Annotated in this window: 67 protein-coding genes (2 of these 67 running past the window's edge); 48 read left to right on the top strand and 19 right to left on the bottom strand. The window is 72.5% G+C overall.

The window, feature by feature from the left end; all coding sequences use genetic code 11:
• From AC3EUJ_RS03465 to AC3EUJ_RS03450, 4 genes are all read right to left on the bottom strand, one after another.
• Positions 1-46: the beginning of a hypothetical protein gene (locus AC3EUJ_RS03465; RefSeq protein ID WP_431959387.1), read on the bottom strand. It extends 650 nt beyond the left edge of the window; only the first 46 of its 696 coding nucleotides appear in the window; the start codon lies at positions 44-46; its stop codon lies off the left edge, out of view.
• Positions 47-175: 129 nt separating this feature from the next.
• A complete protein-coding gene (locus AC3EUJ_RS03460; RefSeq protein WP_431959386.1) occupies positions 176-913 on the bottom strand; it encodes a hypothetical protein in 738 nt (245 codons plus the stop codon).
• Between the two features lie 85 nt (positions 914-998).
• The gene (locus AC3EUJ_RS03455) at positions 999-1319 is read right to left on the bottom strand and encodes a hypothetical protein (RefSeq protein ID WP_431959385.1); all 321 of its coding nucleotides are present in this window, start codon (positions 1317-1319) and stop codon (positions 999-1001) included.
• Positions 1320-1457: 138 nt separating this feature from the next.
• Positions 1458-1889, bottom strand: a complete 432-nt coding sequence (locus AC3EUJ_RS03450; RefSeq protein ID WP_431959384.1) for a hypothetical protein — start codon at positions 1887-1889, stop codon at positions 1458-1460.
• 209 nt (positions 1890-2098) lie between these two features.
• On the opposite strand from AC3EUJ_RS03450, the gene AC3EUJ_RS03445 reads away from it, so the two are divergent.
• From AC3EUJ_RS03445 to AC3EUJ_RS03320, 26 genes are all read left to right on the top strand, one after another.
• Complete coding sequence (locus AC3EUJ_RS03445; protein ID WP_431959383.1) at positions 2099-2461, top strand: hypothetical protein; 363 nt, start codon at positions 2099-2101, stop codon at positions 2459-2461.
• Between the two features lie 75 nt (positions 2462-2536).
• A complete protein-coding gene (locus AC3EUJ_RS03440; protein WP_431959382.1) occupies positions 2537-3016 on the top strand; it encodes a hypothetical protein in 480 nt (159 codons plus the stop codon).
• Positions 3017-3094: 78 nt separating this feature from the next.
• Entirely contained in the window at positions 3095-3808 is a 714-nt protein-coding gene (locus AC3EUJ_RS03435; protein WP_431959381.1) for a hypothetical protein, read from the top strand.
• Positions 3809-3912: 104 nt separating this feature from the next.
• The gene (locus tag AC3EUJ_RS03430) at positions 3913-4581 is read left to right on the top strand and encodes a hypothetical protein (RefSeq protein WP_431959380.1); all 669 of its coding nucleotides are present in this window, start codon (positions 3913-3915) and stop codon (positions 4579-4581) included.
• An 82-nt stretch (positions 4582-4663) separates the two neighbouring features.
• Complete coding sequence (locus AC3EUJ_RS03425) at positions 4664-5158, top strand: hypothetical protein (RefSeq protein WP_431959379.1); 495 nt, start codon at positions 4664-4666, stop codon at positions 5156-5158.
• A 129-nt stretch (positions 5159-5287) separates the two neighbouring features.
• Positions 5288-5743, top strand: a complete 456-nt coding sequence (locus tag AC3EUJ_RS03420; RefSeq protein WP_431959378.1) for a hypothetical protein — start codon at positions 5288-5290, stop codon at positions 5741-5743.
• 54 nt (positions 5744-5797) lie between these two features.
• Entirely contained in the window at positions 5798-6115 is a 318-nt protein-coding gene (locus AC3EUJ_RS03415) for a hypothetical protein (RefSeq protein WP_431959377.1), read from the top strand.
• Positions 6116-6326: 211 nt separating this feature from the next.
• Positions 6327-7916 carry a hypothetical protein gene (locus AC3EUJ_RS03410; RefSeq protein ID WP_431959376.1) on the top strand — a complete coding sequence of 530 codons (1590 nt, stop codon included), beginning with the start codon at positions 6327-6329 and terminating at the stop codon, positions 7914-7916.
• A 93-nt stretch (positions 7917-8009) separates the two neighbouring features.
• Complete coding sequence (locus AC3EUJ_RS03405; protein WP_431959375.1) at positions 8010-9011, top strand: hypothetical protein; 1002 nt, start codon at positions 8010-8012, stop codon at positions 9009-9011.
• Between the two features lie 85 nt (positions 9012-9096).
• Entirely contained in the window at positions 9097-9483 is a 387-nt protein-coding gene (locus AC3EUJ_RS03400) for a hypothetical protein (RefSeq protein WP_431959374.1), read from the top strand.
• Positions 9484-9568: 85 nt separating this feature from the next.
• Positions 9569-9895: a hypothetical protein gene (locus tag AC3EUJ_RS03395; RefSeq protein WP_431959373.1), complete on the top strand. Its 327-nt coding sequence runs from the start codon at positions 9569-9571 to the stop codon at positions 9893-9895.
• Between the two features lie 91 nt (positions 9896-9986).
• Positions 9987-10799 carry a hypothetical protein gene (locus AC3EUJ_RS03390; RefSeq protein WP_431959372.1) on the top strand — a complete coding sequence of 271 codons (813 nt, stop codon included), beginning with the start codon at positions 9987-9989 and terminating at the stop codon, positions 10797-10799.
• Between the two features lie 131 nt (positions 10800-10930).
• A complete protein-coding gene (locus tag AC3EUJ_RS03385) occupies positions 10931-11272 on the top strand; it encodes a hypothetical protein (protein ID WP_431959371.1) in 342 nt (113 codons plus the stop codon).
• A gap of 101 nt (positions 11273-11373) precedes the next feature.
• Positions 11374-12030 (top strand): hypothetical protein, encoded by a 657-nt coding sequence (locus AC3EUJ_RS03380; protein WP_431959370.1) that lies wholly within the window; start codon positions 11374-11376, stop codon positions 12028-12030.
• The gene (locus AC3EUJ_RS03375; protein WP_431959369.1) at positions 12027-12167 is read left to right on the top strand and encodes a hypothetical protein; all 141 of its coding nucleotides are present in this window, start codon (positions 12027-12029) and stop codon (positions 12165-12167) included. Before AC3EUJ_RS03380 ends, AC3EUJ_RS03375 begins: the two co-directional genes overlap by 4 nt.
• Positions 12164-12604 carry a hypothetical protein gene (locus AC3EUJ_RS03370; protein WP_431959368.1) on the top strand — a complete coding sequence of 147 codons (441 nt, stop codon included), beginning with the start codon at positions 12164-12166 and terminating at the stop codon, positions 12602-12604. Before AC3EUJ_RS03375 ends, AC3EUJ_RS03370 begins: the two co-directional genes overlap by 4 nt.
• Positions 12601-12831 (top strand): hypothetical protein, encoded by a 231-nt coding sequence (locus tag AC3EUJ_RS03365; protein WP_431959367.1) that lies wholly within the window; start codon positions 12601-12603, stop codon positions 12829-12831. Before AC3EUJ_RS03370 ends, AC3EUJ_RS03365 begins: the two co-directional genes overlap by 4 nt.
• 77 nt (positions 12832-12908) lie before the next feature.
• On the top strand, positions 12909-13148 hold the full coding sequence (locus AC3EUJ_RS03360) for a hypothetical protein (protein WP_431959366.1): 240 nt from the start codon (positions 12909-12911) through the stop codon (positions 13146-13148).
• A 56-nt stretch (positions 13149-13204) separates the two neighbouring features.
• Positions 13205-13432 carry a hypothetical protein gene (locus AC3EUJ_RS03355; protein WP_431959365.1) on the top strand — a complete coding sequence of 76 codons (228 nt, stop codon included), beginning with the start codon at positions 13205-13207 and terminating at the stop codon, positions 13430-13432.
• A 258-nt stretch (positions 13433-13690) separates the two neighbouring features.
• On the top strand, positions 13691-14221 hold the full coding sequence (locus tag AC3EUJ_RS03350; RefSeq protein WP_431959364.1) for a hypothetical protein: 531 nt from the start codon (positions 13691-13693) through the stop codon (positions 14219-14221).
• Between the two features lie 84 nt (positions 14222-14305).
• Entirely contained in the window at positions 14306-14935 is a 630-nt protein-coding gene (locus AC3EUJ_RS03345) for a hypothetical protein (RefSeq protein WP_431959363.1), read from the top strand.
• On the top strand, positions 14932-15165 hold the full coding sequence (locus AC3EUJ_RS03340) for a hypothetical protein (protein WP_431959362.1): 234 nt from the start codon (positions 14932-14934) through the stop codon (positions 15163-15165). Before AC3EUJ_RS03345 ends, AC3EUJ_RS03340 begins: the two co-directional genes overlap by 4 nt.
• Before the next feature lie 27 nt (positions 15166-15192).
• The gene (locus AC3EUJ_RS03335) at positions 15193-15573 is read left to right on the top strand and encodes an HNH endonuclease (protein ID WP_431959361.1); all 381 of its coding nucleotides are present in this window, start codon (positions 15193-15195) and stop codon (positions 15571-15573) included.
• Between the two features lie 304 nt (positions 15574-15877).
• Positions 15878-16606 carry a transposase gene (locus AC3EUJ_RS03330; protein WP_431959359.1) on the top strand — a complete coding sequence of 243 codons (729 nt, stop codon included), beginning with the start codon at positions 15878-15880 and terminating at the stop codon, positions 16604-16606.
• Between the two features lie 459 nt (positions 16607-17065).
• Positions 17066-18904 (top strand): hypothetical protein, encoded by a 1839-nt coding sequence (locus AC3EUJ_RS03325; protein WP_431959358.1) that lies wholly within the window; start codon positions 17066-17068, stop codon positions 18902-18904.
• A 156-nt stretch (positions 18905-19060) separates the two neighbouring features.
• Positions 19061-19348: a hypothetical protein gene (locus AC3EUJ_RS03320; protein WP_431959357.1), complete on the top strand. Its 288-nt coding sequence runs from the start codon at positions 19061-19063 to the stop codon at positions 19346-19348.
• 337 nt (positions 19349-19685) lie between these two features.
• On the opposite strand, the gene AC3EUJ_RS03315 is transcribed toward AC3EUJ_RS03320, so the two are convergent.
• Complete coding sequence (locus tag AC3EUJ_RS03315) at positions 19686-20111, bottom strand: hypothetical protein (RefSeq protein WP_431959356.1); 426 nt, start codon at positions 20109-20111, stop codon at positions 19686-19688.
• 21 nt (positions 20112-20132) lie between these two features.
• Entirely contained in the window at positions 20133-20570 is a 438-nt protein-coding gene (locus tag AC3EUJ_RS03310; RefSeq protein ID WP_431959355.1) for a DUF6233 domain-containing protein, read from the bottom strand.
• 123 nt (positions 20571-20693) lie between these two features.
• Here AC3EUJ_RS03310 and AC3EUJ_RS03305 point away from each other — a divergent pair, with 123 nt between their 5' ends.
• Positions 20694-21011, top strand: coding sequence for a hypothetical protein (locus AC3EUJ_RS03305; protein ID WP_431959354.1), 318 nt, complete (start codon positions 20694-20696; stop codon positions 21009-21011).
• Positions 21012-21076: 65 nt separating this feature from the next.
• Entirely contained in the window at positions 21077-21562 is a 486-nt protein-coding gene (locus AC3EUJ_RS03300) for a hypothetical protein (RefSeq protein WP_431959353.1), read from the top strand.
• A 114-nt stretch (positions 21563-21676) separates the two neighbouring features.
• Here the strand turns inward: AC3EUJ_RS03300 and AC3EUJ_RS03295 are convergent, their stop codons facing one another.
• From AC3EUJ_RS03295 to AC3EUJ_RS03255, 9 genes are all read right to left on the bottom strand, one after another.
• Positions 21677-22105 carry a hypothetical protein gene (locus tag AC3EUJ_RS03295; RefSeq protein ID WP_431959352.1) on the bottom strand — a complete coding sequence of 143 codons (429 nt, stop codon included), beginning with the start codon at positions 22103-22105 and terminating at the stop codon, positions 21677-21679.
• Between the two features lie 34 nt (positions 22106-22139).
• Positions 22140-23141, bottom strand: a complete 1002-nt coding sequence (locus tag AC3EUJ_RS03290) for a tyrosine-type recombinase/integrase (protein WP_431959351.1) — start codon at positions 23139-23141, stop codon at positions 22140-22142.
• A gap of 104 nt (positions 23142-23245) precedes the next feature.
• The gene (locus AC3EUJ_RS03285) at positions 23246-25342 is read right to left on the bottom strand and encodes a winged helix-turn-helix domain-containing protein (RefSeq protein ID WP_431959350.1); all 2097 of its coding nucleotides are present in this window, start codon (positions 25340-25342) and stop codon (positions 23246-23248) included.
• Between the two features lie 92 nt (positions 25343-25434).
• On the bottom strand, positions 25435-26412 hold the full coding sequence (locus AC3EUJ_RS03280; RefSeq protein WP_431959349.1) for a hypothetical protein: 978 nt from the start codon (positions 26410-26412) through the stop codon (positions 25435-25437).
• A 46-nt stretch (positions 26413-26458) separates the two neighbouring features.
• Entirely contained in the window at positions 26459-26917 is a 459-nt protein-coding gene (locus AC3EUJ_RS03275) for a hypothetical protein (protein WP_431959348.1), read from the bottom strand.
• Between the two features lie 151 nt (positions 26918-27068).
• Positions 27069-27296: a hypothetical protein gene (locus AC3EUJ_RS03270; RefSeq protein WP_431959347.1), complete on the bottom strand. Its 228-nt coding sequence runs from the start codon at positions 27294-27296 to the stop codon at positions 27069-27071.
• A gap of 84 nt (positions 27297-27380) precedes the next feature.
• Entirely contained in the window at positions 27381-28913 is a 1533-nt protein-coding gene (locus AC3EUJ_RS03265) for a DUF2637 domain-containing protein (RefSeq protein ID WP_431959346.1), read from the bottom strand.
• Positions 28914-28924: 11 nt separating this feature from the next.
• Positions 28925-29119 carry a hypothetical protein gene (locus AC3EUJ_RS03260; RefSeq protein WP_431959345.1) on the bottom strand — a complete coding sequence of 65 codons (195 nt, stop codon included), beginning with the start codon at positions 29117-29119 and terminating at the stop codon, positions 28925-28927.
• A gap of 8 nt (positions 29120-29127) precedes the next feature.
• A complete protein-coding gene (locus tag AC3EUJ_RS03255; RefSeq protein WP_431959344.1) occupies positions 29128-29301 on the bottom strand; it encodes a hypothetical protein in 174 nt (57 codons plus the stop codon).
• 180 nt (positions 29302-29481) lie between these two features.
• On the opposite strand from AC3EUJ_RS03255, the gene AC3EUJ_RS03250 reads away from it, so the two are divergent.
• A complete protein-coding gene (locus AC3EUJ_RS03250) occupies positions 29482-29733 on the top strand; it encodes a helix-turn-helix transcriptional regulator (protein WP_431959343.1) in 252 nt (83 codons plus the stop codon).
• Positions 29730-30350, top strand: a complete 621-nt coding sequence (locus AC3EUJ_RS03245) for a hypothetical protein (protein ID WP_431959342.1) — start codon at positions 29730-29732, stop codon at positions 30348-30350. Before AC3EUJ_RS03250 ends, AC3EUJ_RS03245 begins: the two co-directional genes overlap by 4 nt.
• 59 nt (positions 30351-30409) lie before the next feature.
• Here AC3EUJ_RS03245 and AC3EUJ_RS03240 read toward each other — a convergent pair whose 3' ends face one another.
• The 3 genes from AC3EUJ_RS03240 to AC3EUJ_RS03230 form a co-directional block, all read right to left on the bottom strand.
• Positions 30410-30730: a hypothetical protein gene (locus AC3EUJ_RS03240; protein ID WP_431959341.1), complete on the bottom strand. Its 321-nt coding sequence runs from the start codon at positions 30728-30730 to the stop codon at positions 30410-30412.
• A 61-nt stretch (positions 30731-30791) separates the two neighbouring features.
• Positions 30792-31481 carry a helix-turn-helix domain-containing protein gene (locus AC3EUJ_RS03235; protein WP_431959340.1) on the bottom strand — a complete coding sequence of 230 codons (690 nt, stop codon included), beginning with the start codon at positions 31479-31481 and terminating at the stop codon, positions 30792-30794.
• Between the two features lies 1 nt (position 31482).
• Positions 31483-32046, bottom strand: a complete 564-nt coding sequence (locus AC3EUJ_RS03230; RefSeq protein WP_431959339.1) for a hypothetical protein — start codon at positions 32044-32046, stop codon at positions 31483-31485.
• 483 nt (positions 32047-32529) lie between these two features.
• On the opposite strand from AC3EUJ_RS03230, the gene AC3EUJ_RS03225 reads away from it, so the two are divergent.
• Genes AC3EUJ_RS03225 through AC3EUJ_RS03205 form a run of 5 tightly spaced genes read left to right on the top strand, consistent with a single transcriptional unit; the run spans position 32530 to position 34437 of the window.
• A complete protein-coding gene (locus AC3EUJ_RS03225; protein ID WP_431959338.1) occupies positions 32530-32844 on the top strand; it encodes a hypothetical protein in 315 nt (104 codons plus the stop codon).
• The gene (locus AC3EUJ_RS03220; protein ID WP_431959337.1) at positions 32841-33212 is read left to right on the top strand and encodes a fic family toxin-antitoxin system, toxin component; all 372 of its coding nucleotides are present in this window, start codon (positions 32841-32843) and stop codon (positions 33210-33212) included. Before AC3EUJ_RS03225 ends, AC3EUJ_RS03220 begins: the two co-directional genes overlap by 4 nt.
• The gene (locus AC3EUJ_RS03215; protein ID WP_431959336.1) at positions 33209-33733 is read left to right on the top strand and encodes a DUF4326 domain-containing protein; all 525 of its coding nucleotides are present in this window, start codon (positions 33209-33211) and stop codon (positions 33731-33733) included. The genes AC3EUJ_RS03220 and AC3EUJ_RS03215 overlap by 4 nt, the downstream gene beginning before the upstream one ends.
• 20 nt (positions 33734-33753) lie before the next feature.
• Positions 33754-34074, top strand: a complete 321-nt coding sequence (locus tag AC3EUJ_RS03210; RefSeq protein ID WP_431959335.1) for a hypothetical protein — start codon at positions 33754-33756, stop codon at positions 34072-34074.
• A 36-nt stretch (positions 34075-34110) separates the two neighbouring features.
• A complete protein-coding gene (locus tag AC3EUJ_RS03205; protein WP_431959334.1) occupies positions 34111-34437 on the top strand; it encodes a hypothetical protein in 327 nt (108 codons plus the stop codon).
• Positions 34438-34510: 73 nt separating this feature from the next.
• On the opposite strand, the gene AC3EUJ_RS03200 is transcribed toward AC3EUJ_RS03205, so the two are convergent.
• Positions 34511-35314: a hypothetical protein gene (locus tag AC3EUJ_RS03200; RefSeq protein ID WP_431959333.1), complete on the bottom strand. Its 804-nt coding sequence runs from the start codon at positions 35312-35314 to the stop codon at positions 34511-34513.
• 339 nt (positions 35315-35653) lie between these two features.
• Here AC3EUJ_RS03200 and AC3EUJ_RS03195 point away from each other — a divergent pair, with 339 nt between their 5' ends.
• The 13 genes from AC3EUJ_RS03195 to AC3EUJ_RS03135 form a co-directional block, all read left to right on the top strand.
• Complete coding sequence (locus AC3EUJ_RS03195) at positions 35654-35860, top strand: hypothetical protein (protein WP_431959332.1); 207 nt, start codon at positions 35654-35656, stop codon at positions 35858-35860.
• Between the two features lie 210 nt (positions 35861-36070).
• On the top strand, positions 36071-36391 hold the full coding sequence (locus AC3EUJ_RS03190; RefSeq protein ID WP_431959331.1) for a hypothetical protein: 321 nt from the start codon (positions 36071-36073) through the stop codon (positions 36389-36391).
• 35 nt (positions 36392-36426) lie between these two features.
• Complete coding sequence (locus tag AC3EUJ_RS03185; RefSeq protein WP_431959330.1) at positions 36427-36858, top strand: hypothetical protein; 432 nt, start codon at positions 36427-36429, stop codon at positions 36856-36858.
• Positions 36855-37196: a hypothetical protein gene (locus AC3EUJ_RS03180; protein WP_431959329.1), complete on the top strand. Its 342-nt coding sequence runs from the start codon at positions 36855-36857 to the stop codon at positions 37194-37196. Before AC3EUJ_RS03185 ends, AC3EUJ_RS03180 begins: the two co-directional genes overlap by 4 nt.
• Positions 37193-38446 (top strand): tyrosine-type recombinase/integrase, encoded by a 1254-nt coding sequence (locus tag AC3EUJ_RS03175; RefSeq protein WP_431959328.1) that lies wholly within the window; start codon positions 37193-37195, stop codon positions 38444-38446. The genes AC3EUJ_RS03180 and AC3EUJ_RS03175 overlap by 4 nt, the downstream gene beginning before the upstream one ends.
• 117 nt (positions 38447-38563) lie before the next feature.
• Positions 38564-39139 carry a dCTP deaminase gene (gene dcd / locus AC3EUJ_RS03170; protein WP_431959327.1) on the top strand — a complete coding sequence of 192 codons (576 nt, stop codon included), beginning with the start codon at positions 38564-38566 and terminating at the stop codon, positions 39137-39139.
• Between the two features lie 76 nt (positions 39140-39215).
• The gene (locus AC3EUJ_RS03165) at positions 39216-39731 is read left to right on the top strand and encodes a hypothetical protein (RefSeq protein WP_431959326.1); all 516 of its coding nucleotides are present in this window, start codon (positions 39216-39218) and stop codon (positions 39729-39731) included.
• 109 nt (positions 39732-39840) lie between these two features.
• Positions 39841-40194 carry a hypothetical protein gene (locus tag AC3EUJ_RS03160; protein ID WP_431959325.1) on the top strand — a complete coding sequence of 118 codons (354 nt, stop codon included), beginning with the start codon at positions 39841-39843 and terminating at the stop codon, positions 40192-40194.
• Between the two features lie 28 nt (positions 40195-40222).
• Complete coding sequence (locus AC3EUJ_RS03155) at positions 40223-40495, top strand: hypothetical protein (RefSeq protein ID WP_431959324.1); 273 nt, start codon at positions 40223-40225, stop codon at positions 40493-40495.
• A gap of 93 nt (positions 40496-40588) precedes the next feature.
• Positions 40589-40804 (top strand): hypothetical protein, encoded by a 216-nt coding sequence (locus AC3EUJ_RS03150; protein ID WP_431959323.1) that lies wholly within the window; start codon positions 40589-40591, stop codon positions 40802-40804.
• Positions 40804-43578, top strand: coding sequence for a phage portal protein (locus AC3EUJ_RS03145; RefSeq protein ID WP_431959322.1), 2775 nt, complete (start codon positions 40804-40806; stop codon positions 43576-43578). The genes AC3EUJ_RS03150 and AC3EUJ_RS03145 overlap by 1 nt, the downstream gene beginning before the upstream one ends.
• Positions 43579-43655: 77 nt before the next feature.
• On the top strand, positions 43656-44069 hold the full coding sequence (locus AC3EUJ_RS03140) for an XF1762 family protein (protein WP_431959321.1): 414 nt from the start codon (positions 43656-43658) through the stop codon (positions 44067-44069).
• Positions 44070-44096: 27 nt separating this feature from the next.
• Positions 44097-55005, top strand: partial view of a UvrD-helicase domain-containing protein gene (locus AC3EUJ_RS03135; RefSeq protein ID WP_431959319.1) — the 5' end (the start) only. It continues 13934 nt past the right edge of the window; 10909 of the gene's 24843 nt are visible here — the first part of the coding sequence; the start codon lies at positions 44097-44099; its stop codon lies beyond the right edge, outside the window.

The following is a 55005-nucleotide window of genomic DNA, read 5'->3' as shown; positions in this document are numbered from 1 at the left end:
CGGTCGCGGTCTCGGCGGTCTCGGCGTCGGGGTGGGGTGCGGACACGATGGTGCTCCGTTCGTTCGTCGGGTGTAGCGGGGGTGAGCCGTGGAGGCCTCCGGCGGTTCTCCGCGCCGCCCGGGGCCGCACCGCTGTGTGCGGGCGACACCGGGCGGCACAGGCGGCCGCCGGGGGTCACTTCACGTTCAAGAGCGCCCAGTTCACGATCAGCAGCGAGTCGGCGAGGAGGGTCTTGCAGTCGGTGCTGATCTCCTCGCCTCGGTAGGACGCGACCCACCCGACGTGGGGGCGCCGGGCGGGGCCCGCCGCTTCGACCGTGAAGCCGTGCCCGGACTTGGTGCGGGCCACCACGTACCGCACGCCCCTGTCCGTGGTGCGCACGTCGGCGCGCAGGCCGGCCGACCGCAGCAGGATGCGCAGGAGGTACGCGGGCGCCATCGGACCGTTCATCGGCAGGGGCGCGGCACCGTACGCGAGGAGCAGCACCACGGCTTCCCGCGGCGTCACGAATCCGCTCGTCAGCGTCCACGGGTAGGCCTTCCCGAAGGCTTCGTGCAGCACGACCGGGCGGCCCTTGCGGATCAGGGTGTCGTCACCGTTGCGCATCACGACGAGCGGCCGGTCGCCGGTCGCCTGGCCGTACGCGGCTGCCGCGCGGAGGGCGTAGTCGGTGGGCAGGTCGTAGATGACGACGCGGGCGACGATCCGCCCGTGCTCATTCGGGGCGATCAGCACGTGCCCGGTGGATCCGCGCCACTCCCACGTGATTACGCGGGACTCCTCGGACCGCCAGATGGAGTTGGTGACCCTGACGGGCAGGGCCTTGACGATCGCCTCTTCGGCGTCGGCGAGAGCGACCAGGGTGGCAGCGGTGGGCGGGACCAGGCAGACGGGGGCGACGAGCACGGACACGGGGTTTCTCCGGTTCGATTGGTGGTGCGGGGCGGGGTGCGGGGGCCGGGCCGCTCAGTGCTGGTGAGCGGCCCGGCGGGGGGTGTTACAGGAGGGCGAGCATCCAGCGGGCGGACGCGGCCACGGTCACGGCCACCTCGTGGAGCGTCGCGCCCTCCAGCGGGGCGACGTACTCCTCGGCGCCGCACCGGTCGGCGTCGACCGCGTTGAGCACGATCACCTCTTCCGGGTCCACCGACAGCGAGACGTACGCGCCGGACGGCGAGACCAGGTGCTCCTGACCGATCGACAGCCAGTCGGTGGGGGTGACCGCCTGCCAGCCGGTCCCGAGCATGCGGGCCGCGTGCTCGACCAGGTCGCGGATGGAGAACTCGGTGCTGGCGGGCTTGAGCAGGGATACGGACATGCGGGTGCCTTCCTTCGGGGCGCGGCGGGATGCCTGCGCTGCGGGTGCCGGTCGGGGTTGCTGACCCCTTCCGACACCCCAGACACTACACGACCGGAAGTGACACGCAACAGGCAGTGGCGAGAATCCGGCCCAGCGTCAGACAGCCGGCCCTGCGCTGCCGTTCGTCTCCGGCTCGGCGGACGCGAGAGACGACGGGCGCACGCACCGCAGCGCCACGTTCTCGAACGGCATCACCGGCTGCTGCTCCGGCGGCAGCAGCATGTACCGCACCGGCTCGCCGATCATCGCGCGGCACTCATCCGCCCGGCCGGTCGAGCACTTGGGGCACGCGCCGGCCCCCGCGTCGTTGAACCCGGCCACGTGGAAGAGGCAGTAACGGCAGATGCAGGGGAAGGCCCGGTAGACGCCGTGGTGACGCACCTGGGAGCCGAAGTAGCGGACCAGCGTTCCCGCCGGGAACGGCCCGTCGACGGCGTTCGCGGCGTAGGCGGCACCGACGGCCGCGGGGGTGTTGGCGACCAGGTCCGCCACAAGGGCAGCGACCGGAGCAGGCAGAGAAGAGGGCATGAGCGCGCCTTTCGGGTGCGGGAGTTGGCGGGTGCTGACCGCCGGTCCGGCACGGTACACCATCCGTGTCACTTCCGTGGGTTGTGCGTTCCGGGGTTGATCCACTAGCGTTAGCCATGCACGACGGAGCGGCCAGCAACCGCACCGATCGGGCCCCGCACACCCGCTGTTCCCGCCGGGAACACCGCACGGAAGGCACCCCGCCACCGATGAACAAGCGCGCCCGCGACGCCCGCGCCGCACTCCGCCGCCGCTCCGCAGACACCCGCTTTGAAGCGTCCCTGCTCCGGGGCCGCGCACTGGCGACACACTTCCTCGCCGCCGGAGTGGACGACGTGAAGGCCATCAAGGGCGCCGCGAGCGGACTGTCCGCCGCCGCCAAGCGCATCGGAATCGCCCCCGTCCGCCACGGCCGAACCCTGCGCACCGTGGACGGTCACCGCTTCCGCAAGTGGAGCCCCGTCGGCCACTACAGCCGCGCGCAGCTCCCCGCCCTGGTGAACGCCTACAACCCGCGCAAGCCCGAGTACCGGGCCGCGCTCGACGCGCTGCGCTACTCCCTCGCCGCCTGACACCCCCCGGACTTCCCGGGGCGGCCGACCAGCACTCGGCCGCCCCGGGCCCGCACACCGAACGGAGAACACCCCATGCCCCGCACCGTCACCGACCCCGCCGCCGACATGGAGTTGCTGCGCGCGACCCTCGCCCCCGTCTGGCGCATGGCAGTGATCCTGCGCCACTACGACCTGACCATGGACGAGCTGAACGAGGCGGCCGCGATCATGCCGACCGCGCTCCAGGAGGCCACCGCCATCACCAACCGGCCCCACCTCGCCCACCTTCCGGTGACGGGCTGGGTTCGGGACCGGATCATCGGCGCGGAGAAGCACTCCACCCCCACCGTGTTCGGCCTGCTGCGCCTGGGCCTGGAGGCACGGGCGGCCGCCGCTGGGCCGGACGCTACGCCCGGCGACGTGTACGCCCTTCACACGCTGGCCTACGAGGTCCGGGACTACGGCTTGCACCCCGTGTTCTTCGGTCTCGACCAGGACACCCCGCGCACCGCAGCGACGCTGCGCCGCTTCCGGCACCGCGCCACCCGCCAGGGCTTGACCCCCCAGTTCTGACCCGTCCACCGGCCGCCGCGCCCCAGCACGACGCGGCGGCCGGCCCGCCCACCCGATCCGCAGACAGGAGCAACACCCATGACCCACACCCCCGAGATGGTGGCCCGCCGCACCGCCCTGTGCCTGGCCTCCGGCGTCGACCCGGCCGACATCGAGCCGGGCACCGGCTACGACCTGTCCCGCAACGGGTACGACAGCGTCCGCGCATCCTGGATCGCCCACATCACGATGCACGGGCACAACGAGCAGTACGGCCGCCCGAGCCTGCGCAAGGCGTTCTCGTACTGGGCTGAGCGGCGCCCGGAGTGGACCGCCGGGGACGACTGGGAGGCCACCGGACTCGAAGCGCACCGCGCCTACTGGGACGGCACCGGCCGCACCTGCAACACCTCGGAGTGCCTTGGGCACGGCCGCGAGCGTGAGGCCCTGTCCCTGGTGATGGTGGACGGCAGCGACGAAGACGGCCCGTACCCGGCGCTGACGCCCACGCTGTGGGTGGGCACCGAGGGCAAGGGCTTCCGCTTCACCCGCGCCACCGCCGAGGACATCGTCCGCGACCTGAACGCCTGCGAGTACGGCCTGACCGCCGAGTGGCACGGCGAAGTGATCCGCATGTCGTGGGACGCCAGTTACGAGCCGGAGCCCGGTGACCGGGACATCGCCCCGGACGCTGACGGCCTGTACGACATCTCCGGTTGGTGGCCCTGGGACGACTTCGCCGGGCCCACCGAGCGAGTGACGCCCGAGCTGATCGCCGAGCTCGAAGCGCTCCGCGTCATCCGCGACCGCTGACACCCCCTCGCACTCCGGCCGCGCCCCCGCACGGCGCGGCCGGAGTGCTGGAAACCCGCAGGTCGCACCCATACCCGCAAGTAACTTGGATCGGAGATCCCACCATGACGCACGCCCCCGTGTTCGACGTCACCTCGCCCGAAGGCATGGCCATCGCTGGTCTGTACGCCGACCTGCACCGCAAGGCGGACAGCGGGCGCGGCTGGGACGCCTGGGTCGCCCTGGAGGTTGTGGGCGAGTGGCTGACCGGACTCGGCATCGACATCGAGGAGGAGCCGGCCCCCCTCACCGTCGACCCGGTCACCGCCTGGCGCTCCGCCACCACCGCGGCCGCCATCGCCGCCGCCCGCATACTCGCCGCCACCTTCCCCGGACTGCGCCCCCTGCCCCTGCCCGGACAGATCCGGGGCCGCGCCGACGTGTCATGGGCGGACGCCCCGGACGGACACCGCCTGTTCATGATGGCCACCGCCACGGATGTACTGGTGGAAGCCAAGCTGCCGACGGCCGCCGCCCGAGCGTTCATCGACGCCGCGTACGCCCACGTGGAGCTGGAGCCGTTCATGGCTGCCGAGGGTGGCCGCACCGAGGACCTGACGGCCGCCGCGCCCGGACGGCACCGCCTGGAAGACGTGTACGGCGTCCGCGCCGACGGCACGCTCACGGTCTACCCGAACGGCATGACCGCGATCCACGTGAGCGGCCTGCCCACCGATGCCGCCCGCAAGGGACTCGCTGCGCTCCTGGACGCGCTGACCACGCCCGCCGCCTGACCACCCCTCCGGGGCCCGCGCGGCTGCACACCGCGCGGGTCTCGGGCCCCCCGCCACCCGCACACCGAGGAAGGCACCTGCCATGGACTGGTCCCAGTACACCGGCCCCACCAACACCCGCGAAGCCGAGGACCGCCGCACCACCGAGGCCCGCACCGCCCGCCGGAGCGTGACCGACACCGTCACCGCCGCAGTCCTGGACGCCAACGGCGGCCGCAAGTACGCCACCGCCCGCGACCTATCCCACGCCCTGGACGACTACGCCCGCACGCAGGCCGCGACCGGCCCGGCAGCAACCTGCCCCGGCACCGTCGCCAGCGTCGCCCGCGCCATGGCCATCAGCTACGCCCTGTACGAGCGGGGCACGCGCTACACCCGCACCGGCATCTCCCGCACCTTCGGCGACTTCGTCCAAGGCAGCGGCCCGTACCAGCTCACCATCCGCGCGGACGACCTCCTCATCACCTGCCACGACGGAGGCGCGTACGGCCCGCTCCCCGACAGCGGATGGGACCGCCCCGCCGACGACGTAGCCGCCGCGTTCCTCGCCTGGACCGAGGCCAACCCCCACGACTGACCCGCAGCCTCCGGCCCCCGCTCCCACACGGTGCGGCGGCCGGCCCGCGCCTGTCACAGCCGACACCGCGCAGACGTTCCCCACCTACGGGGCCCCGCGGCCCCTCGCACACGAAAGGCAGCACCACCCATGGACGCAACCACCGCCACCCCCGCCGCCGACCGCGCCCTGTACGCGAGCGCTGTCCCGGCCCGTATGGCCGACTTCGCCCGCCGGGCGGAACAGCGCAAGGTCGCCGCGATGCGCGCGATCGAGGCAGGCGCGGACAACCCGATCCCCGTCACCTCCCCGCCGCTGCTGACCTGGCCGCAGGTGAAGCACGCCGCCGGGGACGACATGGTCAGCCTGCTGCGCGCCGCCTGCATGCTCCCCGAGGGCGACAACCTGGCCGTCGGCGAGTGGGGCAGCACCGACACCGCGACCGTGACCCGCCGCGTGGCCGCCGCGATGCTGTCCGTCGCCCTGGACGAAGGCGCGCTTCCCTTCACCGCCGCCCCGGGCCGCTCCCTGATCCTCTCGACCGGCAAGCCGCTCGACGGAGGCCCCGCCCCGTGGTGGCACGGCGTCGGCATCGCCACCGCCTGACATCCCCGCCCCACTTCACCGCGCCCCGGCCAACCCTCGCCGGGGCGCGGTGCCATGACCGAGGAGACACCCGTGATCGACCCCGCCGCCCTGCGCACTGCCAGCGTCGCTCTGCTGCACGCCACCGGCCCCCGGGAAGCCCGCGAGGCAGCCGCCGCCGTCCGTGCCGTCGCCGACACCGCCCAGCACTCCGCAGACCCGGGAGTGATGGCGCTGCACCTGGTGCTGGCACGCGCTTCCGACCTGCTGGCAGACCACGCCGTAGACACCCACGACGCGGACGAGCACCGGGAGCTGCTGGCCGCACTCGACGCCACCGCCGCCGCCCGCTCCCGCCTGTACGAGCTCCCCGACCTGGCACGCACAGCCTGAGTGAAGCCGCCGGCCCGCACGCACGACGGGACTTTCGGGACCGTGCTCAATCGCGCGGGCGCGCAGGGGGCCGACCGGCCCGGATGGGGCGGAGCAGCGCCCCGGGATCTCCCCTGTTGCGTGTCACTTCCGATGGTGTAGTGTTTGGGCTCCCGGGAGGGAACCAGCAAGCCACCCCGGCCCCGCACACCGACGAAAGGCAGCAACCGAGATGACGCCGACGCCCCGCCTGACCAAGGCACAGGCCCGCACGATCCGCTACGGCGCCCGCTACGTCCGCACCACCAAGCCCACCCTGGCCGTGCTCGAACGCCTGGGACTGCTGGACGTGTTCGGCGACTACACCACCGCCGGGCTGATCGCGCAGGCTGAGCTCAGGGGCGACGAGGCAGGCGCCGCCCACTGGCGCGCGGTCGCCGCCAAGCAGGAGGCCGACGCCAAGGCCAAGGCCGAGCACGAGGAGGAGCAGCGCAAGGCGCACGCCGAGTGGGAGGCCGAGAAGGCCGTGATGGCGGCCGAGGCCGCCGAGGCCGCCGCCGAGGAGCAGTACCGCCTGGCCGCCCTCTACTTCTCCGAGACCTGCCACGCCGCGAACTACGCCGTGGACGCCTACCAGACCAACTCGCTGGAGACCGAGCAGGAGACCGGCGAAGGCTTCACCGAGGCGTCCGTCTGGGGGCAGATCGGCGACAGCCTGGACCACTACGGCCCCGGCGGCATGGCGAACGACACCGAGGAGCGTTACCCGGTGGAGGCCCTGCGCGCCGCGTACGACCACCTGAACGCCGCTGCCGAGGCCGGGACGCTGGACGGGCACCGGATGGCCGAGGCCGTTGCCGAGGCCCGCCAGGTGCTCACGGACACCACCGCGAAGCTGTGGGCCGCCGAGGAGCTGGCGTTCATCGCCGAGGCCATCGAGGAGTACGGCTCCACCATCGAGGCCGCGTTCGCCGAGGCCCGCGACTACTTCCGCGACGGGGACCGTGAGCTGACCCTGACGGTGGAGCAGTACGAGGCGCAGGCCGCCGCCAAGGCCGCCGCAGAGCAGCAGTTCACGCTCGCCCTGTGGGTCTTCGGCCAGACCTGCATGGCCGCGTCGAGCGCCTGCGACGTGGCGCAGCAGGAGGCGCACCCCCTGGACGCGGAGACCAAGCTCCGGCCCGACTCGGAGACCTGGCGCCAGGTCGGCAAGGTGCTCCACTGCTACGGCCCGGAGACGACGACGAGCTACGGGGAGGCCTACTCCGTGGACGCGCTGCGCGCCGCGTACGACCACGTGGACGCGGCCGCCGAAGCGGGGACGCTGGACGCCGACCGCGACCAGGAGCAGCGCGCCGAGGCCCGCCAGGTGCTCACCACCGCCGCCGTCGCCGAGCTGCTGGAGGCTGGCGACGCCCCGGCCGCCGCCGCCCTGATCCTCAAGGCGAACAGCCGCACGGACTCCGGTGAGCTCGACGCCAACTACAACCCCGAGCTCTCGACCGCGACCGGCTTCCTGATCGGGCAGCGCTCGGATGGGCGGGTCGTCATCTCCCACCTGGTCAAGGGGCAGTACCTCACGCCGGACCGGGGCCCGTGGCGCGCCCAGCTCTCCGCGTACGCCGCCGACATGCGCGCCGCCGGGTGGACGGTCATGCACGACCGGGTCTCCCGTGTGGTGTTCGTCCTGCCTCCGGCCCCGACGGAGGAGGAGCAGCCCGCCGAGCCCGTGCCCGCCGGGTGGCTGCCGACCCCGCTGACCGAGTGGGAGCGGGAGCTTGTCGAGTACGCCGAGCGCTACCCCGCCCTGACGGCCGTCTGACGGCCCCTGACAGCCCGTGGGGCCGCCCGCCAGCACCGGGCGGCCCCCACAACCCCACCACCACCCGCAACGGCCCGCAGAAAGGCACCTGCCGTGACCCGCACTCCCACCGCCGCCCAGTCCGTCGCACTGAACCTGATCGCCGACAACCCCGGCCGCGTCATCGCCACGCTGCGCGGAGAGCACGGATACCTGACCATCAACGGCGGCACCGAGCGGTCCCTTGCCCGCTGGGGCTGGGTCGCCCGCCGGAAGATCACCCCGGGCACGCGCTCCATCCGCACCGACCGCGTCACGTACGACCGGCACGTCTGGGAGCTCACGCTTGCCGGGTACATCGCCATCAACCGCGCCACCGAGCGGGAGCTGCTCGCCGACGCCATGGGCAAGGGGCACACCGAGGAGCAGGCGCGCGACGCCCTGGACTTCGCCCGCCACCACGCCGGGCGTGACTGCACGCTGACCTACGCGGAGATGAAGGCCATCGCCATGGGGAGCGGGCCGGCCCGCACCGCGTACGGCGTCGGGCAGCGCGTCGTCTCCACGCTGCACGGCGGGTTCGGGACCGTCCTGGCCGATGTGCCGCACGCCACCGACCCCACGCGGGACATGACCGCCGTCGCGTTCGACAAGACCGGGGACCGCGAGGTGTGGACGACCGACCTGCGCCCGGCTGTGGCGTTCGAGCGGGGCATGCTCCGGATGTGCGAGGCCGCACAGCGGTGCACGGGCGGGGAGTGTGCACGGCTCGCCGACATCCCGGCCCGACCGGGCGGCCCCGACTGGGAGCCCGTCGCCTACATGCCGCGCATGCAGCAGATCGTGCGCGCCGACCAGGTGAAGCCCGGGGACCTGGTCCTCGCGTCCTGGACGTCGGACGGCCCGGACTGGTTCGTCAACGCCTACCCGGCCGCGCCCGCGCCGCTCGACCCCGAGTGCTGCGCCCACTGCCGCCAGGTGAGCGGCCCCGCCGTGCGGCTCACCACCCCGGACGCGCCGCACAACCCGTGGGAGACGTGCGACCCGTGGGCGGCCGCCGACCGCGTGCTGATCGTCCCCGCGGCCGCTCGCACGGACGCCCTGCGCGGCGCCTGACGCCCCCTGGGGCCGCCCGGCAGCACCGGGCGGCCCCGACACCCCCAACCACCCCGCACAGCCCCGCAGAAAGGCACCTGACGTCATGAGCGCCACCATCACCGCCCCCACTCAGCAGCAGCTCGGCAGCGCCCGCGCCACCCTCATCCGCGCCCGGCACATGGCGCTGAGCTTGGTCACGGCCGCCGCGACCGTCCGCGCCCACCTGGACGGCTGGACGCTCCAGTCCGACGCGGCATACGTCCACGACCAGGCGGCCGCCGCCGAGCGGATCGCCGCTTCCCTGACGCGCCGCGCCAACCGGCTCCGGCACGCCGTGGCCGCCGAGGACGCCAACGTTCCCCGGCTGTACGCGGAGCTGGACAACTCGATCGACAAGCTCCACCGGGGGGAGCAGGGCAACGCCCGGGCGGCCGCGCTGATCCTGGCCCGCTTCCAGAGCCTCAAGGACCACGACGCCCTGCCGTTCTGACCCCTGCCGCGCCCCTGCCCGCCCGGCCAGCAACCGGGCGGGCCCCGCCCCGAAGACCCGCACTCCGAACCGAAGGACACCCGCCATGCTGCACCGGCTGACCGCCGCCGCCCGCCGCGCCCTGATGCGCGCCGCCGCCCTGCTCGCCCGCCTGTCCGGCCAGCCCGACCCGCACGCCGCCGTCAAGGCCGTGATGTACCGGATCGGGAACCCCGGGATCACCGACACCGACCTGCTCGACTCGATCCAGGACGTCATGAGCCGCTTCGGCTTCAAGGCGCCCCGGGAAGAGGACTTCGGCCCGTGCGAGGGATGCCGCTGGTACTTCCTCCCGGCGGAGCTCGACGCCGACGGCCTGTGCGAGGAGTGCGCGCCCATGGAGCACGCCGACGTCGCCGCCGCGCGCCGCTGAGCGCAGCAGCCGGCCCGCCCCCACATCCCCGGCCGCCGCGCCCCGCACCCGACGGTGCGCGGCGGCCCCACCCGAACGGAGAGCACCCCGCATGAGCACCCCCGAGCCCCGCACCACCGCCACCGCCACCCCCTGCGCCGAGCACGACTCCGAGGAGTTCCGGCTGTGGTCCGTGAGGCCCCGCCAGGCAGGCGTCATGGACATCTCGTTCACCCGCGAGTCCGCCATGTGGCACGCGGAGAAGTACCCGCACCTGATCCCCGTGTCCCGCATGCCCGAGGGGCAGTGGGAGGACGCCCGCCCGGCCCCGACGGGCCCCGGTGAGTACCACGTGGAGTGGGCGATCGAGGTGCACGCCAACGGCCCGGAGGACGCCGCCCGGCAGGCCCTGGCCAAGCACCGTGACCCGGGCAGCATCGCGTGCGTCTACGACGTGTCCCGGCACGACGGGACGAGCCGCGCCGTGCAGGTGGACCTGAACACCCCCGAGGAGGTGAACGGCCCGCTGCGCGACCGGCCCTTGCCCGTCGACGTGAAGCAGCTCGACGACTCCGCGCTGTACGCCCTGATGGCGGCCGCCGAGGAGGAGTTGAGGCGCCGGACCGACGCGGCGCTCCCCGGTGCCGTACGCGCGGCTGTCCTGGAGCACCTGGAGCAGGCAGGCACGCCCGTGCCGGGTGAGCTCACGTCCGTCACGTTCAGCACGACGCACTACGACAACGGCGAGTTCTGGAACGAGTCCAGCGCCACGGCCAACTTCGCCAACCGCACGCACCTGGAGCTGGACCTGTCCGACGACGGGGAGCTGCCCGGGATGCTCGCCGACCACTCCGAGTGGTCCGAGCTGTCCGGCGGGGAGCTGCTGACCGTGCAGTTCGACCCGCCGCGCCTGTACGTCTCCTGACGCCCTGTGCGGCCCCGTGCCCGCCTGTGCGACCGCCGGGCGGGCATCGGGGCCCCCGCGCCCCCTGCGGCGCTCCTGCGGCCGCCTGTGGCCGCTCCTGGACCCATCCACACCGAACGGAGAACGCCCCCGTGAGCAGCAGCGACACCTTCCGCACCCGCCGACAGCAGACCGCCGACGACCTGTTCGGCTTCATCCGGGCCGAGGCCGCCCGCGTGAGCGACGACCAGGCCGACGACCTGCCCGAGCCGCAGGCCCTGGACCATCTGATCGCCAACGGCCCCTGGCGGACGGAGTGGAACGCCGCCGTGGCGTCCGCGATCCGGCTGCTCGACCCCGCCCGGTTCGGCAACACCACCGACGACCACGCCGACAAGGAGACCAGCGTCTCCCGCCAGCACTACATCGACACCGGCCGGTACCTGACCGTCGGTGAGGTCGCCGAGCTCCGTGCCTCCGGAGCCATCGACTGACCACCCCCGCGGATTCCACCGCCTGACGTTGTGCCCGCACGGCTGCTTGCCTCCCGGTGAGGCAGGCAGCCGGCCCACCCCCCGAACGGAGACACCCCCGCATGGCCCGCACCATCACCCCCGCCCAACACCGGGCGACCGAAGCCCTGGTGGAAGCGATGACCGGCGACGGCATCGACGTGGACGAAGCCCGGGAGCTCATCGGCGACTACTGGCGCGCCAACGTGTTCCCGGAGATCCCGCCGCCCGCCACGCCGCGCGTCGTCACGGTCACCCGGCACCGGGATGGCACGGCCGACACCCGCGCCTTCGACCGCGTCAACCTGCTCGCCGACAACCAGCCCATCACCCTCCTGTCCGGCCAGCAGGTGGATGCCGACCTGGACCAGGACCCGATCATCGTGGCCCTGGCGCGCGAGCTCACGGAGGCCCCGGAGCCCATCCGGCACGCGTTCGGCTCCGACACCCCGGTCGGTGAGGGGATGCGCCTGTCCGCGCAGTCCGAGTACCGGCGCCGTGGCGGCACGGGAGCGCCCCTGATCGGGCAGGTGGCGGCCGCCATCACGCGCCGCCTGGAGAAGGCCGAGAAGGAGGCCCCGGCGGACGCTGCCGAGCGCCTGGCGACTGCCGCGCAGCTCGCGGCCGCGCTCGGGGATGCGCTGCCCGGCGACAACTGGCACATGGCCGACGTGATCCGCCGCCTGTGCGCCGGGGAGATCACCCCGGCGGAGGCCCTGGACGAGACGGACGACGAGTGAGCGCCGCGCGAGGCTGGGACCGCGCCGGATTCCGCTGCGGCCGCTGCGACTACCCCATCGAGAGCGCCGACCCGGTCGAGTTCGCCCGGCAGGTGGCGGAGCACCGCGCCCAGTGCCAGGGGAGGCCCCGCCCGTGACCGTTGCCGAGCTGCTGCACGCGGCCCCGGCCGCCGCCGTCCCCGAAGGCCTCGCCGAAGCGTTCGCGGCGCGCACCCGCCCCACCGAGGACGGACACCGCATGTGGGCCCGTCGCGTCGAGAAGTGCCACCCCGCAGGCCGGTTCCGCCACAAGGGCCGCGACTACACCGCCCAGCAAGCCGCGTTCCTGCTGCGCACCGGACGGATGCCCGTCGGGTACATCCGCCCGTGGTGCGAGGTGCCGTCGTGCTGCGAGCCGGAGCACGTGGAAGACGCCGAGACCCGCCAGCGTGACCGCACGGCCTACGCGGGGATCACTGGGGTGAGGCACCGGCCCTGGTCATGCGACCACGACCCGGACACCGAAGCCCGGGTGCGTGGCGACGGCCGCCGGTACTGCCACGCCTGCAACCGAGCCTCCAGGACGCGCCCGTGACCCTCGCTGAGCTGCGCGCGTTCATCGCGGCCGCCGCCGACCTGCCCGGTGAGACGCCCGTGGTCCTGTCGTCCGACGCGGAGGGGAACCGGTACGCGCTCGCCGACGACGTCGCGTTCGGCCTGTACCTGGCCGAGGACGCCCACACGGGCGAGCACTACAGCCCGCAGGACCGGGAGGCCGCCCCCAGGGACGCCGTCCCTGCCGTGTTCCTATGGCCTGCGTGAGGCCGCCCCGGACGCGTGTCTCACAGTGAGACGCGCGTTCCCCGCCCGTCCCGCCCCACCCCGAGAGGAACCCCCCCGTGCCGCCCACTGGCCACCCCGTCAGCGTCGAGTTCCGCACCCCCGGAGAGCTTCCGGTGAATGCCCTGGCCGCACTGACCGCCATCGCGGAGCAGGTCGCCGTGCAGATCGGATCCGGGCCCCTGCTGTGGGGCACGCACTTCCGGCAGGCCGACGACGGCACCGGGTTCGTGGTCACGTTCTCCGGCACGCTCTCCACCGACGGCGACCAGGACGACGGGGAGGGGCCGGTTTCATGATCACGGTCCCATCACGCCGCCCGCGTAGGCCCGGCAGGCACCCCGAGAATCACGGCATGACTGACACCGCGAGACAGCCCCGCATCAGCCGCAAGACCAAGTACGCGCTCGTAGTCGTGGCGCTCATCGCATGGACGTTCCTCGCCAACCAGTGGGCGGGCAAGGGCTGCGACCTGGTCCCCCAGTCGTACGGCCTGGTCCTCAGCCACGGCACACCCGACCACTACGAGGGATGCGAGACCGAGCCCGGCGGCCCGGAGTACACCGACCAGTACGAGGGCTGACGCCGAGGGGGCGAGCCGGCCTCCGCGTGAGCCCGGCACCCCGTGGGCGCGCCTACGATGGGTGCGCGATGGAGCAGCGGCCGGAGGAACACCGGTCGTTCCATGGCGGCCCGCGCGTCCCCCGTGCTCCCGGGAAGGGTCGAACCCTAGGCCGCCCCCAAGCTGCGCCCCGCCGACTCTCCCTGTGTCGGCGGGGCGCTTCCGTGTCCGGGGGCAGCACGGGACGCAAGACCGGCCCGGGCCGCAGGGTGCCGCGCCATGAGCACCAACACCGCCGAAGGCACCGCCCCGCCCCTGTTCTCCTCCGACCCGACCGCGCTCGCGTGGGACCTGATCACCGGCTGGGAGGCCATGACCGCCCGCCACAAGGGGGAGCTCGCGCCCCTGCTGACCGAGGACGGGGGGTCGATCCGGCAGGGCGCCCTGGTGGCGTTCGACCAGGTGCGCACGGAGCAGTCGGCGGAGGCTGAGCAGATGCTGGCCGAGGTGATGCGCGGGTTGACCGAGGTGTACGGGTCGCCGCTGTCCGGGCGGACGTTCACGCTCACGTGGGCCGGGCGGGAGCGCCACGACGGTGAGGCCCCGTACCTGTGGGTCGTCGTGGGTGCCGACCTGGACGACGCCCGCGCGCGGCTGCAGGAGCTCCCGTCGTTCGTGGAGTGGCGGGAGCAGGAGGAGGACGACGTGGAGGAGCTCGACGGGCCCGCCAACCAGCATCCGGGCCTGCCGTTCGGCGGGTACTACAACGACCTGCGCAAGGAGCAGCCCAGGAACGCGCCTGTGGGGTGAGCACGCGACGTAGTGCGCAGCGGCCGGCAACGTTCGGCCGCGCTACGCCAGCACCGCCCGCACCACCCCAGGAGAACCACCCCCATGCCTCACTCCCACCCGATCCAGGCGCCCACGGTCACCGTGCCGTCGATGCTCGCCCACGAGTTCGCTGACGCGTTCGCCGACGGGATGACCGCCATGCACGTCGGACCGAACCTGACGTGTACGGAGGTCGAGGCCCTGGCCGCTGTGCTGGACGCGTTCGACGGCGCCGACGCGGCCCGCATGTGGGTGGAGGAGCACCAGACGGCCGGTGACTGCCTGATCGACCACGGGGAGACCGCCGAGGACGACGACGTGCCCGGGTGGGAGGACGAGAAGGCCCCGGAGGGGAAGGCGGCCGCGCCCGCCGACGGCGACGACCAGGACGACGAGGACGACGACGAGTGGGACGACGGCATGGTGCCGGTGCGCATGGGCATCACGTGCGCCGAGGCCTGCGTGTTCCACATCCCCGCGGTGGTCCGCATCCCGCCGGAGCTCGCCGCAGGCGTCCGTGAGGCCGTGGAGGCGGGGCGCGCCGACGACTGGGGCGACGACATGCACCCGGCGATGGCGGAGCTCTACGACTGGTTGGAGGGCAACCGGGACGCGTGGGAGAACCAGCTCGACATGGGCGTGCACACCCAGGACGGCGAAGACCTGGAGATCCGCTCCGTGGAGCCGGAGTGACCCCGCAGGACGACGAACCGGCCCCGGTGTCGTCCCGGTTCTTCTGGTGGACCGCCGACGGCCTCACCCGCCGTTGGCGCCCGCTGTACCTGGACGGCTGGCGCGGCGGTGACGAGAACTGCAACCGCACCGTGGGGATCCGACTGCCCGGCGGGGTCCTTTTCGCCTGCCTGAACGTGCCGCTGCGCCAGGAGCCGTGCGACGACTGCGCGGGCAGGGCGCGACACTGAGCCCGGCCGCGCTGCACCGTGCCCGCCATGCCAGCCAAGAACCGCCCCCGGGCCCGCAATACCGGCCCGACACCCGCCGTCCGGCAGGCCGTGTACGCCCGCGACCTGACCCGCTGTGTCCGCTGCGGATCCGCCACCACGCTGACCGTGCAGCACCGCGTCAACCGCGCCATGGGCGGCAGCAGCGACCCGGCCATCAACAGCCCGGCGAACCTGCTGACCGCCTGCCAGGCCTGCAACATGGCGTTCGAGGCGCGCCCGGCGGAGGCCTACCGCTTCGGGTGGAAGGTGCGCCGCCCCACCGACCCGGCGACGGTGCCCGTGTGGACGACGCTCGGCGGCTGGATGCTCATGAGCGACGACGGCACCGCCACGAAGATCCAGGCGCCCGAAGGGTTCCGGCGGTGACCGCGAAGGGCCCGGCGTGCGACCGGGAAGCGCACCAGCACGGGGAGTGCCCCCGACACCACCTGTGCCCGGAGTGCGGGGAGTTCCCCGACCTGTGCGACTGCGTACCGGGCAGGCCTGTGCGGCTGTGGCCGGGGGCGCGCCGTGGGTGACACCGAGGCTGGCTGAGCCCGGTGCGGTCGCGGCCGCCCTGTCCCCGACGGGGCCCCGGTTCACTTCTGCCGGTGTATCTTTGAGGGTGCTCGGTGATGGGGATGCCCCAGCCGGCCCGACTGCAAAGCCGTGCCCGCTAAGGAGAGCCGCCGTGACCGCACCGAACCCGGACATCGTCCGTATCCCGCGCCCCGACTTCGCCGACATCCGCCGCCAGGCCGCCGACGAGGTGGCCGCCGAGCTCGACGCCCTGGCCGCCGACCTCACCCGACGCGGGCACCGTGCCGGGCAGATCGTGCACCAGGCCGACGCCGCCATGGCCAGCCTGCGGCCCCGCCGGGACGCCGCACTGCTGTCCCTGTGGGCGTACGAGCGGACCCGGGGCGTGTGGAAGTCCTCCGGCGTCACAGAGCAAGCCGTCGTGAAGATCACCCGGGCCGCGCTGGGCCTGGCCGACGGCGAGGACGTTCCCGCGCCCGGCCCGGAGCGCGCAGCGGCCGCGAAGGCCGCCGGGATCGCGCACATGCCGACAGCGAAGGCCATCAAGCAGCTCATCGACCTGGCCGAGAAGACCGAGACCGCCCGGGCGCGCCGCGAGGTGGCGCTCAAGGTCCGCAACGACGCCGTGAAGACGCTCCTCGGCCCCGAGTACGGGTGGACCCGCGATCAGGTGATGGTCGTGCTCGGCCTCAACTCCTACAGCCGGATCACGGACATCGTGGGTGCGACCCGCACCCCGGCCGCCGACAAGGAGCTGCGGCAGCGCGCGGTCGCCGAGGTGCTGGGCGGCCGCGCCCGCAAGGACGTCGCCGAGGAGTACGGCGTGCCGTCGGCGACGCTCGGCACGTGGATCGCCCGCGCGAAGAAGGCCACAGCCTGACACGGCCCCTGACCTGCCATGACGCCGCCCCGCGAAATTCGCCGGGCGGCGTTGTCACACTCTGGGCGGCGCCGACGTTCCTACTCATTGCAAGGCCACCGCGGCCGGGTCTGACTCGTCAGCCCAGCCCCTACCGCGAGGGCATGAGCTCCCGGCGGCGGGCACACTCCCCGCGCTTGCCGCCGGACCCGGAAACTTCCGGCGGCGGTTATTACTACAGGCCCCGCCGCCGGATGCCACGTCCGGCGGTGGGGCCCCCGAACTCCCCCCGCCGCCGGGTGCCAGCAGCCGACGGTGGGAGCGTCCACCCGCCGTCGGCGACAGCTCCCGCCGTCGGGACTGCTCCGCTCGACGGCGGGATTGGACGTGCCGCCAGGTCGCGGGCTTCTTAGGCCCCCCACCCCCCGAGGGTCCGTGACCTGGCGACACAACCCCCGACGGGGACGCACGATGCCCCGCATGCCGACCCCCGGCCGCCCTGGCCCGCCCCCGCCCACCACCTCAGCAGTGGCGGCAGCGGAAGCGCGGACCCGTGGCCGGGGGGTCCGGTCCTCCGACGCCGCGAACGTTGCGGATCTCCTGCTGCGCGCCCCCGCCGGCCCCCGCCGCGCCACGTTCAAGACGCTCGGGGCGCGGGAGCGCACGTTCGTCCTGGGCGAGGTGCAGCGGGAGACCGGCAGCCTGTACGGCCTGTGGCACGACACCCCGTCCGGGTTCACCGAGGACGTGTTGGGTGAGTCGATCTGGTCCAAGCAGCGTGAGGTGCTGGACTCCGTCACCCGGCACACCCGCACGATGGTCCCTGCCGGGTTCGGCGTCGGGAAGACGTGGCTCGCGGGCCGGTTGGTGGCGTGGGCGGGCTGCGTGAACCCCGCCGGAACCATGGTGGTCGTCACCACGGCGACCCGGTTCCGCCAGGTCCGCTACCAGCTGTGGCCGCACATTCGGAAGGTGGTCGCCCGCGCAGGCCTGCCCGGGTTCTGCGACACCACGCAGTGGAAGATGCCCGACGTCCACGGCAATGACGTGGTGGTGGCGTACGGCTTCACCGCGCCCTCGAACGACGAGGCCGCTATGCAGGGCATCCACGGCACGCCGCGGCTGTTGCTGATCGTGGATGAGGCGGGCGGCATCGACAGGCTGATCGGCAACGGCACGAACAACCTGTTGACCGGTGATGCCGCGATGCTGGCGATCGGCAACCCCCCGGCCGATGACCCCCGGTCGTGGTTCGAGGTGATGTGCGAGGAAGGCCACGACCCGGAGAAGCCGGGCACCATCACCATCCCGATCCGCACCCTGGACTCGCCGCTGATCACCGGGGAGCGCGTGCCCTACTGCAACGACTGTCCGCCGACGCGGGAGCGGCACTCCCTGGCGATTCACCTGCCGTCGATGGACTGGGTCGACCGCACCATCCGCGAGTACGGCCCGGATCACCCGTACGTCATCGCCAAGGTGCACGCCCGGTTCCCCAAGGGCGGCGCGAACAAGGCGATCCCGTTGGCGTTCATCGAGGCCGCGCAGGCCAAGCCGGACCCGCAGGGCCCCGAGTACGTGCGGCTGTGCGACCTGGGCCTGCCCGGGGAGACCGCCGAGCACACCGTGAAGCGCGGCGCGTGGATCCGGCTCGGCGTGGACGTGGCGGCCGACGGCGGCGACGAGATGACCATTTACCGGGCCGTCGGCGACGCGGTCGAGTTCCGGCACGCTTCCAGCGGCCAGGTGAACATCAACCAGGTGGATGTGGCGGGGCGGGTCCTCGAGGAAATCAAGGCCGCGCAGCTCCTCGCCCGCGCGCTGGGCACCGAGGCCCCGGTGCGCGTGAAGATCGACCGCAACGGCCTCGGTCACGGCGCGCATTCCCTGCTGGAGCGGTGGGGCGAGGAAGGCGAGCACGAGGCGCAGATCGTCGGCGTGATGGTGTCGGAGTCGATCGACCCGGACCGCGAGGACCCCGGGCAGGTCATGCGGCCGTGGCGGAAGCGCGATGAGATGTGGCTGGCGGCCCGGTCGCTCATGCAGCCGGCGCCCACCCGCCGGGTCGACGGCCGCGAGGACGACGGCGACGACGCGGGCGGGCACGGCCAGTTGCGGCTCCGCGTCGACCACAAGTGCGCGGTGCAGCTCTCGACGCCGAACCTGGGCACGAACAGCTCCGGCGCGTCGGTGGTCGAGTCGAAGAAGGCCATGCGGGCGCGGGGCATCGACTCCCCGGACCGCGCCGACGGGGCGCTGCTGTCGGTGTACGAGCCGGAAGACATCTTCGACTCCCGCCGCCTGGGCCTGATGAACTGACCGGCCCTGGTCTCGGCCAGGTCACGGCAGGGGCGGGCGGGTACGCCGCGAGGTGGATACGGCACGGGTCTGGATCGTCCTGGCGGTCTACGGGGCGCCCGGGCGGGCCCGCTTAGCGTGGACATGTACCCCCTGGCACCACCTGATCGAGGCCCCATGTCCTGTGACCCCGGATTCCGCGGCTACCACCCCGACGTGCTGCTCACCGCCGTCGGCGCGGGCACTGCCGGGCGCGCCCACACGGGCACGGGCCAGTGGCCGAAGGGTGACCCGGACGCCCGGGCCCGCGCGGCGCACGCGGCCCTGGACGCGCTGCTGACCGGGAATGCGTGCCTGGCCGACCCGGACACGGTGGTCGTCGTCTACGGGGCCCCTGACGGGGTGCGGGACGGCCGCCCGGTCGTTGCGGCGGCGGCCGCCGCGCGGTGCTGCAGCTGCACATGATCGGGCCCTGTAGCGTCGCCCTGCTCACCGCTGACTGAGGAGGGGCCGATGGGCCGCCAGAAGCCGAACAAGCCGCGCCGCCCCCGGTGCACGAGCGCGCCGGCCCCGGCCACGCAGGCGTGCGCCGGGCAGCAGCTCGACCACAAGGACGGGAGCATGTCGTGCTCCACCGGTACGGCATGCCCGGGCGTTGCCCTACCCCACAACGGGTGGCGGGACTGCGACGCGTTCGGGCCGTGCGCGTACTGCGAAGGGCCGCGCACCGACTGGATCTGAGCAGCGAGCAGCAGGAAGGCCCGGTACCCCTCGCGGGTGCCGGGCCTTTGTGGTGAAGCGGTCAGCCGGGGAAGGGGCCGGAGATCGCGCCGAGCCCCTTGATTGCGTCATCCCGCCAGGTGCGGCGCTGCCCGTCGGCGGTGCGCGCCTGGACGAGCTGCGCGGCGGCCGCGAACCACGCCGCGGCGGTGTGCACGGCTTCGCCTTCGAGGCAGAGCACGCACACGGGCGCTCCGTCCGGGGCGGGGTGCCGGGCGGTGCTGCCCCACCAGCCGAGGCCGATCGCCCGCGCGCACTCGTTGCAGGCGACGAGCTCGGCAGCATCCTGCGGGTTGGCGACCATGCGGCCGCCCTGGGCGACGACCTGGCCGGTGCCCATGTCGACCACGGGGCCGCGCTGGCTCATGCGGGCCAGTGCTTCCCGCAGCGGCTCGGGGAACTCGGAGGGGTCGGCCGGCGGCAGGGCGCCGTCTTGGGGTTCGCTCATGCCGCGACCGTACCGGCGTGGTCAGCCCGCTCGCAGGTCTTCGTCGGGGCGACACTCCGTACAGGGCTCCGTGACAGAGATGGTCCGTTCCTGCAGCGCCAGGCGTGCGTCTTCCCACGACAGGCGCTTGCCGTCCGCCATGGGGCAGTCCGGCCGGTGCAGGATGCCCTTGCCGACGACGTTTTCACCGGTACGCACGTGCTGCAGGACGAATCCCGGCGGGCGTCCGGAGCGCCAGGGCTGGGTGCCGGTGTCGGCCTCCTCGCGCTGCTCCTTCACGCGCCGCAGGGTGAGGGCGATCCACTTCCCGACGAAGTCGAGTTCCGCCGGGTCGCCGGGCAGGTCTCCGTGCGCGGTGCCCTTGGTGTTCCACTGCTCCCGGACGCGGTCGAGCTGGGTCTGCAGGTGCTTCGCCAGCATGTCCAGGCGCTCGACGTCGGGCGGCAGGTCTTCGTACACGCGTCCGAATGTACGCCGGGGCCCGGGCGTGGCGGTATCGCCCGGACGGGGGACGGGCGCCTGCGGCCCGGGCCTGCCCGGTGGGAGGCTACGCCGACTGACGCCCGAGAGAAGGGGTTCCCCGTGGACATCGACCTGCCCGTGCTGGACCAGGAAGCTCGCCGCCTGGCCCTCCTCATGACCGAGAACGGCATGGAGCACCTGACCATCCCGGCGACTAGGTCCCCGCAGGAGGCGGGGGCGGCCATCGAGGAGAGGTTCAGTGCCGAGCTGGGCGTGGCCTACGCCCGGCTTGCTGCGGCCGGGAGCGACGAGCAAGCCATCCTGCCGAGTCTGCTGATGGCGATGGCCGGCCAGGTGGCGATGCTGGCCATCGAGCTCTCGCTGCGGACCGACCGGGATGCGGCGGACGTCATCCGCTCGATGGGCGGCGGCCGGTAGCGACACACGTCCCGCGCGTACGGGGAGACCCCGGTCACTCGTCTACGGGGGGGTAGAGTTTTCCCATGACAGAGATAACCCCCGGCAACGCCCTCCAGGTGCTGCCCGGCATCACGGACCCAGTCGCGCGCGCCTTCGCCTGCGACGACCTCCTCTCCCGGAAGATCCCCGAGCTCCAGGCCGCCATCGCCGAAGTGCGCCGCGCCGCCGTCTACGACGCCACGCTCCGCCCGGGCGCGAGCGCCGCCACCGTGGCGGCCGAGCTGGGCGTCAGTGACAAGGCGATCTCGAAGGCCGTGTCCGAGCAGCGCCACAACGACCGCGAGCTCATGCGGGAGGCCCTGGCGTCCGTCCTGGCTTATCCCCCCGGGGGGACGATCGCCCTCCAGCAGGCGTACATGACCCGCAGCGTGCCGGGGATGGCGCGCCAACTGCTGCACCTTCTCGCCCGCCCCGACGTCGAACTGCCGGGCCCCGGCCCCAAGGCGGACGCCGTCGCCCGCGGCCGCGAGCGCGCAGAGACGATCCTGGACGGCCACGACGACGAGTGACGGCGGACCGCCCGAACTCCCAGAACTACTACTGAGCTACCAGTTCGTCCCAGATTAGTAGTTGGGCCCCCGGCAGCCGTGCTGCGCCGGGGGCCCTGCTGTGTGCGGCGGTGGTCAGGCCGGGTGCGCGGCGATCCAGTCCAGGAGCTGCTGCGCGTCCTGCAGAACGGCGGTGCGCGCCAACGGCACCTGGTCTAGGTAGGGCACGTTCCCCGCCCACTCCTTGGTGTGGTCGATGATCGTGTACGCGCCGGAGTAGTCGCGGCCCGACGGGTCGGCCTCCATGGCCGTCCGTACGGCCAACATCGCGTGGTACGTCTTCTGCAGCATGTCCTCGCACGCCCCGTCAGGGTGCTGCGGCGGGCAGGGCTTGAGGATCCCCTGCAGCGCGTCGGCCGCGCCTTGCACGGTCGGCCCGCTCGGCGAGGCCTTCGCGGTGGCGGCGGGCTTGGCTGCGGCCGGCGGTGTGCTGTCGCACGCGGCGAGTGTGGCTATGAGGGCGGCGGCGACTACGACGACGCCCCCCGGCTTGATCATCGTCATGGCGGCGGATCATGCCACAGCCAGGGGGGATGGCTCAGGGGCGGGGTCGCACTGCGCGCGCTGGGCCGCCTTCTCCGCCGGGTGGCGCCTCCAGCTCGATGGCGCGCCGCAGTTGCTCCATGCGCGTCGACAGCGGCTCCCAGCCGGGGAATCCGGCCATGCCGAGGTTGAGGCGGACGATGCCCCGCTCGAAGGAGCGGAGTACGCCCCGGGCCATGAGGGGACTGCCGACGGGGCGCGGGCTGGTGGTGTTGTCGGGGTGCTCGTTGTGGCCGGGGCGGACCGACACCCACAGGGCGCCGTGGTCGGAGCCCTGGAGGTGGGTGACCAGGTCCGCGCGTACCTCCAGCCAGCGGCGCACGGCGGCGATGGTGGGCTTCGACAGGGCGATCGTCTCGACCACGGGCGGCATGGCGCGCACGCGGTGCTGGGGGCGGCGGGTGATGCGCACGGTCCCGGCCTTCGCGTCCACGTCGTGGAGGGTGAGCGCGCCGAGCTCGCCGGAGCGGGCGCCGGTATCGAGGACCAGGCCGAGCATGGCCAGGAGCCGAACGGCCTCGGGGCCGGCCTCCCAGTGGTCGGCGGCCGCTTCCAGGTGGCGCAGCAGCAGGGCGCGCGGCTGGGCGGGCACGACGGGGTTGACCGGGGACTGCGACTCGGCGGGCCGGGCGGGCAGGTCGAGCGGCGGCAGGCCTGCGGCGCGGGTGATGTCCCGAAGGCGGGTGGCGGCCATGTCCACGGACGCGTCCGATGACGGGCCGTGCTGGGCGCGGCCGGTACGGCGGCGGAGCTCCCCGGCCCGGGCCAGGTCCAGGAAGGCGAGGGCGGATGGCGTCGACAGGAGCACCGCCAGGTCGTCGGCGGCGTCGGGCGGGAACTGGTCGGGGTGCCGCTCCAGGGCCCTGCCGAGCATCCCCGCCACCCAGCGGACTTGCTTGCCGACCGCGTCGCCGTTGTCGAGTCCGGCGGTCATCTGGGCCACCACGGACTGCAGGGTGTCCAGGGCGGCACTGGGTGGGGTGGGCTGTGCAGGCATGCGGGTCAGGGTAGACGGCGGCCGCCGGAACCCGCACGTGAACGCAGAGCGGCCCCGCACACCGGCAAGAGGTGCGGGGCCGCTCTAGGAGGGGTGAAGCGTGCTCAGGCTACGGCGGCGGACGCCATCGCGGCCTCCCACACTCCCTTCTCGACGCGGCGGACCTGGCCGTCCTCCTCCATGCGGGTGAGGGAGCTGTTCACCGTGGTCGACTTCATGCCGAGTGCGTTGATGATCTGCTGGTTGGTGCACCGCCCGTTGGCCCGCAGGTGCGCCAGGATGTCGGCCCGCGAGGACGAGCGGGGGACGGCCGTCTCGGCGGCCGCCGCGGCGGCCTCGGTCTTGGCCACGCCCTGCGCTGCCGTCTCGGCAGCGGCCTTGCCCGCGCCGGGCTCGGTGACCGGGCGGCCGGCCTTCCGGTCGTCGCGGCGCTGACGCCAGTGCCGCCACCCGTCGCCGAGCCGCGCGGCCTCGGTGGCGTTGAACGTGGTGGTCTCGCCGGTCGACGCCCAGTGGAACGGGTCGACGCACAGGAACGTGCGCGCCAGCGTGGCGCGGGCGCTGCCCACGCTCGCGTACGCCAGGCCTGCGGTGCTGTCTCCGTTGGGCCACTGCTTGGGGATCTTGTGGGGCTCGACCGGCATCGAGCCCTGCAGGGCGAGCTGACCGGACATGCGGCCGCCCGTGCGCATCACGACGACGTTCCCGGCGGCGAGCTGCTCCCGCAGGGTGTTGGAGCCGCCCAGGTTGCCCAGGGACGGGTTCTGCATGACGATGCGCAGCTTGCCGCCGCACTTGCGGGCCATGGTGGCGAACCGCTCCGCCAGGACGACGACCTCCTTGTAGGCGGCGAAGACGGCGGCGGCCTCCTCCATCGTCACGGACAGGATGGGCAGCCCCAGCTTCACGGGGTCGAACGCCGCCACGCCGCGCCGCTCGCGGCCCTTGTCGTCCACCCACTCCCAGTCGGCCAGGCGGCGGTTGCGGTCGTACATGAAGTCCACCGCGTCACGCATCGCGTACAGGCCTTCGGTCACGTCCCCGGCGAACAGGTCGACGGCGTTCTGCCAGTCCGGGAGCGACTGCCCGTGCTGCGGGTCGATGACCCAGCTCACCATGTGCGGGGTGTGCCGCTCGTAGGCCAGGCACATCTCCGTCAGTCGGGACTTGCCGGAGTCGGTGGAGCCGACGAACAGGTCGTGGACGGGGCCGGATCCGGGGCGCCACATCCGGTAGTCGACAAACTGGCCGTCGGGGTGCACGGCGATGGGGGCGATGCCGGTGTTCGGGTCCAGCAGGTGCGGGCCCTCCCACTCCTTCACCTCCTGCAGCGGGTTCCGCTCGTACACCTCGATGTGCGCCCACTGCTCGTTGCCGGACGGGTGCCGGTCGATGTTCACCGACACGGCCGGCACGCCGTAGGCGGACGCGATTCGCTCCTGGATCTGTGTGGTCATGGCGGCGGTCGCGGTGCCCTTGCCGCGGGGCAGCTCGATGTCGGCGCCCCAGTTGTCGTTGTTGCTGATCAGCAGGTTGTGCAGTCCGGAGTCGGGCAGCGCACCGCCCTGGCAGGCCACGAACTCCAGCCAGATCTGCAGGTGCTCGCCAAGCGGCGCCTCCGGCTCGGGGCGGCGGCGGGCCAGGTGCCACCACCACGGCGCGCCGAGAACCGCGCCGGAGCCTATGGCGACGCCCAGACCCTCGAGTCCCCCCGGCGGCGGGAGTACCTGCCCGGTGGCGGCGGACACCAGCAGCCAGCCGAACACTGCGGCGTACACGGCGGAGGTGTAGAGCCGCCCCCACGCGGTCAGGACACGGCGGCGCAGCATGGCGCGGCCTGCCCGCTCGGGCCAGCGGGCGCCCTTGCGGCGGCGGATCGCCCGGCGGCGCAGCCGAAGCGCGAGCTCGGGGGCAGCGGCGGCGGCCAGGCCGAGGGCGGCCGGCCAACCCCCCTGGATCTGCAGGGCCTGCGCGGTGGTGAGGGTGCCAGCGGTGGTGAGGAACGGGGCCAGGGGGCGGCGGTGCCGGACGACGAAGCGGCCCGTGCGGATCGAACCGCGCACCACGAGGGGCAGACGCTTCCACCGCTCCGCACGCCGCCGCGCCGCCGCCCGCTGCTCGCCGAGCCGGTTGTAAAGGGCGATCAGCTTGTCCGCTTCGTCGTCCGTCATCATGGGCTCGGCACGGTCAAGGAGTGCCATGGTCGCGGTGCCTTTCTCTGCTGCTGCACGGTGGGGAAGTTGGGTGGCCGGGGCCGGGGCGGGGCCGGTGCGGGAACACCGGCCCCGTCCGCTCAGTGGCTGGTGATGAACTCCGCGTCGGGGATGGCGGGCGCGGCGGCCGCGGCCTCCACGAGGTTTCCGTAGCGGCGCTGCAGGTTCTCCCGGGCGACGTTCGCGGCCGTGAAGACCGCTTCGGCGGCCGCGCGAGCGGCCTCCTGGGCCTCGGCGAACGCGATGGCGGCCTCGGCGACGGCATGCGCGTCGCGCACGGTCTCGGGGTCCACCTTGAGCGCGGCCATCCCTGCGGCCAGGTCGTCCAGCGCGGTGGCGCGGTTGCTGGAGCGGGTGGCGTCCCCGGTGGCGATCTCCAGGTCGGCCAGGGCGGTGTCGGCGACGGCCCCGAGCTGCTCCCGGGCGCTGTCGAAGTTCGTCGCTTCTCCGGTGAGAGTGCCGCTCATGGTGGGGGGTTTCCTTTCGTCGGGCTGGACCAGGCGCAGGGGCTTGGCCGGGTACGGGTGGGTGCTGGGCGGGAGTCCGGTGTCCCGGGCGGGTGCCGGGGTCGGGGCGGGGGCGGGCTTCCTGACGGGTCGCGCCGCCACCGTCGGCTTCTCGGGCGGGGCCGGCGCCTTACCTCCGGTCGGCTTTGGGGGCGGCGGGGGCGGTGTCGGCTTCGGCGGATCGGGTTCCGGGTTGGGGGTCTCGTCCTCGTCGTCGTCCTCGGGGTCGAGCTCGTCCTTGCGCTCCCACAGGACGGAGGCGGCTTCCTTCCAGCTCGCCCCCCACCCCTCGGTGAAGGCCTTCACGTGGCCGAGGCCTGCGCGGGTGAGGTAGGCGGCCGCCTTGCCGGTCACCGCCCCGGCCCGGTTGGTGGGGCTGCCCTTCTTCACGGGGGTGGCCCGCCACTGCGCGGCCAGGGACTCCCGCTTGGCGGCCGCCACGGGGGCCTTGGCCTTGGGGCTCGCTGCCTTGGAGCCGCCCGACGATCCGCCGGAGCTGGAGCCGTTGGCCATCTGCCAGGCCAGCCACCCGAGAATCAGGAGTTCAACCACTTCATGCCACCTCATCGGTCGGGCCCTAACTGGGCGGGTCGGGGGATCACGCGCTGAACTTGTTGCGCTTGATGACGGCCTTCTTGATGCGGATGTTCGTCCGGTTGCCGCCGCCGCCCCGGGAGCGGAAGGCCGTGGCCATCTGCACGAAGACGAAGGCGCCGAAGAGGACCGCCGCGAGCAACATGAGCTGCGAGATCAGGTCGGCCAGGGCGGAGACGAACGCGGCCGCCAGGTGCAGGCCGGCCGCGAACGCGAGGAAGCCGACCCCGGCGAGGCAGAAGTTCAGCAGGAACCCGGAGACGACCGACCTGGACGCGACCGCCACGGCGGCGGGGTCGGGCTGCGGCGGCGCGGCCTGCGCGTAGCCGGTGACGGTCTGCCCGTTGGGCAGCAGCACCGTGGTGGGGACCAGGTGCAGGGCGCCCAGGTGGGCGGCCGGGGCCTCGGCAGACAGGTTCACGGCGGTCGGCTGCAGGGGCTGGAGGGGGCGAACGTCGTTCATTTCGGGGCTCCTTGGTGGTTGCGGTGGGTGACGGCCGGGGCTACCCTCGCGCGCGTTACGCGCGCAGGCGCGCCCAGGCGTGTAGGTCCCTGACGTGGTCCGATCCGCGGTGCGGATTGGACTGCGGATCGGATTGCGGATTCACGGACGGTCACCCGCCGAGGAATTCGGCGGTCGCGGTCTGCAGCGCCCGCTCGACCGCCGCGGCCGCCCGGTCGCGCTTCTCCGGCGGGAGCTTGGCGACCTGGGCGCGGATGCGGTCGTAGGTGACGGCGACCCGGTCCCACGGGGTCTCGGCGGCGTTGAGCCGGGCGGACCACCGCTCGGCGGCGGCCTGCTGCCGGCGCGTCTCGCGCTCCTGCTGCTTCTTGTACGCCATTGCGGGCCTCCTACCTGGGGGTTTGCGTATAACCGGCTCTATGGGGAGTGCTTCCGGCTTGCGCCGGGCACGGGGCGGGGCCCGCTACTGAGGGCCGGGGTAGGTCTTGAACTCGTCTTCCTCCCGGATCTCCAGGCGCCGCGCGTTGGCGTAGGAGCGGGAGGTGGAGGGGTGGCCCTCCGCCTTCAAGGCGTCGGTCATCTCCTTCTCGCGGGGCTCGCGACCGAGGCTCCGGAAGACGCCACGGATGATCTCCCGACCCGCTTCCTGCTCCTCCGCGGTGGAGCGCTTCGGGAGCGGGGCGGGGCGCTTTCCGGTGCCGTCCTTGGCGGCGCCACGGGGGCGCTTTGAGGGCTCCACCTGAGCGTTCACACGGGGCGCCTTGGCGTCCGCCGCGGCGGCGCTTCCACGGCCGCCCGTGGCGCCTCCTGCGGCGTCTCCCGAGGCGCCTTCGGCGGCGTTCTCGGCGGGCGCCTTGAGCTCCGGCGGGCGGCGCCCGAACAGCGCCATGTGGGTCCGCTCCCGGGCGGCGCTTTCGGCGTCGTCCGTGGCGGGCTCGGTGGTGGGGTCGATGGCGGTGGCGTCGCACCCCGCCGTGAGGCCGGACAGATCAGTCGTGGCGTGTTCGGCGGCCGCCGTCGCGGCGCCCGGCTCCAGCTCGCCAAGGCGGGCCAGAACGCAGATCTTGGCGGGCGCCACGCGGCGCCATCCACGGCCGTACAGGGAGCGCAGTTCGGCACGCACCAGGAGGCGGTTCCGCTCGCGCTTCAAGGCGTCGGCGTAGGAGGTGACCTCCCACAGGATCATGCGGCGGCGGATGGCCGCCGTGGCGACAGGCGCCATGAACCAGCGGGAGGTGCGGATCCGGTCCATGCGGCGGCCGGTGATGGCGCCGATGCGGGTGGCGTAGATGCTGCTGGCGATCTCGGAGAACACGACCCACAGGAGCGTCAGGAAGGCGTGTCCGGCGCGGCCGGGCAGGGAGTCGGTGACGTTCCAGTTGAGGTAGATCGTGGCGGCGGTCAGGAGGCGCGGAATCCACGTCAGCCACGCGGGCACGTGGAGGTCCAGGCGGATGAGCAGCAGGCGCGCGAGCGTGAAGGCGGGGATGGCCAGGTCGAGACCGAGCGGCAGCATCCACGGGTGTGCCCACCCCCACTCGGCTTCGGCCTTGGTGCTCAGGGCCTCGAAGGAGGAGAGCAGGCCGAGGACGCTGACGCCGGTCGCCATGACGACGACCGCGAAGGCCATGAACTTCTCGCCCTTGCCGAGCGGCGGCACGTCCTTGGTGGCCGGCTCGCCGTCGTCGTCCTGGTCCGCGTCCTGGTCCGCGTCGTCCGCAGGTGCGGATACGGGCTCGGGCTGCGGCGCAGGGGCGGGGTCGACGGCGGGCGCGGCCACCGGGGCGGGCTCGGGCTCGGGTGCAGGGGCGGGGGCGGGGGCCGCCTCGACTACCGGGGCGGGGTCGACGGCGAGCGCGGCCACCGGAGCGGGCGCGGGCGCGGGCAGCGTCACGGGGTCGGCAGCGGCGTCGGGGTAGTCCTGCAGGAGCAGGCCTCCGCGCCTCTGCCAGTGCGCTGCACCGAGCAGCTTCTCCAACTGGGGCGTCTCGCTCACGGTTTCCTCTCTCAGCTCTTGCGGCGGCCGGCGGGGCGACGGCCGCCGCGGTTGTCCTTGGGGCGGATGACGAAGTGCACGACGAGGAAGCCGACGCCCGCGAGGGTGACGGTGCGGCCGAGGCTGAGGCCGCCTTCGACGGCGGCGCACCAGCCGAGGGCCATGGCGAGCATCCACTCGACGAGGCCCCAGAACAGGGCGGTCACGGTTTCCTTCATCGGGCACCGCCGAGGGGGGCGAGGTGCTGGTCCCACGCTCCGGACCGGACCGGCGCGGGCGCGTGGTCGACGGCGATGCGGGCGCGGTCGGGGCTGGTGGTGTCGCGGACGAAGGCGGTGCGGCGTGCGGGATGGGGCGCGGTGCTACCCGCGCAGCTACGATCGTGCATTGTTCGGCCCTTTCGGCTTTGGCAGGCGAGGGCTGAGCTGTTCCCGGTGTTGGCTCACCGGGGGTGCCTCGGCGCGGTGTTGGCTCACCGCGTCGGGGCTTTTTTCGTTTGTGTTGGGTCCAACCTACGGCGATCCTCTGGACGCGGTCAAGAGGATTGAGGGATGGTGGTGCCATGGAAATGCGACGCCAACCCGAGGAGGAGGTCGCCTTGCTGACGGTCCCGCAGATCGCGGAGCGACGAGGCTGGAGCCGCCAGGGGGTCCATGACCGGATCGCCAACGACCCGGACTTCCCCGAGGCGGTGTTGGTGCCCGGGAGCACCCGGCCCCGCTGGCCGGCCGACGCCGTCGACCGCTACTTCGACACCCACCCCAAGGCACAGGGCAAAGGCGGCGGACCCAAGCCGCGCCGCAACCAGGGGCCGACATGAGCTTCGACCGGGTGACCTACTACGTGCCCCGGTGCCCGTGGTGCGGGACCAGGGCGACGGGCCCGGACGGCCAGGAGCCGCGCCTGGAGTCCGAAGTACTCGGCGAGGAGCTGCGCGCGCACATGGAGGCGCGGGGCTGGCAGATCGCCGGCGGCGAATGGAACGGGCGCGCCCGGGTCCGGACGCCGCTGAACCTGCGGTGCGCGCGGTGCGCGGCCGCGACCGCCGTCCGCACGGCGAAGTTCGAGCGCGACCTTGCCCGGCCTGCGGTGCGCACCGTGGACATGTCGGCGCGGCTCGGCGACGGGTGGTCGCTGGTGCAGCGCGACGGTGACGAGGAACGCCGGCTGTGGCTCGTGCGGCACGGCGAGCGCACGCGGGGTCAGGTCGCCCGGTACGTCAACCGGCGCGGTGGCCTGTCCGGTTGGCAGGCGTGGGCGTACGACGGCGGGGAGCTCATGTTGCACCTGGACGCGGTGAGTGCGGCCCTGTGGCGGGAGAAGTCCAGCTTCCTGTGGCGCACCCGCGACCTGGCGGCGTGGGGGGTCGCGGTCAGGCCCAAGCACAGCCAGACGCCCCCGGCTTGGGCTCGGAGTGGGGCGTCGGCCAGGGCGTGACGGGAAGCAAAGAACCGGCCCCCGTGGGGGCCGGTTCAGGGTCGTTCATCGCTTTGGAGTCAACGGCTTCGACCGATTTCGCCTGCGCTGGACGGCGTGCCGCCCACTCGCCAGGTTGACCGCGCCTGCCCCCGGAAGGTCTCTCCGCTGTCCACCTGGCCCTTGTTGCGCGCGAATTCCCGCTCGGCTGCCCTGGTGTCCCATGTGCGGACGACCGGAGCCGGGGCCGTACTCCGGGTGCCGGCGTTCTTCGCTTGCTGCAGACACCGCTCATGGCACGTCTTTCCAGACGCGGCCTTCGCGGTCCGCTGCCCGCCCGTGGGCTTCCGGCAGATCGCGCACACGGCGAGGCCCTTGCGGACCGGCTTCTTCTTCGTCACGGGCGCAGCGTAGCGGCGGCCGGGTTCTCAGGCCCGGCCGCCGTCACTCTATCGCCTGTCGTCAGGCCGCGTCGGCAGCCTGGGCCTGGCGGCGCTTGCGCGGCTTGGGGAAGATGCGGGTCTTGCGCCAGCGGGCGAGGTCCCGGATGTGGATGCGCATGCCGCGGTTGGACGTGCCGACCTTCTCGACCTTCGGGCCGGTGCCCTCGTTGATCCAGCGGTACATGTTGGTGACGCTCGTGTCGCAGGCGACCGCGGCCTGCTCGACGGTCAGCCACTCCGGGCCGCGCGGGGCACGCGTACGGCGGGGAGCCGCCGCCTGGGGCTCGGCCTCGGGCGCGTCCTCCGGCTCCTCCTGCGGCTCCGGCTCCACCTCGGCTGCCACCTCGACCACGGGCTCGGTCACGGGCTCGTCCTCGACCACGCGGAGCTCCCGCACCTCGGCCTCGGCCTCCTGCAGTCCCGCATCCCGGCGGTTCCTGTAGGCCTTGTGCCTGCACGACTTGGAGCAGTAGACGCGCGGCCGGCCCTTGCCCGTCGCATCGAACGTCTTCCCGCAGATGCAGACCATGGGCGTGGTCCCGTCCTTCGGGACGATCCGCTCCAGCACCTCCCTGACGGCGGCCGACTCGGCGGTCTTGCCGGTCGTCGCCTCCAGCTGGTTGATACGCGTGGTGAGGCGGCCGACGGTGGCGAACAGCGCGTCGAGCTCGGCGTCGGTGATGTGGGAGGCGTCAGCCGAAGTGGTCATCTCAGAATCCCTTGGCGAAGGAGAAGGCGGGCATGCGAACGGGGCCGTGCACGTGGGTGGCTTCGAGTACGGCGGTCAAGCCATCCGGCGGGGAGCCGGGAGCGGGAGCGGTCGGCACGACCTGGCGGGCCGGGGCGGCGGGCGGGTCGTTCTCGCCCCGGATCTGGCGGACCACGGCCGCGCAGAAGCGCAGGTTCTGGATGCGGGCGAGGGACCAGCGGTGCCGGGCCCCTACGGCCTCGAGCATCATCGGGTCGTCGTCCATGCCGACGGGCCGACCGTCCTCGCTCCAGCCCACCAGCGCCCCGTAGAGCCAGGCGTCGTTGCGGTTGGCGTCCCACTCGCGGGAATCCAGCCGGATGTGCGCGGCGACCCGCTCCAGGACGGCCCGGGCGCGGGCCATCAGGTCCGCCTGGCCCGCGGTGTTGCGCTGCAGCTCGGTGAGCTCGGTGCGCAGGGCGCGGATCTCGTCCTCGGCCGGTCGCACCAGGGCCTCGGCGATGGTGCGGGCCAGCTCGATGCGCTCGGCGTCGGCGAGGTAGAGCGGCAGCAGAGCCTCTTCCACGATCTGCCGAGCCTGCCCGACAGCGGGACTGGCAGGGGTTCGGCGGGTGCCGAATGTCTGCGTATTCGGCTCGGTGTCTCGCACCAGGGGCCTCCGTGCGGCTGGGGTGGTGGTGCCTTGCAATGAGGGGGAACGTCGGAGGCCCGCCAGGTGTGACACAAGACTGGGAATTCCGCGCGACTCAACGACGAAAAGCCTCTGACCTGGGGTTTTTCTGCCGGAGACAACTTGCGCTCTAGCGCAACACGGCGACTTGCGCTCTACCGCAACTTGCATGTTGCGCTCTAGCGCAAGTCCGACTGACGCTCTAGCGCAACACCTAGTAACTAGAAGAACTTCAACTAGACGAACATCAACAACACCTGGGCGGCGGGGCCGGCGGACGGGCGCGGCGCGGCGGTGGCCGGGCGTGAAACGGGACCGGCAAGCCGGCCCGCCGGATCCCCTCCCCAAACGGATGACACCAGTGGTACCGTTGCCACCATGAAGGCATCCGAGAAGAAGGCCATGAGCCTCCGGTTCCCCAACGCGGAGCAGTACGACGCCATCGCCGCGGCCGCCAAGGCCGCCGACATGAGCATGCAGGAGTACGTGCTGTCGGCCGCCTACGAACGCGCCACGGCCGTCGAGCGCGTTTTCCTCGAGGCCGCCCGCGAAGCCATGGAGTACACCCGCGAGGCCTTCGCCGAGCTCGGCGACAACGTGCCCGACAGCGACCGGCACGCCGCCGCCCTGGCCGCAGAGCGGCGCCTGGCCGAGCTGGACCGCGCCGAGGCTGGCCACGGGAACGCCGCGTGACCCAAAGCATCGACGTGCCGTTCCTGCTGCACGTCGCCGAGCAGATCGACGGCGACCCGCAGGTCCACGAACTGGGCGTGCTGTACGCCGCGGTCGCCCGCGTCCACTCCAGCGCCATGGGGCGCGACTGCTACGGCTCTGATCACCTCAAGGCGGCCGCGCTCATGCACGAGCTCGCGCGGATTCCCTGCCTGGAGCACTCGAACCTGCAGTTCGCATGGGTCAGCACCGTCGGGTTCCTGACCCTGCAGGGCCGCAGCCTGAACTACCCGCCCAAGGAGGCTGCGGTCCTCGTCCGCGACACGGCAGCCGGCCGGGTCACCGTGAAGGAGATCGCTCTGGCGCTTCGCGGCTGGACCGTCCGGTGACGGCGACGACCCTGGCGGTGCCCGCCCGGATCCAGCGCGGCCGCACGAAGGGCTGGCGGCTGGCGGACGCCACCACCAACCCGAACGGCGCCGTCATCGTCAGCGGGTCCAGCCGGTTCGCCAACGCGTGCACGATCGCGGTCATGCGGGAGATGCGAGACGTCGACCCGCACGCCGCGGCGGCCGCCAACTTCCGCATGTGGCTGGCCGGGGACCGGACCAACGCCCCGACCGATGAGGCCGACCGGCGGCGCGAGCGGATCCTTGTCAGCGTGCCGGAGCTGCGGGGCAAGGACGTCGCCTGCACGTGCCGACCGGATCAGGCGTGCCACGCCGACGAGCTGCTGCGGCTGGCCGGCATGCCGCCCGCCGAGTACGACGCGTGGGCGGCCAGGGTCCGGGCCCGCGTCGACCGGGGCCGGGTCTCTTGGGGCGACGCCCCGATCTACAGCGACGAGGAGAAGGCGGCCGCCACGCACGGCCACGCCGGGTTCGTCATGCAGCAGCTACTCGGCGCGTAGCGCCACCGAAGGGGGAGGACATGGACCTTACGAAGGTCGAGGCCGCCGTCAATGACGGCGCCGGATACGCGGTGCTGAACGTCCGGGATCTACGCGAAGCCGTTGGCGCCCAGCGCACCGGCCGCCACGTGGCGGAAGCCATCTCCGAAGGCCTCCATCAGGCGGGATACCGGCACTTCCCGGTCGAGATCCCGAAGGATCAGCTCCGTGGGGTGCTCGTGTACCGGCCGGACAGCCCGGGTGCGCAGGTGCTCCTGCTGGTGGAGGTGGCGACCACGAGCCCTCCCGGGGCGGCAGACGGCGCCGTGCACCTCCTGGCCGACCTGCTGCGCAAGCCGTAGCCTGACCGCCTGCCAGCAGATCCCAGGGGGGGATTCATGCTCAACCGTGCCCAGATACTCCCGGTCGTCATCGGTGCCAGCGTCGTCGGCTTGCTTGCCTTCGGCGTTGGCACTCTCGGCGCCCACGGCGAGCCCGCGAACGTCTCCGTCGTCCCGGACTACCCCAGTGAGGGCCCCGAGTACGACGCCGCCATGGAACGCTGCGCCCTCTCGCGCTTGATGAACGCTGGAGACCCCGCCCCCAGCCCCGAAGGGCCGTACTACCACGAAGCCGAAGTGCTCTGCAGCTACGGCAGAACCTTCGACAACATCGACGGCGGGCCCGGCATCGGACCGGCCGACCCGGACTACTGGACTCCGTGACCCGCGCTGCACGCTGGAGGGCCCGCCACCATCCCGGTGACGGGCCCTCCAGGCTTTCCCGCGTATAACCGGCTCACGCGACCAGTTCTGTCAGGACGAGTGTCAGCCTTCCCCCGGGGGTTGCAGACCTGGCCCCCGGGCGAGGGTCCGGCCCCGTCAGGATCCGGGCGTTGTCGTCCGGCAGGGCCCCGCCGTCGACCAGGCCGTCAAGGAGCGCCTTCGCCGACGGCGCCCAGTTCCCCGGGTCGAAGTCCCGGGTACGCGGGCCCGGGTGCACGACGTAGAACAGGTGGGCCCGGGCCAGCGTCGGCAGCCGGTGCTTGCGGGCGAGCACCTTCCCCGTCTTGCGCAGCTCGCCTATCCGGTCGGCCTCGGGCGCCCAGTGCAGGCGCATGTTGGAGCTGAGCAGAGGCAGCGGCGGCACGGGCATCACCCACGAGCGGCCCGCGCCGGCCAACTCGGCGACCAGGTCGTCTAGGTCCACGTCGGGCGCGGGGCCGGCGGCCGCGACCGGGCGGGGCGCCTTCGCCTTGCGGGGCCTGGCAGTGGCCGAAGTGGGCTTGGTGGCCGCGGCCTTGGTGCTGCGCCGCAGCTCACGCTCCCCGGCGAGGGTCAGGCCGACGAGCTCCGTCCACTGCCCCCGGTCGTGGGTGCGGGCGCCGTGGCGTACGAGCTCGGCGCGGAGCAGCGCCAGGACGTCGAGCTTGGGCAGGGTGAGCCACTGCCCGGGCTCCGGTGCGGCATAGCGGTAGTGGGTGCGGCCCGGGGAGCCGGGGACGCTCGCGTGACTGACGGCGTGATCGCGGATGGTGCGCAGGGCCGCGCGGTGAGCCTCGGGGAGGGGAGGGGCCGCGGGGCGGTGGAACGGTGCGGGCATCGGGACCTCCGCTACGTCTATGCGCATAGGTGTGCGTAGTTTCCAAGATTTTTTGCGGGGTGGAAGCTGGTCGGCCCTGAGTGCTGGATCACTGCAAGTGTCGGCTGTTTCCTGACCGGTTGATTCGGTGAGCCTTACAACGACCTATACATGGGGCGGCTGTTACCCCTTCGCAGCCCTACGCGCAATTGCAACACGCGGCCGCGAAAGCCGTAAGCTTAGAACGCCGAAGAGGAGAGCAAGACCCGTGGTCCAGCCTCTGGGGTCCAATCCTGGCTGGGGGTCGTTGCCCTCCTCTGGCGCGCCGTAGGAATCCAACTCGAGAATGGAAAACCCACAATGCGCTTCAATAGTAGTGCCTGCAGCAAAGCCTGCGCCAAGGGCATCAAGGATGTCGTCAAGTTCGTGAAGGCCGTCGTGGAAGCCGTGGCCCGCGCGGTCAAGAACAATCGCCGTGAGGTGACCCTCGCGGCCCTCGGCGGCGCCGTCCATGCGTGCGTGGCCATCCCGCTGGCCGAAGCCGGGAACCGGTTCTTCGGCGGCTGATCCACACACGAGCACACGGTGGCCCCCCTCTCACTCGGGAGGGGGGCCACCCTGTTACCCGGCGCCTGCCCCGGCACCGGTGCGCGTCTTCGCCGATCTCTCCGGCAGTCCGCCGAACCGGGATCGAACATCCGGCCGGACACCCCCGAACGCAAGGTTAGGTGCGCCTTACCGGTGATAATTTGGAGAATCACAGGCTATTCTAAGGGGGTGTCAGAAGATCCCGAACACCCCTCCGAAGACGGCCCCCCGGCCTCGCCGGAGATGAGCCGCGCCCTGTTCAACCAGTGGTTCGGGTTCGTCTCCGCCCGGCTGGACGAGCGCGAGGCCATGGCCGACGCGATCCACTCCCGCGCAGGCCTGGAATGCCGCACGATCACCACGCCGCTGCGGGTCAAGGCCGCGTACGCGTTCGGCTTCGGGGAGGCCGCATTGGCCGACGACCAGCCCCACCGCGCACGCACGCAACTCGCCTGGTTCCGCCAAGCGGGCCAGCAGTGGGCCGGCCACCCCGAACACCCTGACAACTGACCCACATCACCCAATAGCGCCACCGAAGGAGCACGATGGCAGACACCGGCATTGACGACTGGTCCAAGTACGAGTCCGGCACCGACCCGTTCACCGCAGCCGAGTTGGAGGCGATTCACCGCTACCGCGAATTCGTCGCCGACATGCCCGACGACACCTTCGAGGGCTTCGATGCCGACCGGATCCTCAGCGACGTGGCCGAGCACGGCGCGAGTGTGGCCCTCGCAAACGTGGAGGGGTTCACCAACCATCTCAACGGCTGGTGGGGGGCGATCAGCATGTTGAAGGACGCCCTGTCGATCGGCGCCGACGGGTACAGCACGGCCGCCCACCGGTACGTCGGCCACCTCACCGCCCAGCACCGCAACGCCTGCGCGAGGTTCGAGCGCGCCGTCACCATGTGGTTCCTGGACTTCGATCCGGGCCTCTCCTCCCCGCTGTACCTCAAGCGAGACGCGGACGAGTGACCGACGAGTACGGGCGCCGCGTCCCGGCCCTGCCGGGCGCGGCGAAGGCCTGGTTCGACGCCTACCAGCGGGCCGCGGAGGCGGCGAACGGCGGCATCGACTGGTCGGAGCTGTCCTCGGCGCGGCTCCCCAACCCTGCCGCCGTGCCGCCGTGCCCGGTGTGTGGCGACGTCCCCGTGTCCGGCAAGCTGACCGGCCACACCGGGTATTGCCCGTTCCAGCCCTGCCCGCCGAAGACCGGCGCCCACCTGCACTTCCAGCCCTGCGGATGCCTCCTGGACCTGCCGTCTTTGGAGGAACTGATCCGCTCCATGTACGGAACCAGGGAGAACGCGTGAGCGAGCAAGAGGGAGAGGTCATCGTCGCGGAGCTCCTGGACGACGAGGAGCCCGCGGGGCTTCCCGCCGTCCGGGAGAGCCTGCCGGCGCCGCGGTACGAGGTCGATCAGCACACCATCGTCGGCCCGGGCGAGGATCTGCCCGTGGCCGGCGAGGGCCCGCGCTACTCGGAAGAGGACTTCCGGGTCTCGCAGGCCACGATGGACCTGCACGCCGAGGCCAAGGCGGAGAACACCCGCCGGATGCGCACCACCGCGGTGAGGGAGTTCGAGGCCTGGTGCGCCGAGCACGGCCGCGTCGCCCGGCCGTGCACTACGGCGACGTACACCGAGTACGGCACTCACCTGATGACCCGGGCCAACCGCAAGGACGGCACGCGCAGCATGAAGGCCGCGTCGATCCGCGCCTACATGTCGCACATCCGCATGTGGCAGCCGCCCGGGAAGCGCCCGGACCGCACGATGTTCAACGAGAACCTCAAGGGCTGGACGGCGAAGAACCCGCGGGCCAACCGCAAGCGGGAGGCGTTCCCGCTGACGCTGCCGTTCGTGCTGGCGATGATCGACGTGTGCGACGAGTCCACGCCCATCGGCATCCGTGACGCCGCCTACCTGGCGTTCGCGTACCGGTTCGTGGCGCGCCGCACCGAGCCCGCCGAGCTGCTGATCGAGGATCTGGTGATCACCGATGACCAGATCGTCGTGAAGCTGGCCAAGGACAAGACGCACCAGACCGAGGAACAGACCCTCATCCAGAAGAACCGCGCCGACCTGCAGCAGGTCCAGCGCATGCGGGCGTGGCTGGCGTACCTCGCCGAGCAGGGCGTCACCTCGGGTCCGCTGCTGCGGGCGCTGACCAAGAAGGGCAAGCTCGCCGGGCGCGCCCACGCCACCAAGCGGGGCGACAAGCTGACCGGTGCCGCGTGCGACAGCATCGTGAAGAAGCGGTTCGAGCAGGCCGGACTCGAGACCGACGGGCGGCCGGTGACGGCGCATGGCCTCCGTGCGGGCGCGGCCACCGACCTCGCGGAGGCCGGGGTGCGAGGCAAGGAGCTCAACGAGGCGGGCCGGTGGACGCCCGGCTCCAACGTCGCCGAGCTGGCATACGTCCGCCCCGCGAAGGACAAGGCGAAGGACGTGTTCGACGCGGTCAAGGTCGTCGGGGCGGCCGCCGCCGAGCCTGCCGGGCCCGTGGTGCAGGTGCAGGGCCGGGCCGACCGGGCAGCCCGGCGCCGCATGCGCCGAAGGTGACTGACAGCCCCAGTATTTCGCTGCTGGGGCGTACGGCCCGAAGGGCCGGCCCCCGCGCCCGCCGCAGGCGATCTGCCAGCGGGCGCGGGGGCCAGTTATACGTGAGAGCCTTCCCCCGTGCTTCTATCCGACAGGGACATCAAGGCCGAGATCGACGTCGGGCGGGTGCGGATCGACCCGTTCGACGCGTCGATGGTGCAGCCGTCGAGCATCGACGTACGGCTCGACCGCTTCTTCCGGGTGTTCGAGAACCACCGGTACCCGCACATCGACCCGGCGGCCGAGCAGCCGGACCTGACCAGGGAAGTGGAGCCGGAGGGCGACGGGCCGTTCATCCTCCACCCCGGGGAGTTCGTACTGGCCTCCACGTACGAGGTCATCACGCTGCCCGACGACATCGCCTCGCGCCTGGAGGGGAAGTCGAGCCTCGGTCGGCTCGGACTCGTCACGCACTCGACCGCGGGCTTCATCGACCCCGGGTTCTCCGGGCACGTGACGCTGGAGCTGTCGAACGTGGCGACGCTCCCCATCAAGCTGTGGCCCGGCATGAAGATCGGGCAGCTCTGCCTGTTCCGGCTGAGCTCGCCGGCCGAATTCCCCTACGGCTCGGAGCAATACGGCTCCCGGTACCAGGGGCAACGCGGCCCGACCCCGTCGCGGTCGTCCCAGCGCTTCCACCGCACCCGGGTCTGACGCGACGCAAGCGGCCCCGTCCGGTAGCACACCGGACGGGGCCGTCTGGTCCCCGAACCCCGCGAGGAGGCCCCCGGTGGACCGATCCCTGACGGCGTGGCGTTCCGCCCGTGCCCGCGCCCGCCGGATGCGCGAGCGGTGGATTGCCGCCGAGGCCCGCTGTGCCCAGCTCGCCGCCGAACCGGCCGTGCCCGTGGAGGTGTGGCGCGCCGCCCAGGTGGAGGCGATGCGCGCCAACGACACGGTCGGCCGGGTAGCTGACCTGCTGGAGCGGTGGCACGAGTCGGGGCCGCCGGACGAGCGGGCCGCGCGTTCGGAGCTGCTGCGCGCCCTGAACGGCACCGACGAGCGGGACGCGGCGCTGCAGCGGCTCCGCGGCCGCGTGCGGGAACTGCGCTCCGGCCTGGCCGACATGGCCCGCGTGGCCGAGCACGAGAAGGCCGTGGCGATCGAGGCGGAAGCCCGCCTGGACCGGGCGTGCGCGGTGCTCGACCGTGTTGCGGCCGCCCCCACCATGCAGCTGCACGACGGCGGGCCGCGCGTCGTGGACGCCGACGATCTGCGTACCCGTCTGGGGCTGTCGCCCCGGTAGGGCCGCTGTTGTCACACTCCGGGACCGCCGGTCGTTCCCCATGGGTGGGGGTTGCGCTTAGCGCAGGGGCTGTGTATCCGAATCCGTCCGGCGGAAGGAACCGACGCCCGTGCCTACTCCCCCGGCGAAGAAGGCCGACCATGCGTGGGTCGTCGCGGCCGAGCTGCCCGTGGAGACCAACATTGCCCGCTACGCCGACTTCCGAGGATCGTTCGTGATCAAGGAGGGCGGGCAGCGCGTCAACGCCCTGGAGGTGTACTGCAAGGCGTGCAAGCGTCCCTTCGAGGACGTAGCGGACCAGGAGTGCTCTGCGCTCATCGACAACCGGCACCTCATCGGCGGTGACCAGCGGGTCCGCGCGAAGCGCCTGCCTCCGCCCCAGCCCCCCAAGGGCGCCCGGGTCATCCCGGGCCACACCTACACGCGACGCGGCATCGAGGCGTACGTCGCGGGCACCGTCTGACCACTCACCTGCAGAAGGGCACCACCCCGTGAACCGCCGTCTCCGCATAGTCGCCGCCGCGTCCGCCGCCACCCTGGCACTGGGCCTGGCGGGCTGCGCCAAGTACATGGAGCCGTACAACGACGCGCCGCGCGCCAGCACGGTCAACCGGGAGCCCTGCGAGGTCATCGCCATGCCCGACGGGTTCTCCAACTCCTGCACCAAGTGCGACCACGGCAACCGCATCTATCAGTCGTTCCACGGTGATGGCTCGTACACGGCCATCGCGGTCGTGCCCCAGGATCCGACCTGCCGCCCCTGACGCAGACCGCCCGGGGCCGGTCCGTGAGTCGGCCGGCCCCCCGCCGCGGGTGACGCCGCGACACTAGCCGCGCCGCTTCCTAGCTTGCGCGCCGTGACTCACATCCCTTCCGCCACCGACGCGCCCCCGCCGCCAACGCCGCCGCTGCCCGTCAGGGAGATCGTCGGCCTGGTCCTGGTCGTCCTCGGCGTCGCAGGCCTGACCGCCGTGGCGTTCGCCGTCCATCCGCTGCTCGGCGGGGCCGCCGTCGGCCTCGCACTCACCGGCCTCGGCCTGTTCCTGTCCCTCGGCGATAGCGGCGCCGTCTGATGGCCCGCCGCCGGACCCTGCTGCCCGCGATGCGGGCCCTGGCCCGCCGCCGCGCCGTCGCGCCGGCCATGCAGGAGACCAAGGGGTGGTCCGGCGGCTGGACTGTGCCCGCAGGCGTGTCGCGCATGTACGGCACCGAGGGCCGCGCGGACGGCTGGGACCTGGAGAAGGTCATCGCCGACGGCTACGAGCGCGGCGTGTGGGTCTTCAAGGCCGTCGAGACGATCGCCGGGCACTCCTCCCGCCTGCCGTTCATGGTCGGGCGCGGGGACGGCCCCGGCGAGATCGACGAGACCATGGACGAGCACCCGCTGTACCGGCTGCTGAACGGGCAGGCCAACCCGCTGGAGACCGGGCGCGTGTTCCGCAAGCGCCTGTCCGCGCAGGTGCTCCTCAGCAAGCGCGGCGCGTTCATCGAGGTGACCCGCTCCCGGCGGGGCACGATGACCCGCCTGGATCTGCTGCCGCCGGACCGGGTGATGCCCATACCTGACCAGCGCGGGGAGTACATCTCCCACTTCGAGCTGTTCGAGCGCGACGGGCGCACCCGGGAGCTGGACCCGGAGCGGGTGCGGTGGGTCCGCGAGCCTCACCCCACCGATCCGTTCTCGGGGACGACGCCGCTGGAGGCCGCCGGGATCTCTGTGGACCTGGACCACCTGGCGCGGCTCTACAACGTGTCCTTCTTGCGGAACGACGCCCGGCCCGGCGGTGTGCTGGGCGTCGACCTCAAGGGCGCCACGGGGCGCCAGCTCGACCGGATCGAGGAACGGTTCGCGCCGGGCGTCGAGCGCGCCGGAGAGCTCGCCGTGATCGGCATGGGCCCCGGCGGCATGTCTTACATCGACGTCGCCACCCGGCCCCGTGACATGGCGTACGAGCAACTGTCGAAGATCTCCAAGGACGAGATCCTGGCCGCGTTCGGCACTCCCGAGTCGATGTTCGGCAACACCTCCGGCCGGACCTACGACAACGCCGAGCAGGACGAGTACACGTTCTGGACGATCACCATGTCGTCCCACAACGACCTGATCGCCTCCGCGTTCTGGCCGGACGTGGACGACGACGACGGGTGGCGCCCGTACCTGGACACCAGCGGCGTCGAAGCCCTGGAACTGCCCCAGCGTCACCGCCTGCAGGTGCTCCGCGAGGAGTGGTCGGCCGGGCTGATCAGCGTTGACGAGTACCGGGCGGCGGCCGGGCGTGACCCGATCGACAACCCGCAGACCCGCGCCCTTTGGCTCAACCCGCAGAAGGCGCCCGTGCCGACGCGGCCCGAAGACGCGGTCGCCCTCGGTGTCGGCGGCGCCCCCGGAGCTCCCCCCGGTGCCCCGGGGGCCGGCCCGGGCGGACTTCCCCCGACCGATGCGCCCGAGAGCGGGCAGGACGGCGGCGGCGCGGCCGCCCAGGCCGTCGCCCAAGCCCGCGGGGAGCTCGGGGACGCGGGAGGCGCGGCAGCGCAGGCCGTGGCAGCAGCCCGCGCCTCCCAGCAGCCCACCGCGCCCGGCGCGGCCGCTACAGCCGTCGATGCCGCCCGGGCCGCGGGCGTCACCTCGCAGGCCCCGGGAGCCGCCGCGTCCGCCGTCACCGCGGCCCGCGCCTCCCAGCAGCCCACCGCGCCCGGCGCGGCCGCCGCAGCCGTCGGCGCGGCCCGCGAGACCAAGTCCGCGCGGCGCGATCCCGGCTGGACCCCCGACGAAGCGGCCGTCGAACGGCTCGCCACCGCGGCGGCCGGCGCCCTGGACGCGATCCTCGCCCGGCAGACGGACATCACCGTCGCCCGGCTGCGGTCCCCCAAGGCCCGCAAGGGCACCCGGTACTGGGAGCCGGACACGTCCCTGCCCGGGGTGGACACCCGGGGTGGTGACGGGCCGCTGGACGCGCACCGGGCGATCTCCCCCGAGCGGTGGGCGACCGAAGCGACCGCGACCCTGTCGCCGCTGGTGACGGCGGCCGCAGAGCGCGCGTACGCGGACGCGATCCGGGCCCTGTCGGGCGCGGCCGCCATCGAGGGCAAGGCACTGCGCGGCCGAGGGGGGCCAGCAGCAGCCGTCATGGCGGCGCTGGCCGCCGTCGCCGAAGCCGTGCGGACGTTCCTCAACGCCCTGGCGGACGACGTGATGGCAGCTCAGGGCCACACCGACACCGTTGACGGCCTCGCCGAGGTCGTACACGGCCGTACAGAGGCCGCGCACGACCTGGCCGAAGGGTTGGCCCGGCAGGTGGCTGCCGCGGTCGTCAACGGGGCAGCACAGGCCGCAGCGGAGGAAGTCCCCGGCATCGTCCGGACCTGGCACACCGTCGGCGACGATCGGGTACGTCCCGCCCACGAGGCACTGAACGACGAGACGCTGCCCGTCGACCAGCCCTTCGAGATCGAGGGCGCGTCCCTGCGATACCCCGGTGACCCGCTCGCGCCCCTGCACCTCACAATCAACTGCCGCTGCAGGCTCTACTACTGGCCCGTTGACGGCATCCGCCCGGGCCTGGAGGGCAAGAGCGCCCGCCGGTCCCGGTGGAACCTGGCACGGCACCCCCGGGACTCCCGGGGTCGCTTCATCGAGCCGGGCGGCGTCGCCCGGCTGTGGGGTGGCGGACTGGTGCGGGTCGTCGGCGCCCTCGCCAACCAGCGCATCCGCGTGGAGCGCCTGGAGGGCGGCGGCCGCGAGACCCACCGTGCGGACCGGCTGACGATGGTGGCCCGCCCGGACGGCACCGCGCCGACGAAGGACGCGGGCAAGCTGCCCCCGACGAACGGCCCGAAGGGTGGGTGAGCGCCTGCACCTGGTCCCGGTGCGGTTCCGGGACGCCGCGGCGTTCGTCGCCGCCTGACCACAAGCCGCCGCCGGGCATGGTGTTCGCCGTCGGGGCCGCCGACGACGACGGGGTGCTGCGGGCTGTCGCCATGGTCGGCAGGCCCGTCGCCCGGCACCTGGACAACCGACAGACGCTGGAGGTCACCCGCACGGCCACCGACGGCGCCCCCAACGCGAACAGCATGCTGTACGGCGCGGCCTGGCGGGCCGCGCAAGCCATGGGCTACACGCGGCTGGTGACGTACACGCAGGAGGGCGAGACCGGGGTGAGCCTGCGGGCCGCAGGCTGGCGGGTACTGGCGCAACGGCCGCCGCGGCGGGGCTGGGACTGCGCGAGCAGACCGCGCCAGTCCCGGGGTGTCGACAACGTCGCCCGGACCCTGTGGGAAGCCCCCACCTGCTGTGACTCAGGTCACAGCCTGGCCAGACAGGTGAGCGCGCGACGCTAGATGTGCCGGCGCTCGATGGTGCGCGGCATGTCGCTCCGCCGCCGCTCCGCCGCCACCCCCGCCGCCTTCGAGTCGAAGATCGCCCGCAGGGCGTGGAACCCGGCCCTGCACCCCCGCGACTCCCGCGGCCGCTTTGTCGAGACGGGCGGCATCGCCCGCCTGTGGGGCGGAGGCCTCGCCCGCGTCGTGCGCGCGCTGGGCGCCGACATGGTCGAAGTGGAGCGCCTGGACAGCGGCATCCACGAGCGGATGATGGCCAACCGGCTCACCATGGTCGCCCGCCCCGACGGCTCCCGCCCGACCAGGGACCAGGAGAAGGTCGAGAAGGAGGACGAGCGCCGCAAGGGTGACGCGAGCCGTGGTGACGGCCTGGACCAGCGCGACAACGGCCACCCGGGCGTCACGCCCCGCGCCCACACTCACGGCGACGAGAAGACGCCCGAGCCCATCCCGGACGACAAGCCGACCGTGTCCGGCGTCCTGGGCGACTGGCGCAACGGCCGCGTCCACGGCATCGCCGCAACGCCCGAGAGCGACAAGACCGCGCGTGAGCGTGCGAAGCAGGCCAAGGACGTGGCCAGCGTCATCCACTCGGCGCAGCTCACCCCGTCCGGTCGCCACATCGTCGGCAAGATCGGCGACAACTGGCACGTGTTCGAGGCTGCCACCGGCCGCCGTCAGCGGAACTGGTTCGACTCCAAGTCCGATGCCCTCGCGGCCGCGGGCGAGCTCGAGAAACTTCCGTTCCACGACCAGGAAGGGTGGCTGCCCACCCCGGCGCAGGGCCTCGCCTCGCTCGCCCGGGTGCTGGACACGCCCGAAGCCCGCCGCCGTGGCCGTACGTCCCTGGTCGCCCCGCCCGCTGCTGAGGCGCCCGTGCACCGGGGCCGGCCGACCGGCTCCGCGAAGTCCCAGCCCGGCTACCGGCACTCCCGCGCCCGCGACGTGAAGGAAGGCGAGTACCTGGCGTTCGGTGGCGTCGACAACGACGGCGGATGGTTCACCCGCCGAGTCGCCGCCGTCGAGAAGCTCCCCGACGGCCGCACGAAGATCACGATGGACGATGGCTTCGAGGCCAACGTCATCGACAACTCCATCGGTGACGGCTTCGATGTCGTCCGCGTCGACTACCCGCTGGACGACTACCAGCGCGACCGCGCCAACTCGGGCGCGCCATCCGCGAAGCTGGAGGCCGCAGCCCGCGCGGCCGCCAAGCCCACCACCCCGGCCCCGGCGCGTCCCGCCCCCGCGCGGAAGTTCCACACCGTCAAGGACGTCACCGCGCACTGGGCGCGCGGCCGCGACGAGGTGTGGGCCCGCCCGCCGCGCACCCACAACGGCGTCGCCGTGCGCGGCGCCACCGCGACGGAAAAGCGTCAGGTCCGCCTGGCCACCTACTCCGGCAACAGCCACACCGAGATCGCCCGCACCGCGGCGCTCTCCAAGAACGGCAACTTCCTGGTCACCCGCTCCGGCAAGCAGAAGTGGTACGTCTACCACAGCGGCTCCGGCCTGATCATGAACGACACTGCCGGGTTCTCCAACAGCGGCGACGCCCTGGCGTGGGCGAACGAGCTGGAGGACGCCCGCGACACCCGCGGCAACCTCATCGACTGGAACGCCAAGCACGTCGGCGACCGCCTGGACATGGCCAACGGCCGTGACGGCATCAACAAGGCCATCGAGCGCGGCCGCGACCACCAGGACGCCACCCCGGAGCCCGCCCCGCAGCCGCAGCAGGCCGCCCCGCAGCCGGAGCAGCCCGAGCTCACCCCGGCGGCCCCCGCAGCCGTCCCGGCGCCCTCCGGCGACGACTGGCTGCCCGCCGGCCAGACCATCGCCGACCAGCCCCGCCGCTTCAACACCGTCGAACAGGTCCGCGAGCACTGGGCCACCAACCCCGACCAGCCCACCGCCAAGCAGACCCCCGAGGTGCGCAAGCTCCAGGAGAGCCAGGCCGCCGCGCTCGCCGAGCGCCTGCCCGACAACGCGCAGCTCTCCGCGCACGGCCGGTTCGTGATCTACCAGTCCGGCCGCGAATGGCGCGCGGCGTACGCCGGGACCGGCGACACCGTGTCCGTGCTGTCGTGGGACAGCAAGCGCGAAGCCCTCAAGTGGGCCAAGCGCATGGAGGAGGACACCCGCCACAGCGACGGCCGCGCCTTCAACTGGGACGCGCCGTTCCTCGAGGACCGCCTTCGCAGCCCCGAAGGCGAGAGGGCTTACGACAGGTCGAACACCTCGTACTGGAACCCCTCCGAGGAGGAGCTTGCCGCCTCCCGGGCCGCGCACGCCGCGGAGCGGGAGGCCCTGCGGGTCGCCCCCGCGTCCGGTGATGCGTGGCTGCCGTCCGGCACCGAGCCGCAGCGCCGCTTCACCTCCCTGCAGCAGGTCCAGGCCCACTGGCAGGACAACCCCGACGCGTGGTCGACCAACGACCGCGCCGCCGAGCAGACCCGCCGGGAGGCGCGCGTCTGGGCCAAGGGCCTGATCTCCAACGGGCAGATGTCCAAGGGCGGCTCGCTGGTCGTCAAGAAGGACCACGACGTCTGGTACGTGCGGCACGCCGGCACCGGCCAGCAGATCGGCAAGCCGTTCCCGGACAAGGCCGCCGCCCTGGCCCGCGCCAACGAGCTGGAGGCCTACCGCGACGCCGACGGGCGCGCCTTCAACTGGAACGCCCCCCACGTCCTGGACAACCTCGCCGAGGACGCCGGGCAGGCCATGCTCGACGGCCGCAAGCCGCAGCCCGCCGCGCCGAAGGCGGACGGCGACCGGCCGAAGGTGTACGGCGACCCGACGACGCAGGCTGGCCTCGCCGAGACCCGCGCGCAGATGAACGCCGCCGAGGACGCCATCGTTGACGCGTGGCCGAAGTGGGACCACACCCCCACCCGCGACAACATGTTCATCGGGCGGCACCCCGAGGCCCCGGCGCTACGCGACGCCGTGGAAGCCGCGACGAACCAGTACCACCGCAGGTTGTCCGACCGGATCCAGGCCTACCGCGACCTGGACGACGCCGCCCGCGCCGCACTGGCGAAGCTGGACGAGCGCCCGGGCCTGGACGGCTACGGCCGCGACCGGCAGCACCTGGAGGCGTTCGAGCGGCTGGTCCGTGACCACGTCGACCGCATGCAGGCCACGCTCGACAGCAACAAGGCCGCCCGTAAGGCCCGCGAGGACGCCAAGGCTGCGAAGGCCGCCGAGACCGACGGCAACGGCGACCGTAACGCCGCGGCCGCGGTGCAGTCCGCGCGCACAGGTACGGTGACGCCGGCCGCGCCCACCACCCCCGAGAGGACCACTGATGAATCCGTACGGCGCCCTGGCGAAGGCGTACTGGACGACGTACCGGCCGCAGGGGACAGCGGCACTGCCCGATCCGGAAGCGTTCTTCACGGCTCTGGGGCAGGAGATCGAGGAGCAGATCGCGGAGGACGCGCTGGATCTGATGCCGAGCGGGACGCCGGGGCAGGACTTCCGGGATCGGATCGGGGAGATGAACGCCGCTCGGTACCGGGCGCGGGAGAAGGTGCTGCAGGAGACGGTGTACGACCGGGAGAAGGAGCCCGGGACGGAGGATCTGGACATGCCGCCGTATCCGACGCTGCCGAGTCTTCGCCTGGAGCTGTAACTTTCGGAACCCCCGAGCAGGAGGCCCTTGCCCCGTCGTGGGAGCCTCCTGCCGACGGGTCCGTGCTGGTCCCGTCCACGGTCCTGGCCCGTGCCAAGGCGAACGTGGCCGCCATCGAGGTGCTGCGCCGCCTGGAGGCGGAGAACCGTCCCGCCACCCACGAGGAGCAGGCCATCCTCGCCCGCTGGTCCGGGTGGGGCGCCGTTCCGCACATCTTCGCCGACAACCCGTCGCACGAGTTCGCGCCGCTCCACGACAAGCTCCGCGAGCTGCTGTCGGATGACGAGTGGGCGGCCGCGAAGGGCAATTCCCTCAACGCGCACTACACCGATCCCGCCATGGCGCAGGCCATCTGGGACGGCCTGCGGCAGCTCGGCTTCGACGGCGGGGAGGTGCTGGAGCCGGGCGCCGGCTCCGGCAACTTCATCGGCCACGCCCCCGACGGCGTGCACGTCACCGGCGTCGAGCTCGACCCGATCACCGCCGGTATCACCAAGGCCCTGTACCCGCACGCGGACATCCGCGCGGAGAACTTCAAGGACACCCGCCTGCCCGACGGGATGTTCGACGCCACGGTCGGCAACGTCCCCTTCGGCGACTACCAGGAAGTGGACTTCCGGCACAACAAGGGCAACCACAACATCCACAACCACTTCATCCTCAAGTCGCTGGACCTGACCCGCCCCGGCGGTCTGGTCGCCGTCATCACCAGCCGCTTCACCATGGACGGCAGCGGCTCGCGGGCCGAGGACGCCCGCATGGAGATGGCCTCCAAGGGTGAGCTGGTGGGCGCGGTGCGTCTGCCGGGCGGCGCACACCGCCGCACCGCGGGCACCGACGTGGTCACCGACCTCCTCGTCTTCCGGCGCCGCGACAAGGACAAGGAGTTCACCTCCGGCCGCGACCGCACGGGCGCCGTGAAGCCCCTCACCCAGCGCAGCGCCGACGACCCGCCGATGTGGGTCCACACCGCCCGCGTCACCGACCTGCCCGGGCAGGACCCGGAGAAGGCCGACGACCCCCAGACGCCCAAGGTCCACGTCAACCCGTACTTCCTGGTCAACCCGGAACGGGTGCTCGGCCAGATGTCCGTGGGCCACGGCATGTACGGGCCCGGCGACCTGAACGTGGACGGCAACCGGAACGCCGCGCCCGACCTGCACCGCGTCCTGGGACACATCGCCAGCGACGCCAAGGCCGACGGCCTGGCGTACCGGCCGGACTCCGCGACCCGCGTCAAGCCGCGGCTGCTGGAGCCCGGCTCCGACCGCCAAGACGGGCACGTGCAGTTCGAGGCCGACGGCACGTTCACGCAGGTCCGTGACGGCCAGGTGCTCCCGTACCACGTCCCCAAGACGCAGTTCGAGGAAGCCCGGCAGCTCGTCGGCCTGCGCGACGCCATGAAGGACCTGGTGCGCGCCGAGAACGACCCGGCCGTCTCCGACGCCGAGGTCGAACGGCTCCGCCACGTCCTCAACGACGCCTACCAGGCGTACCACGGCAAATTCGGGTCGCTGAACCGCTTCGAGTGGTCCAAGCGCAAGGCCACCGACCCCGAGACCGGGGAGACCGTCGAGAAGGCCACCCGCAAGCGGCCGCCGATGGGCGGGCTGCTCACCAAGGACCCCACCATGGCGGTCGTCCTTGGCCTGGACAGCTACGACGAGAACACCAAAACCTCCACTCCGGCCGCGATCTTCACCAAGCGGCAGGGACGGCACCGCGCCATCGCCGAGCACGCCGACACCCCCGAAGACGCGCTGGTGCTGTCCCTGGAGACGCACGGCCGCCTGGACGTGGACGACGTCGCCCGGGCCCTGCGCACCACCCCCGAGGACGCCCGCCGGCAGCTGCTCGCCGCCCGCTCCACCGACCCCGAGACCGGCGAAGAGATGCCGCTGGTCTTCCAGGACCACGGCGGCCCCGACCTGGTGCCGGCCGCCGACTACCTGTCCGGCAACGTCCGGCAGAAGCTCAACGACGCCCGCGCCCGGGCCGCCGACGACCCCGAGTTCGAGGTCAACGTCCGCCACCTGGAAGACGTCATCCCGCCGGACATCTCCCCCGGCGAGATCGACGCCGCCATGGGCGCCTCCTGGCTCGGCAAGGAGCCCGTCGAGCAGTTCCTGCAGTCGATCCTCGGCAACCAGGTCAAGGTCGACTACCAGGGCAGCTCCATGTGGAAGGTGGAGGCGCCCGACCGCGTCAAGCGCAGTGAGCGCGCCACCTCGCTGTGGGGCACCGACGACTACGACGCGGTCAAGCTCGCCGAGGCCATCCTGACCAACGGCCGCATCCAGGTCCGCCGCAAGGACGACGACGGCAACTCCTACGTCGACGCTGAGGCCACCCAGCTCGCGCAGGACAAGGCCGAGGAGATGCGCGAGCGGTTCCAGGACTGGCTGTTCCAGGACGCCGCCCGGTCCGCGCAGGTCGCCAAGCTCTACAACGACACCCACAACAACCTGGCGCTGCGCTCCTACGACGGCCAGCGCCGCACCCTGCCCGGCCTGGTCGAGCACTTCAAGCCCCACGCCCACCAGCACGCGGCTGTCGCCCGCATGGTCAACGAGCCCGCGGCGCTCCTAGCGCACGAGGTCGGCGCGGGCAAGACCGCCGAGATGGCCATGGGCGTCATGGAGCTCCGCCGCCTGGGCCTGGTGAACAAGCCCGTCATCGTCGTGCCCGGGCACATGCTGCAGCAGTTCCGGGACGAGTTCCAGGAGATCTACCCCGAGGCGAAGCTGCTGGCAGCCGGGTCGGACGACCTGGCGGGCCGCAAGCGCCGGCAGTTCGTCGCCCGCACCGCCACGGGCGACTACGACGCGATCATCATGACGCAGACGGCTTTCGAGTCGATCGACATGCGTCCGGAGGCTCAGCGCGCCTACATGGAGCGCGAGATCGAGTCCCTTGAGCGGGCCATGGCTCGGCAGAAGGCGGCTGAGGACGCCGACGGCCGCGGCCGCAACAAGTCCGACACCCGCATGGTCAAGGAGATCGAGAACCGGATCAAGAAGCTCCGGGCGAAGATCGAGAAGAAGACCGGGGCCAGCAAGGACAAGGCCGGGCTGTCGTTCGAGGACACCGGCATCGACTACGTGGTGGTGGACGAGGCCCACCACTACAAGAACCTTGCCACCAACAGCTCCATCCCCGGCGCAGGCATCGAAGGCTCGAACAGGGCCTCCGACCTGGACATGAAGCTGGAGTACCTGCGGGGCAAGACGAAGTCCGGCCGCGTGGTCACCTTCGCCACCGCCACCCCGATCTCCAACTCCGTCACCGAAGCGCACACCATGCTGCGCTACCTGCGGCCGGACCTGCTGGAGGCCGCCCGGGTCCGCGACTTCGACGAGTTCGCGTCGACCTTCGGCAAGATCGTCACCGGGTCGGAGCTCGCCCCCGACGGCTCCGGGTTCCGTGAGGTCGCCCGCTTCGCGGCGTTCCGGAACATGCCCGAACTGCTGCGCATCTGGAAGACCGTCGCGGACGTCAAGGACTCCGACGACCTGGCGGACTACGTCGACACCCCGGACGTGGTGGGCGGCAAGGCCATCACCATCACCGTGGAGCCGACGCAGGCCCAGCTCGACTACCAGAGCGAGTTGGAGCGGCGCGCCCGGGACGTCAAGGCCGGGCATGTCGATCCCTCCGAAGACAACATGCTCAAGATCTCCAGCGACGGCCGGAAGGTGTCGCTGGACCCGCGCATGGTCGGCCTGGAAGAGGCGGGCAACAAGCTGTCGGCGGCCGCCGACCAGATCGCCAAGATCCACGAGCAGACCAAGGACACCCAGTACCCGGTCAGCGCCAAGGACAACACCCCGCACCCGACGCGCGGCGGCCTGCAGATCGTCTTCATGGACATGGGTACCCCCAAGGACCCATCCCGGAAGAAGAAGGCCAAGAAGGGCGCCGACGGCCCCACCTCCGTGGAGGAGATGGAACAGGGCCAGTTCCCCGCGTACGAGGAGCTCAAGGCCCAGCTCATAGCGCGAGGCATCCCCGCCGAGAAGATCCGCTTCATCCACGAGGCGAAGAACGACGCCGAGAAGGCGCGCCTGTTCCACGACGCCCGCACCGGCAAGATCGCCGTCCTGGTCGGCTCCACCACCAAGATGGGCACCGGCACCAACGTCCAGTTGCGCGCGACCGCGCTGCACCACCTGGATTGCCCGTGGCGGCCGGCGGACCTGGAGCAGCGCAACGGCCGCATCATCCGCCAGGGCAACATCAACCCCGAGGTGGCGATCTACCAGTACGTCACCGAGCAGTCGTTCGACGGGTTCTCCTGGCAGACCGTGGCCCGGAAGGCCAAGTTCATCCGGCAGCTCATGAAGGGCAACCTCACCGACCGCACGGTGGAGGACATCCCCGACGGCGTGTTCAACGCCGACCAGGTCACCGCCCTGGCCACCGGCAACCCCTACCTGCTGGAGAAGGCCACCCTCAAGGCCTCGCTCGGCACCCTGGAGCGCAAGGCCAAGGCCTACATGCGGGCCCAGGAGGGCTACAAGAACACCGTCCAGGCGTTCGACAAGCTGCAGACCGTCGCCCAGGGCCACATGCAGACCTGGCAGGCGGCACTCGCCAAGCGCAAGTCGACCCGCGGCGACGACTTCAACGCCTCCATCGGCGGCAAGGACATCACCGACCGCAAGGACGCCCTGGCCGCTCTCGTCGCCAAGGCTCAGGACGTCTTCACCGACGGCAAGCGCGACCCGTACCGCAACGACCACCCCGCCGTGAAGGTCGGCCAGGTCGGCGGCCTGGACGTCACCATGAAGTTCCGCGTGTCGTTCGCCAACGGCACCGTGCAGCACGTCGTGGACGTCGAGCTGCCCGACGTACCCGGCAGCCGCAACGGCTACACGCTCTCCCAGATCGACAACCCGGTGATGGTGCGGCGCATCGAAGAGGGCGTCAACGGCATCGAGGGCCGGATCCGCAACACCGAGAGCATGCTCCGCACCGAGGGGCAGACCGCCAACCAGGCCCGGGAGCGCATCGGCAAGCCCTTCGAGCAGGAGGCCGATCTCGAGTCCGCCCGCGAGCGGTACAACCTCGTCAACGCCCTCATCCGCGAGCAAGGCAAGGACACCACCACCGAGGAAGCCCGCAAGGCCAAGCTGGAGCGCCTGCGCAGCCTTGAAGCACAGCTCAAGGACGCCCGTGTCCGCGCGGGCGAGAACGAAGACGACGCCGACGACCCCACCGTCGCGCAGGACACCGACCTGACGCCGCGCACGCCCGCCCCGCCGGTCGTGGAGAGCGACGACAAGGGCGCCACCCGCATCGTGTGGCCGGACGCCGTGGCGAAGAAGGAGCGCCGCGCAAAGGAGAAGGAGGAGCGGGCCCGCGCCCGCCAGCTCTCCGGCCGCCGCAGCAAGACCAACGGCGACCGCATCGTCCTGGACTCCTCCAAGGTGCAGGACGAAATCGACGCCCTGGACGACGAGAAGACCACGCCCGAGAGCACCCCGGCCGAGCCGCGCCCGCAGGCCTCCGGCGGCGGCTCCAGCGGCGGCAGCAAGCCCCCGCGCACCACCACGTCCTCGCCGAACGCCGGGGACGGCGATGGAGCCGGTTATACGCCGGACGACGCCCCCGGCGAGACCGGCGGCCAGGACGAGCTCACCCCGGAGAAGGTGCAGTCCGAGATCGACGCCCTCGGAGACGACGCCCCGGAGACGCCGGAGGCCACTGGCGAGACCGCCCCCAAGGCGAAGCCCGCCGACCAGGTCGAGGTCAACCCGGACGAGGTGCAGTCCGAGCTGGACGCCCTCAAGGACGACGCCCCGGAGACCTCCGAGGCGCCCGCGCCCGAGCAGACCCCGGAAGCCACGGACTTCAAGGTCGGCAACGAGGTCATGACCCCGCACGGCCCGGGCCAGGTTTTCAGCATCGACCAGGACAAGGGCACCGCGGTCGTCAACCACGGGCCCGGCACGAACGCGACCGGCGGCTACGCCATCCATGAGCTGCGCGACCTGGGCCTGCCCGGCTCGGAACCGAAGGTGCCCCTCAAGCAGCAGGAGCGGGACCGCAAGGCGCAGGAGCGGGCCGAGAAGGACGCCGCGACGGACGCCGCGGACCTGGAGCAGGCCACCAGCAGCGAGGGCCTGGCCCTGCCGTCTGGCGGGCGCTTGAAGGACGTGGACACCGAGGCCGGGCACGGCACCGTCGTTGACGACGACGGCAACGAGCTCGGATGGATCCGCGCCAGCGACGACGGCCGTACCTGGCGTGCGCAGGACGCACGCGGCGGGGCCCCCTACGGCCCCTTCGGCGGGGACGGCCGACCCGTCCGCGCCATGGCGGACGCCGCCGACGCCGTCGTAAGCGGCTCGAAGAAGCCTGCCGACAGCCGCGACAGGCCGCGCAACGGCCCGCTCAAGCCGGAGCAGATGACCGGCCTGCAGGTCTGGTACAGCGCCCTGTCCACCCGGCAGAAGGACGAGCTCGACGCCCTGTCCAAGGAGTGGCGCCGCTCCGATGACCCGGTGCTGGCACGGGCTGCGGATCGAAAGTACGGCGACATCACCGTGGCCGAGATGCGCCGTCTCGCCCAGGAAGTCGACCGTGCGGCCGAGGCCGTGGACGCCTCCACCCCCGAAGGGCGGCGCCGCAAGAAGGTGCTGCAGGGCCTCGCGGCGAAGTTGCACGGCCACGCGGACAGCGGTGAAGACGCGAAGACCATGCTTCCCCGGCCGGACAAGGCGACCCCGGACACGAAGCGTCCGGCGCCGGCCGCTGAGGACGACCTGATCCCGGAGGACGGCGGCCCCGGCCCGGCCGAGTTCCTGGCCGGACGGTTCCCGCTCGGCGAGACCGTGACCACCCCCGACGGGCGCACCGGCAAGGCCGTCTCGACCACCGGCACCACCCGGCGGCCCGGCAAGGTCGTCGTGCAGTTCGGCGACAAGTCCACGGCCGACTACACGCCGGACGAGCTGACCATCTCCGACCCGGCGAGGCGGCTTGCGGCCGAGAGCCGCCGCCGCGAGTGGGCCAAGCTCATCAAGCTCCGCAACGAGCAGACGCGCCTCATGGTCGACCTGGACAAGGGCGACGACGAGACCAAGCGCCAGCGCCTGGCGGAGGTCGAGCAGCAGATCCGGGAGCTCCTTGACCGGGCTCCGACTAATGACCGGCTCGACGGGCACGCCTTGGGCGACGAGGTGTCCACGCCGGGCGGCCGCGGCCGCATCACGTACCTGGAGTCCCGCCGCGGCGGGGACGGTCACTTCGCCACGGTGGACCTCGGCGGCCGCGAAGCGACGTACCCGACCGATC

It is taken from the genome of Actinacidiphila sp. bgisy160, assembly GCF_057707815.1.
Note: the sequence above shows the minus strand (reverse complement) of the source record. Positions and strands in the feature narration are given on the sequence as shown.

Coding starts and splice junctions, on each gene's coding strand:
- AC3EUJ_RS03270 (WP_431959347.1), bottom strand. CDS start 27,296: ATGGCGTACAAGAAGCAGCAGGAGCGCGAGACGCGCCGGCAGCAGGCC.
- AC3EUJ_RS03400 (WP_431959374.1), top strand. CDS start 9,097: ATGAGCGCCACCATCACCGCCCCCACTCAGCAGCAGCTCGGCAGCGCC.
- AC3EUJ_RS03275 (WP_431959348.1), bottom strand. CDS start 26,917: ATGAACGACGTTCGCCCCCTCCAGCCCCTGCAGCCGACCGCCGTGAAC.
- AC3EUJ_RS03325 (WP_431959358.1), top strand. CDS start 17,066: ATGCCGACCCCCGGCCGCCCTGGCCCGCCCCCGCCCACCACCTCAGCA.
- AC3EUJ_RS03315 (WP_431959356.1), bottom strand. CDS start 20,111: ATGAGCGAACCCCAAGACGGCGCCCTGCCGCCGGCCGACCCCTCCGAG.
- AC3EUJ_RS03415 (WP_431959377.1), top strand. CDS start 5,798: ATGACCGAGGAGACACCCGTGATCGACCCCGCCGCCCTGCGCACTGCC.
- AC3EUJ_RS03420 (WP_431959378.1), top strand. CDS start 5,288: ATGGACGCAACCACCGCCACCCCCGCCGCCGACCGCGCCCTGTACGCG.
- AC3EUJ_RS03435 (WP_431959381.1), top strand. CDS start 3,095: ATGACCCACACCCCCGAGATGGTGGCCCGCCGCACCGCCCTGTGCCTG.
- AC3EUJ_RS03185 (WP_431959330.1), top strand. CDS start 36,427: ATGGCAGACACCGGCATTGACGACTGGTCCAAGTACGAGTCCGGCACC.
- AC3EUJ_RS03425 (WP_431959379.1), top strand. CDS start 4,664: ATGGACTGGTCCCAGTACACCGGCCCCACCAACACCCGCGAAGCCGAG.
- AC3EUJ_RS03245 (WP_431959342.1), top strand. CDS start 29,730: ATGAGCTTCGACCGGGTGACCTACTACGTGCCCCGGTGCCCGTGGTGC.
- AC3EUJ_RS03450 (WP_431959384.1), bottom strand. CDS start 1,889: ATGCCCTCTTCTCTGCCTGCTCCGGTCGCTGCCCTTGTGGCGGACCTG.
- AC3EUJ_RS03285 (WP_431959350.1), bottom strand. CDS start 25,342: ATGGCACTCCTTGACCGTGCCGAGCCCATGATGACGGACGACGAAGCG.
- AC3EUJ_RS03300 (WP_431959353.1), top strand. CDS start 21,077: ATGACAGAGATAACCCCCGGCAACGCCCTCCAGGTGCTGCCCGGCATC.
- AC3EUJ_RS03290 (WP_431959351.1), bottom strand. CDS start 23,141: ATGCCTGCACAGCCCACCCCACCCAGTGCCGCCCTGGACACCCTGCAG.
- AC3EUJ_RS03350 (WP_431959364.1), top strand. CDS start 13,691: ATGAGCACCAACACCGCCGAAGGCACCGCCCCGCCCCTGTTCTCCTCC.
- AC3EUJ_RS03380 (WP_431959370.1), top strand. CDS start 11,374: ATGGCCCGCACCATCACCCCCGCCCAACACCGGGCGACCGAAGCCCTG.
- AC3EUJ_RS03235 (WP_431959340.1), bottom strand. CDS start 31,481: ATGACCACTTCGGCTGACGCCTCCCACATCACCGACGCCGAGCTCGAC.
- AC3EUJ_RS03255 (WP_431959344.1), bottom strand. CDS start 29,301: ATGCACGATCGTAGCTGCGCGGGTAGCACCGCGCCCCATCCCGCACGC.
- AC3EUJ_RS03140 (WP_431959321.1), top strand. CDS start 43,656: ATGGTGTTCGCCGTCGGGGCCGCCGACGACGACGGGGTGCTGCGGGCT.
- AC3EUJ_RS03200 (WP_431959333.1), bottom strand. CDS start 35,314: ATGCCCGCACCGTTCCACCGCCCCGCGGCCCCTCCCCTCCCCGAGGCT.
- AC3EUJ_RS03395 (WP_431959373.1), top strand. CDS start 9,569: ATGCTGCACCGGCTGACCGCCGCCGCCCGCCGCGCCCTGATGCGCGCC.
- AC3EUJ_RS03410 (WP_431959376.1), top strand. CDS start 6,327: ATGACGCCGACGCCCCGCCTGACCAAGGCACAGGCCCGCACGATCCGC.
- AC3EUJ_RS03195 (WP_431959332.1), top strand. CDS start 35,654: ATGCGCTTCAATAGTAGTGCCTGCAGCAAAGCCTGCGCCAAGGGCATC.
- AC3EUJ_RS03335 (WP_431959361.1), top strand. CDS start 15,193: ATGCCAGCCAAGAACCGCCCCCGGGCCCGCAATACCGGCCCGACACCC.
- AC3EUJ_RS03225 (WP_431959338.1), top strand. CDS start 32,530: ATGAAGGCATCCGAGAAGAAGGCCATGAGCCTCCGGTTCCCCAACGCG.
- AC3EUJ_RS03430 (WP_431959380.1), top strand. CDS start 3,913: ATGACGCACGCCCCCGTGTTCGACGTCACCTCGCCCGAAGGCATGGCC.
- AC3EUJ_RS03440 (WP_431959382.1), top strand. CDS start 2,537: ATGCCCCGCACCGTCACCGACCCCGCCGCCGACATGGAGTTGCTGCGC.
- AC3EUJ_RS03295 (WP_431959352.1), bottom strand. CDS start 22,105: ATGACGATGATCAAGCCGGGGGGCGTCGTCGTAGTCGCCGCCGCCCTC.
- AC3EUJ_RS03205 (WP_431959334.1), top strand. CDS start 34,111: ATGCTCAACCGTGCCCAGATACTCCCGGTCGTCATCGGTGCCAGCGTC.
- AC3EUJ_RS03345 (WP_431959363.1), top strand. CDS start 14,306: ATGCCTCACTCCCACCCGATCCAGGCGCCCACGGTCACCGTGCCGTCG.
- AC3EUJ_RS03210 (WP_431959335.1), top strand. CDS start 33,754: ATGGACCTTACGAAGGTCGAGGCCGCCGTCAATGACGGCGCCGGATAC.
- AC3EUJ_RS03250 (WP_431959343.1), top strand. CDS start 29,482: ATGCGACGCCAACCCGAGGAGGAGGTCGCCTTGCTGACGGTCCCGCAG.
- AC3EUJ_RS03320 (WP_431959357.1), top strand. CDS start 19,061: ATGTCCTGTGACCCCGGATTCCGCGGCTACCACCCCGACGTGCTGCTC.
- AC3EUJ_RS03355 (WP_431959365.1), top strand. CDS start 13,205: ATGACTGACACCGCGAGACAGCCCCGCATCAGCCGCAAGACCAAGTAC.
- AC3EUJ_RS03145 (WP_431959322.1), top strand. CDS start 40,804: ATGGCCCGCCGCCGGACCCTGCTGCCCGCGATGCGGGCCCTGGCCCGC.
- AC3EUJ_RS03455 (WP_431959385.1), bottom strand. CDS start 1,319: ATGTCCGTATCCCTGCTCAAGCCCGCCAGCACCGAGTTCTCCATCCGC.
- AC3EUJ_RS03445 (WP_431959383.1), top strand. CDS start 2,099: ATGAACAAGCGCGCCCGCGACGCCCGCGCCGCACTCCGCCGCCGCTCC.
- AC3EUJ_RS03390 (WP_431959372.1), top strand. CDS start 9,987: ATGAGCACCCCCGAGCCCCGCACCACCGCCACCGCCACCCCCTGCGCC.